At 64.7% G+C, this 57,671-nt stretch carries 48 protein-coding genes and 2 tRNA genes (1 of these 50 only partly in view); 23 read left to right on the top strand and 27 right to left on the bottom strand.

Features of this window, described 5'->3' with window-relative positions:
• The 3 genes in view from glgX to treY are tightly spaced (at most 4 nt apart) and all read left to right on the top strand, a layout consistent with a single transcriptional unit that may run on beyond the window.
• Positions 1-1,980 carry the 3' portion of a glycogen debranching protein GlgX gene (gene glgX / locus JQ633_RS01815; RefSeq protein WP_211981702.1) on the top strand. It extends 93 nt beyond the left edge of the window, so only the last 1,980 of its 2,073 coding nucleotides appear in the window; its start codon lies off the left edge, out of view; it ends in the stop codon at positions 1,978-1,980.
• Positions 1,977-3,731 (top strand): malto-oligosyltrehalose trehalohydrolase, encoded by a 1,755-nt coding sequence (gene treZ / locus JQ633_RS01810; protein ID WP_211981700.1) that lies wholly within the window; start codon positions 1,977-1,979, stop codon positions 3,729-3,731. Before glgX ends, treZ begins: the two co-directional genes overlap by 4 nt.
• A 4-nt stretch (positions 3,732-3,735) precedes the next feature.
• A complete protein-coding gene (gene treY / locus JQ633_RS01805; RefSeq protein ID WP_211981699.1) occupies positions 3,736-6,525 on the top strand; it encodes a malto-oligosyltrehalose synthase in 2,790 nt (929 codons plus the stop codon).
• A 6-nt stretch (positions 6,526-6,531) separates the two neighbouring features.
• On the opposite strand, the gene JQ633_RS01800 is transcribed toward treY, so the two are convergent.
• Complete coding sequence (locus tag JQ633_RS01800) at positions 6,532-6,840, bottom strand: polyhydroxyalkanoic acid system family protein (RefSeq protein WP_211981697.1); 309 nt, start codon at positions 6,838-6,840, stop codon at positions 6,532-6,534.
• A gap of 166 nt (positions 6,841-7,006) precedes the next feature.
• Between JQ633_RS01800 and JQ633_RS01795 the strand changes: the two genes are divergently transcribed.
• Positions 7,007-7,171: a DUF3309 family protein gene (locus tag JQ633_RS01795; protein ID WP_021080901.1), complete on the top strand. Its 165-nt coding sequence runs from the start codon at positions 7,007-7,009 to the stop codon at positions 7,169-7,171.
• Between the two features lie 131 nt (positions 7,172-7,302).
• Here the strand turns inward: JQ633_RS01795 and ligD are convergent, their stop codons facing one another.
• Positions 7,303-9,957, bottom strand: coding sequence for a DNA ligase D (gene ligD, locus JQ633_RS01790; RefSeq protein ID WP_211981696.1), 2,655 nt, complete (start codon positions 9,955-9,957; stop codon positions 7,303-7,305).
• A gap of 103 nt (positions 9,958-10,060) precedes the next feature.
• On the opposite strand from ligD, the gene JQ633_RS01785 reads away from it, so the two are divergent.
• Positions 10,061-10,945: a Ku protein gene (locus tag JQ633_RS01785; protein WP_211981695.1), complete on the top strand. Its 885-nt coding sequence runs from the start codon at positions 10,061-10,063 to the stop codon at positions 10,943-10,945.
• Positions 10,946-11,050: 105 nt separating this feature from the next.
• On the opposite strand, the gene JQ633_RS01780 is transcribed toward JQ633_RS01785, so the two are convergent.
• The 10 genes from JQ633_RS01780 to JQ633_RS01740 form a co-directional block, all read right to left on the bottom strand.
• Positions 11,051-11,269: a DUF6496 domain-containing protein gene (locus tag JQ633_RS01780; protein WP_211981693.1), complete on the bottom strand. Its 219-nt coding sequence runs from the start codon at positions 11,267-11,269 to the stop codon at positions 11,051-11,053.
• Between the two features lie 381 nt (positions 11,270-11,650).
• Positions 11,651-12,340 carry a response regulator gene (locus JQ633_RS01775; protein WP_211981691.1) on the bottom strand — a complete coding sequence of 230 codons (690 nt, stop codon included), beginning with the start codon at positions 12,338-12,340 and terminating at the stop codon, positions 11,651-11,653.
• Entirely contained in the window at positions 12,337-15,051 is a 2,715-nt protein-coding gene (locus JQ633_RS01770) for a sensor histidine kinase (protein WP_211981689.1), read from the bottom strand. Before JQ633_RS01770 ends, JQ633_RS01775 begins: the two co-directional genes overlap by 4 nt.
• Positions 15,052-15,090: 39 nt before the next feature.
• Entirely contained in the window at positions 15,091-15,696 is a 606-nt protein-coding gene (locus JQ633_RS01765) for a K(+)-transporting ATPase subunit C (RefSeq protein ID WP_211981688.1), read from the bottom strand.
• A 118-nt stretch (positions 15,697-15,814) separates the two neighbouring features.
• The gene (gene kdpB, locus JQ633_RS01760; protein ID WP_211981686.1) at positions 15,815-17,926 is read right to left on the bottom strand and encodes a potassium-transporting ATPase subunit KdpB; all 2,112 of its coding nucleotides are present in this window, start codon (positions 17,924-17,926) and stop codon (positions 15,815-15,817) included.
• Positions 17,927-17,951: 25 nt separating this feature from the next.
• Positions 17,952-19,655 carry a potassium-transporting ATPase subunit KdpA gene (gene kdpA, locus JQ633_RS01755; protein ID WP_211981684.1) on the bottom strand — a complete coding sequence of 568 codons (1,704 nt, stop codon included), beginning with the start codon at positions 19,653-19,655 and terminating at the stop codon, positions 17,952-17,954.
• A 118-nt stretch (positions 19,656-19,773) separates the two neighbouring features.
• The gene (locus JQ633_RS01750) at positions 19,774-19,863 is read right to left on the bottom strand and encodes a K(+)-transporting ATPase subunit F (protein WP_016846764.1); all 90 of its coding nucleotides are present in this window, start codon (positions 19,861-19,863) and stop codon (positions 19,774-19,776) included.
• Positions 19,864-19,875: 12 nt separating this feature from the next.
• Complete coding sequence (locus JQ633_RS35375; RefSeq protein WP_283812732.1) at positions 19,876-19,998, bottom strand: hypothetical protein; 123 nt, start codon at positions 19,996-19,998, stop codon at positions 19,876-19,878.
• A gap of 152 nt (positions 19,999-20,150) precedes the next feature.
• Complete coding sequence (locus JQ633_RS01745) at positions 20,151-21,017, bottom strand: tetratricopeptide repeat protein (RefSeq protein WP_211981682.1); 867 nt, start codon at positions 21,015-21,017, stop codon at positions 20,151-20,153.
• Between the two features lie 106 nt (positions 21,018-21,123).
• Positions 21,124-21,768, bottom strand: coding sequence for a FecR family protein (locus JQ633_RS01740; RefSeq protein WP_211981681.1), 645 nt, complete (start codon positions 21,766-21,768; stop codon positions 21,124-21,126).
• A 450-nt stretch (positions 21,769-22,218) separates the two neighbouring features.
• Between JQ633_RS01740 and JQ633_RS01735 the strand changes: the two genes are divergently transcribed.
• The 8 genes from JQ633_RS01735 to JQ633_RS01700 all read left to right on the top strand — a co-directional run bounded on the left by JQ633_RS01735 (position 22,219) and on the right by JQ633_RS01700 (position 33,640).
• Positions 22,219-28,674, top strand: coding sequence for a DUF5801 repeats-in-toxin domain-containing protein (locus JQ633_RS01735; RefSeq protein ID WP_211981680.1), 6,456 nt, complete (start codon positions 22,219-22,221; stop codon positions 28,672-28,674).
• 164 nt (positions 28,675-28,838) lie between these two features.
• Positions 28,839-29,303, top strand: a complete 465-nt coding sequence (locus tag JQ633_RS01730) for a hypothetical protein (protein WP_211981679.1) — start codon at positions 28,839-28,841, stop codon at positions 29,301-29,303.
• Between the two features lie 15 nt (positions 29,304-29,318).
• On the top strand, positions 29,319-29,594 hold the full coding sequence (locus JQ633_RS01725) for a hypothetical protein (RefSeq protein WP_211981678.1): 276 nt from the start codon (positions 29,319-29,321) through the stop codon (positions 29,592-29,594).
• A 115-nt stretch (positions 29,595-29,709) separates the two neighbouring features.
• Positions 29,710-29,964 carry a hypothetical protein gene (locus JQ633_RS01720; RefSeq protein WP_211981677.1) on the top strand — a complete coding sequence of 85 codons (255 nt, stop codon included), beginning with the start codon at positions 29,710-29,712 and terminating at the stop codon, positions 29,962-29,964.
• Positions 29,965-29,971: 7 nt separating this feature from the next.
• Entirely contained in the window at positions 29,972-30,889 is a 918-nt protein-coding gene (gene dapA / locus JQ633_RS01715; RefSeq protein WP_211981669.1) for a 4-hydroxy-tetrahydrodipicolinate synthase, read from the top strand.
• A 61-nt stretch (positions 30,890-30,950) separates the two neighbouring features.
• Positions 30,951-31,370: a GFA family protein gene (locus JQ633_RS01710; protein ID WP_211981666.1), complete on the top strand. Its 420-nt coding sequence runs from the start codon at positions 30,951-30,953 to the stop codon at positions 31,368-31,370.
• Positions 31,371-31,496: 126 nt separating this feature from the next.
• Positions 31,497-32,882 carry an NfeD family protein gene (locus JQ633_RS01705; RefSeq protein ID WP_211981664.1) on the top strand — a complete coding sequence of 462 codons (1,386 nt, stop codon included), beginning with the start codon at positions 31,497-31,499 and terminating at the stop codon, positions 32,880-32,882.
• Complete coding sequence (locus JQ633_RS01700) at positions 32,879-33,640, top strand: slipin family protein (protein ID WP_211981662.1); 762 nt, start codon at positions 32,879-32,881, stop codon at positions 33,638-33,640. The genes JQ633_RS01705 and JQ633_RS01700 overlap by 4 nt, the downstream gene beginning before the upstream one ends.
• On the opposite strand, the gene JQ633_RS01695 is transcribed toward JQ633_RS01700, so the two are convergent.
• Both JQ633_RS01695 and JQ633_RS01690 read right to left on the bottom strand, forming a co-directional pair.
• Positions 33,610-33,807, bottom strand: coding sequence for a hypothetical protein (locus tag JQ633_RS01695; protein ID WP_211981659.1), 198 nt, complete (start codon positions 33,805-33,807; stop codon positions 33,610-33,612). The genes JQ633_RS01700 and JQ633_RS01695 overlap by 31 nt on opposite strands.
• 1 nt (position 33,808) lies before the next feature.
• Complete coding sequence (locus JQ633_RS01690) at positions 33,809-34,078, bottom strand: hypothetical protein (protein ID WP_211981657.1); 270 nt, start codon at positions 34,076-34,078, stop codon at positions 33,809-33,811.
• A gap of 247 nt (positions 34,079-34,325) precedes the next feature.
• Here JQ633_RS01690 and corA point away from each other — a divergent pair, with 247 nt between their 5' ends.
• From corA to JQ633_RS01670, 4 genes are all read left to right on the top strand, one after another.
• Positions 34,326-35,342: a magnesium/cobalt transporter CorA gene (gene corA, locus JQ633_RS01685; protein ID WP_211981654.1), complete on the top strand. Its 1,017-nt coding sequence runs from the start codon at positions 34,326-34,328 to the stop codon at positions 35,340-35,342.
• A gap of 118 nt (positions 35,343-35,460) precedes the next feature.
• The gene (locus JQ633_RS01680) at positions 35,461-35,868 is read left to right on the top strand and encodes an Hsp20/alpha crystallin family protein (RefSeq protein WP_211981651.1); all 408 of its coding nucleotides are present in this window, start codon (positions 35,461-35,463) and stop codon (positions 35,866-35,868) included.
• Between the two features lie 10 nt (positions 35,869-35,878).
• Positions 35,879-38,254: an endopeptidase La gene (lon, locus tag JQ633_RS01675; RefSeq protein ID WP_211981649.1), complete on the top strand. Its 2,376-nt coding sequence runs from the start codon at positions 35,879-35,881 to the stop codon at positions 38,252-38,254.
• Between the two features lie 249 nt (positions 38,255-38,503).
• Positions 38,504-39,121: a hypothetical protein gene (locus tag JQ633_RS01670; RefSeq protein ID WP_211981647.1), complete on the top strand. Its 618-nt coding sequence runs from the start codon at positions 38,504-38,506 to the stop codon at positions 39,119-39,121.
• Positions 39,122-39,351: 230 nt separating this feature from the next.
• Here JQ633_RS01670 and JQ633_RS01665 read toward each other — a convergent pair whose 3' ends face one another.
• The 9 genes from JQ633_RS01665 to JQ633_RS01625 form a co-directional block, all read right to left on the bottom strand.
• The gene (locus JQ633_RS01665) at positions 39,352-39,627 is read right to left on the bottom strand and encodes a hypothetical protein (RefSeq protein WP_211981645.1); all 276 of its coding nucleotides are present in this window, start codon (positions 39,625-39,627) and stop codon (positions 39,352-39,354) included.
• Between the two features lie 94 nt (positions 39,628-39,721).
• A complete protein-coding gene (locus JQ633_RS01660) occupies positions 39,722-41,371 on the bottom strand; it encodes an OFA family MFS transporter (RefSeq protein ID WP_211981644.1) in 1,650 nt (549 codons plus the stop codon).
• Between the two features lie 311 nt (positions 41,372-41,682).
• Entirely contained in the window at positions 41,683-41,961 is a 279-nt protein-coding gene (locus tag JQ633_RS01655; RefSeq protein ID WP_211981641.1) for a sulfurtransferase TusA family protein, read from the bottom strand.
• A gap of 178 nt (positions 41,962-42,139) precedes the next feature.
• Positions 42,140-43,657 carry a hypothetical protein gene (locus JQ633_RS01650; protein ID WP_211981639.1) on the bottom strand — a complete coding sequence of 506 codons (1,518 nt, stop codon included), beginning with the start codon at positions 43,655-43,657 and terminating at the stop codon, positions 42,140-42,142.
• A complete protein-coding gene (locus JQ633_RS01645) occupies positions 43,647-44,120 on the bottom strand; it encodes a hypothetical protein (protein WP_211981637.1) in 474 nt (157 codons plus the stop codon). The genes JQ633_RS01650 and JQ633_RS01645 overlap by 11 nt, the downstream gene beginning before the upstream one ends.
• Positions 44,108-44,674, bottom strand: coding sequence for a hypothetical protein (locus JQ633_RS01640; RefSeq protein WP_211981631.1), 567 nt, complete (start codon positions 44,672-44,674; stop codon positions 44,108-44,110). The genes JQ633_RS01645 and JQ633_RS01640 overlap by 13 nt, the downstream gene beginning before the upstream one ends.
• Before the next feature lie 199 nt (positions 44,675-44,873).
• Positions 44,874-45,410: a molybdopterin-guanine dinucleotide biosynthesis protein B gene (mobB, locus tag JQ633_RS01635; RefSeq protein WP_283812731.1), complete on the bottom strand. Its 537-nt coding sequence runs from the start codon at positions 45,408-45,410 to the stop codon at positions 44,874-44,876.
• Between the two features lie 502 nt (positions 45,411-45,912).
• Positions 45,913-47,847 (bottom strand): molybdopterin biosynthesis protein, encoded by a 1,935-nt coding sequence (locus JQ633_RS01630; RefSeq protein ID WP_249158691.1) that lies wholly within the window; start codon positions 47,845-47,847, stop codon positions 45,913-45,915.
• 24 nt (positions 47,848-47,871) lie between these two features.
• Positions 47,872-48,981 carry a molybdopterin-binding protein gene (locus JQ633_RS01625; RefSeq protein ID WP_211981623.1) on the bottom strand — a complete coding sequence of 370 codons (1,110 nt, stop codon included), beginning with the start codon at positions 48,979-48,981 and terminating at the stop codon, positions 47,872-47,874.
• Between the two features lie 206 nt (positions 48,982-49,187).
• Here JQ633_RS01625 and JQ633_RS01620 point away from each other — a divergent pair, with 206 nt between their 5' ends.
• Positions 49,188-50,378, top strand: coding sequence for an ABC transporter substrate-binding protein (locus tag JQ633_RS01620; RefSeq protein WP_211981622.1), 1,191 nt, complete (start codon positions 49,188-49,190; stop codon positions 50,376-50,378).
• Positions 50,379-50,437: 59 nt separating this feature from the next.
• On the opposite strand, the gene JQ633_RS01615 is transcribed toward JQ633_RS01620, so the two are convergent.
• Positions 50,438-51,406: a TAXI family TRAP transporter solute-binding subunit gene (locus tag JQ633_RS01615; protein WP_211981620.1), complete on the bottom strand. Its 969-nt coding sequence runs from the start codon at positions 51,404-51,406 to the stop codon at positions 50,438-50,440.
• 123 nt (positions 51,407-51,529) lie between these two features.
• Here JQ633_RS01615 and JQ633_RS01610 point away from each other — a divergent pair, with 123 nt between their 5' ends.
• The 4 genes from JQ633_RS01610 (at position 51,530) to JQ633_RS01595 (ending at position 53,545) form a co-directional block, all read left to right on the top strand.
• Positions 51,530-52,498, top strand: a complete 969-nt coding sequence (locus tag JQ633_RS01610; protein WP_211982740.1) for a tripartite tricarboxylate transporter substrate binding protein — start codon at positions 51,530-51,532, stop codon at positions 52,496-52,498.
• Between the two features lie 83 nt (positions 52,499-52,581).
• Positions 52,582-52,657: transfer RNA gene (locus tag JQ633_RS01605), tRNA-Ile, on the top strand.
• Between the two features lie 169 nt (positions 52,658-52,826).
• The gene (locus tag JQ633_RS01600) at positions 52,827-53,342 is read left to right on the top strand and encodes a tyrosine-type recombinase/integrase (protein ID WP_211982738.1); all 516 of its coding nucleotides are present in this window, start codon (positions 52,827-52,829) and stop codon (positions 53,340-53,342) included.
• Between the two features lie 136 nt (positions 53,343-53,478).
• Positions 53,479-53,545 (top strand) — tRNA-Ser (locus tag JQ633_RS01595).
• Positions 53,546-53,602: 57 nt separating this feature from the next.
• Here JQ633_RS01595 and JQ633_RS01590 read toward each other — a convergent pair.
• The 3 genes from JQ633_RS01590 to JQ633_RS01580 form a co-directional block, all read right to left on the bottom strand.
• Positions 53,603-54,520, bottom strand: coding sequence for a tyrosine-type recombinase/integrase (locus JQ633_RS01590; RefSeq protein ID WP_211981619.1), 918 nt, complete (start codon positions 54,518-54,520; stop codon positions 53,603-53,605).
• 122 nt (positions 54,521-54,642) lie between these two features.
• A complete protein-coding gene (locus tag JQ633_RS35500; RefSeq protein WP_349631504.1) occupies positions 54,643-55,062 on the bottom strand; it encodes a helix-turn-helix transcriptional regulator in 420 nt (139 codons plus the stop codon).
• Positions 55,063-55,425: 363 nt separating this feature from the next.
• The gene (locus JQ633_RS01580; protein ID WP_211981617.1) at positions 55,426-56,031 is read right to left on the bottom strand and encodes a hypothetical protein; all 606 of its coding nucleotides are present in this window, start codon (positions 56,029-56,031) and stop codon (positions 55,426-55,428) included.
• A gap of 425 nt (positions 56,032-56,456) precedes the next feature.
• Here JQ633_RS01580 and JQ633_RS01575 point away from each other — a divergent pair, with 425 nt between their 5' ends.
• Positions 56,457-56,984 (top strand): hypothetical protein, encoded by a 528-nt coding sequence (locus JQ633_RS01575; protein WP_211981616.1) that lies wholly within the window; start codon positions 56,457-56,459, stop codon positions 56,982-56,984.
• Positions 56,985-57,671: the final 687 nt, after the last annotated feature.

Genomic DNA, 57,671 nt, shown 5'->3' with positions numbered 1-57,671 from the left:
GTCGAGCTGTGCCTGTTCGACGGCCAGGGGCGCCGCGAGCTCGAGCGGATCGAGTTGCCGGAGCGCACCGAGGACGTCTGGCACTGCTATCTCAACGACATCTCGCCGGGCCAGCTCTACGGCTATCGCGTCTACGGTCCCTACGCGCCGGAGCGCGGCCATCGCTTCAACCCGAACAAGCTGCTGCTCGATCCTTATGCCAAGCGGCTCGCCGGTCGGCTGGTGTGGAGCGACGCGCATTTCGGCTATCGCACCGGCAGCGCGCGCGAGGATCTCTCGTTCGACCGGCGCGACAACGCCCGCGGCATGCCGAAGGCCGTCGTCGTCGACGAGAGCTTCAACTGGGGCCGCCGCGAGATCCGGCCGCACATCCCCTGGGAAGACACCATCATCTACGAGGCCCACATCAAGGGCCTGACCCAGAAGCGCGAGGACGTGCCGCCGAATCTGCGCGGCACCTATGGCGGCTTGTCGTCGCCCGCGATGATCAGCCACCTCAAACGGCTCGGCGTCACCACGGTCGAACTGCTGCCGATCCACGGCCTGATCGACGACCGCATCCTGGTCGAGAAAAAGCTGGCGAACTACTGGGGCTACAACACCATCGCGTTCTTCGCGCCCGAGGCGCGCTACGCCCAGGACAACGCGCTCGACTCCTTCCGCACCACCGTGGCGCGGCTGCACGACGCCGGCATCGAGGTGATGCTTGACGTCGTCTACAACCACACCGCCGAGGGCAACCATATGGGCCCGACGCTGTGCTTCCGCGGCATCGACAATGCCTCCTACTACTGGCTGAACCGCGAGAACCCGCGCTTCTACGACGACTTCACCGGCTGCGGCAGCTCGGTCAACCTCACCCATCCGCGGGTGCTGCAGATGGTGATGGACTCGCTGCGCTACTGGGTCGAGGTCTGCCATGTCGACGGCTTCCGCTTCGACCTCGCCACCACGCTGGCGCGCGGGCCGAACGGCTTCGATCGCGGTCACGCCTTCCTCACGGCGGTGCGGCAGGACCCGGTGCTGGCCAATGTGAAGATGGTCGCGGAGCCCTGGGATCTCGGCCTCGGCGGCTACCAGGTCGGCGCGTTTCCCTCGCAATGGTCGGAATGGAACGATCGCTATCGCAGCGCGATGCGGCGCTACTGGACGGGCGAAGGCAATCTGACCGGCGAGATCTCGAGCCGGATGACCGCCTCGTCCGACCTGTTTCACCACGACAACCGCGCGACGCGCGCCAGCATCAACCACATCACGGTGCACGACGGTTTCACGCTGGCCGATCTGTTCAGCTACAACCAGAAGCACAATGAAGCCAATGGCGAGGACAATCGCGACGGCTCCAACGACAACCACAGCAACAATTGCGGCCATGAGGGCCCGACCGACGATCCCGCCATCATCGCGCTGCGCCGCCAGCTACGGAAGAACGCGCTCGCCTGCCTCCTGCTGGCGCAGGGCACGCCGCTGATCCTCGCCGGCGATGAGGTCGCCAACACCCAGGACGGCAACAACAACGCCTATTGCCAGGACAACGACACCGGCTGGATCGGCTGGGAGAACCTCGGCAAGGATGACGACGCCATCGACTTCATCGCCCACCTCACCGAGCTGCGCCAACGCTTCGGCCAGATCCGCTGCCAGCGCTGGCTCGACGGCCGCCGCACCGACGGCAGCTATGGCGTGCTCTGGCTGACGCCATCGGCGGAGGAGATGAAGGAATCCGACTGGAAATTTCCGGAAAGCCGGTTTCTGGCCTATGTTCTGGGACCGATGGAACCAGGACAGGCGCCGATCTTTATTGTGCTCAATGCCGCACCGCAGGAGATCGCGTTCAAGATGCCGAAAATGCCCGAATACAGGAGCTGGCAGCAGGTGCTGAACACGACCGAGACGGTGCAGACATCAGGGCAGTTCACCTCCGGCGTCGAGATCAAGGCCCCGCCGCGCTCGGTGCTGGCCTTCGCGGGCGCCGCATGAATGCTCAGCATTTCGGCGTGGAGCTGACATCCGACGGCGCGCGCTTCCGGCTATGGGCGCCGGCGGCGAAGCGCGTCGATCTGCTGCTCGACAAGCCGCATACGCTAACGCGCGACGCGGCCGGATGGTATGTCGCCGAGATCCCCGGTGCGCGCGCCGGCACCCGCTACAGATTTCGCATCGACGACGAGCTCGACGTCCCCGATCCGGCCTCCGCATTCCAGCCGGACGACGTGTTCGGCCCCAGCGAGGTGATCGATCACGCCGCGTTCAAGTGGCGCGCGACCGAGTGGCGTGGCCGGCCCTGGCATGAAGCCGTCGTGCTCGAGGCTCACGTCGGCACTTTCACGAAGGAAGGCACCTATCGCGCGATGATCGACAAGCTCGATCATCTGGTAGCGACCGGCATCACTGCGCTGGAGCTGATGCCGCTGGCGGACTTCGCCGGCAAGCGCAACTGGGGCTATGACGGCGTGCTGTGGTACGCGCCGGACAGCGCCTATGGCCGCCCCGACGACCTCAAGACCCTGATCGACGAAGCCCATCTGCGCGGACTGATGGTGATGCTCGACGTGGTCTACAACCATTTCGGCCCGGAGGGGAATTATCTCGGCCGCTACGCGCCTTCCTTCTTCACCAATGCGCAGACGCCGTGGGGCAGCGCGATCGATTACCGGGTGCCGGAAGTGCGCGCCTTTGCGATCGGCAGCGTCGTGAGTTGGCTGCGCGACTACCGTTTCGACGGACTGCGGTTCGATGCGGTGAACATGATCGTCGAGGCCGGCGACGTCGCCGTGGTGCACGACTTCAGCAAGGCGGCGGGGCGCCTCGCCGCCGAGACCGGCCGGCACATCAATCTGGTGCTCGAAAACGGCGACAACCTCGCGAGCCTGCTCGACGCCACGGAAGATCCGCCGCATGGCAAGTTCCGCGGCCAATGGAACGACGACTATCATCACGTCTGGCACGTGATGCTGACCGGCGAAACGCAGGGCTATTACGGCGACTATCAGCGCGCGCCGAAGCAGGATCTCGCCCGTGCGCTGTCCTCGGGTTACGTCTATCAGGGTGAGGTCTCGGCATTCTGGGGCAACAAGCCGCGCGGCGAGCCGAGCGGCGCGCTGTCGCCGACCTGCTTCATCAACTTCCTGCAGAACCACGACCAGATCGGCAACCGGCCGCTCGGCGACCGTCTCGTCAGCATCGCAAAGCCGGAAGCGGTCGAAGCCGCGCTCGCAGTCACCTTGATCGCGCCGACGACGCCGATGCTGTTCATGGGCGAGGAATGGGGCGCGACGCAGCCCTTCCCGTTCTTCTGCGATTTCAAGGGCGATCTCGCCAATGCCGTCCGCAAGGGACGGCGCCAGGAATTCGCCTGGGCTTACGCCAAATATGGCGACGAGATTCCCGATCCACTCGACGCGAAGACGATGCAATCCGCCGTGCTGGATTGGACGGCACTCGGCCGCGATCCCGGCCGCGGCCGGCTCGCGCTGGTCCACGACCTGCTTGCCGTCCGCGCGCGCGAGATCACGCCGCGGCTGGCCGGGGCGCGTTTCGGCGACGCTGTTGTGACCGGCGATCTGTTGACGGCGCACTGGCAGATGGGCGACGGCAGCACACTGCGGCTCACCGCCAACCTGTCGGACCGCGCGATGCCGGACGCGCCGGAGCCGAAGGGAACCGCGATCTGGGGCGGCGCGTTGTCGGGGCACCTCCCCGTCTGGGCGGTGCGCTGGAACATCGGATAGCATAATGCCTCTCGCGATCCCGATCGCGACCTACCGCCTGCAACTGACTGCCGACTTCGACTTCGATGCTGCCGCCGCCGTGGCGCCGTATCTGAAGACGCTCGGCATCAGCCACGTCTATGCCTCACCGTTCATGAAGGCGCGCAAGGGCTCGACCCATGGCTATGACGTCGTCGACCACACCAAGTTCAATCCGGAACTCGGCGGCGAGGAAGGCTTTGCGCGGTTCAGCGACACGCTGAAGCGCAACGATCTCGGCCTGATCCTGGATTTCGTGCCGAACCATGTCGGCGTGCATTTCGCCGACAATCCATGGTGGCTCGACATGCTGGAATGGGGACCGGCCTCGCCGCATGCCGCCTCCTTCGACATCGACTGGGATCAGCTGCCTTATCGGGCGCGCGGCGGCGTACTGCTGCCGATCCTCGGCCTGTCCTACGGCCAGGCGCTGGAGCACGGCGAGATCGAGCTGCGCTACGACGAGATCGAAGGCAGCTTCTCAGCCTGGTACTATGAGCACCGGCTGCCGATCGCGCCGGAACGCTATGGCGAGGTGCTGCGGGCCATCGTCCGCGAGGCCGCTGCGGAGGACAGCGCGGCCGGCCGCGCCATGCTCGCTCTCGCCGCGCGCTATCGGGGCTTGCGTCATCCGAACCGCGCCGAGGCGCCGGCCTTCAAGGCGGAGTTGCGCGCCATCGCCGGCGGCGCCGACATCATCGCGCGCGGGCTCGTCGCCTATCGCGCCGGCGAGGATCGCCCCACCCAGACGCTGGCGCTGCATCATCTGCTGGAGCGCCAGCACTACAAGCTCGGCCATTGGCGGCTCGCCTCCAGCGACATCAACTATCGCCGCTTCTTCGACATCAACACGCTGGCGGGCCTGCGGGTCGAGGATGCCGCCACTTTCGAGGCCAGCCACGGCCTGGTGAAGCGGCTGATCGCGGAGGACCGGCTGCAGGGCCTGCGGCTCGACCATATCGACGGCCTGCGCGATCCCGCGCAATATTTCCACCGGCTGCGCCGCCTGATCCGCGCCGCCCAAGGCGCCAAGGCGCGGCCGTTCTACATGGTGATCGAGAAGATCCTCGGCGAGGACGAGAAGCTGCCCGCGTTCAGCGGCGTCCACGGCACCACCGGCTATGAATGGATGAACACGATCAGCCAAGTGCTGGTCGACGGCGCGGGCCTCGATCCGCTCGGCGAGATCTGGCGCCAGATCAGCAGCCAGTCGCCGGCGCTTGAGCCGGTGCTGCGCGAGGCCAAGCGTCGCGTGCTGGAGACGCTGCTGACCAGTGAGTTCACCGTGCTGGCGCGGCTACTGGCACGCATCGCCAACGGCCATTACTCGAGCCGCGACTTCTCGGCCGACAGCCTGCGCCAGGCGCTCGAGCTCTACGTGCTGCATTTCCCGGTCTACCGCACCTACCTCACCTCCTCGCCGCCGAACGCGCATGATCGCGCGCTGATCGACCAGACCATCGCGCGCGCCCGCGCCGACTGGTTCGCCGCCGACGACGGCATCTTCGACTTCCTGCGCGATGCCCTGACGATGGATCTGCTGAAGCCCGGGCGTCCCCCGCATAGCGCGCCGCGCGTCCGTCGTTTTGCGCTGAAAGTGCAGCAGTTCACCGGGCCGATGATGGCGAAGTCGCTGGAGGACACCACCTTCTATCGCTATCACCGCCTGCTGGCACTGAGCGAGGTCGGCGGCGATCCGGCGGCGAACGCGCTTCCTGCCGACCGCTTTCACGCCATGATGCAGGCCCGCGTCCGCGATTGGCCGCACGGCATGACTTCGACCGCGACCCACGACACCAAGCGCGGCGAGGACGCCCGCACCCGCATCATGGCGCTGGCGGAAATCCCCGGCGAATGGACCAGCGCGGTCTCACGCTGGAAGGTACTGAACGCGCCGCATCTGGTGCTTGACGGCGAGATCCGCGCGCCGTCGGCGACATTCGAATACATGCTGTATCAGGCCCTGATCGGCGCCTTCGACCCCGATGATAAGGACTTCACTGCGCGCATCCAGGCCTATGCGCTGAAGGCGGCGCGCGAGGGCAAGCAGGAGACCAGCTGGCTCAATCCGCACGAGCCCTATGAAGCCGGCGTTGCGACCTTCATCGAGCGCATCCTCGATCGCAAGACATCGCCCGAGTTCCTCGACGCGCTGCAGACGCTGGCGCAACGCACCGCGCTGCTCGGCGCGCTGAACTCGCTGAGCCAGATCACACTGAAGGCGACGATGCCGGGTGTGCCGGACTTCTACCAGGGCACGGAACTGTGGGATTTCTCGCTGGTCGACCCGGACAACCGCCGTCCGGTCGATTTCGCTGGACGCGCAACGGCGCTTGCGGCGCTGGAGACGCCGGATTGGGACGCGCTGGCGCAGAGCTGGCGCGACGGCCGGTTGAAGTTCGCATGGACGCGGCATCTCTTGCGGTTGCGCAGCGAGATGGCCGATGTCTTCACCGGCGGCGACTACGAGCCGCTTACCGTAAGCGGCCCGCACCGCGATCACGTCGTCGCCTTCGCGCGCCGCCACGGCCGCGACGCCGCCATCGTCGCGCTGGCGCGATCGCTTGCGCCGTTCACGCAAGGCGGACGCACGTGGCCGCAGCCGCGGGCGTTTGAGGGGATGCTCGATATGCCGGGATTTGCGAGTGCGATCGGCAAGGACGGGATTGAGTTGTCCGCGCTGTTTGCGCGGCTGCCGGTCGCGGTGCTGAAGGCGAAGGTCGCGGTGACGGCAAAGCGCCCCGCAAAGCGGAGTCGCGCCCAGGTCCGATCCTAGCCGGCCTCAGCGCTTGGTCAGCAGCAGCTGCCCGCGCTTCTGGATCGCCGCCTGCGCCGCTTCGGCGAAGCCCTGCAGCAGCCAGGGCAACGTCACCTCCACGCGGACAGTGGCGTCCTCGACATCGACATGCCCGACCGCCACCTGACCCAGCGCGCGGACGCGAAAGTCCATGCGGTTGTCGTCCCAACGCTCCTCGTCGACGTTGACCACGGGCAAGCTCGCCGTCGCGCGCGACAGGCCGGTCTTGATGCGACGCATCGCCTCGTCGCGGCCGAGACTATGCGGGATCGAAACGATCAGTGGCGCCGACATCGCACGAACCTCCTGCTTGGATTTGCTTGATGTAGTTCTGTTCCACCAAAAACGGAAGAATCACACAGTTTTATGGCACCGCCAAATCCGGAACCTTCGAAGTTGCGGTTTGTTTTCCCAGCCGAAGGGCAGAGATCGAAAGGCCCGCGGGCTGAGGAGACCTGAAATGTCAATTGGAACCATCATTCTGATCATTCTGGTGATCGCGCTGCTTGGCGGCTTCAGCGGCATCGGCGGCGGTCCGTTCTACGGCACCGGCTATTACGGCGGCGGCGGACTGGGCCTGGTGATCGTGATCCTGCTGATCCTCTTGCTGCTCGGGAGGCTGTAGATACCCGCAATCCTCGTAGGGTGGGCAAAGGCGCGACGCGCCGTGCCCACCTTCACGAGGCGGTGCAAGAATGGTGGGCACGCTTCGCTTTGCCCACCCTACGCAGTTCAGCAAGAGGCTAACCTCGCTTTCTACTGTGCTCCAAGCTTCTTCATCGCCGCCTTGATCGACGCCGCGGCATCCTCATAACCGTCCCACGCCTTGCTCTTCGCCAGCAGCGCAGGCACGGTACGCACCGTGTATTTCTTCGGATCGAGATCGCCGCGCACCTGCGTCCAGGTCAGCGGCATCGACACCGTGGCACCCGGGCGCGCCCGCGGCGACAGCGCAGCGACGGCGGTCGAAAGACGATCGTTGCGCAGATAGTCGAGGAAGATCTTTCCCTGACGCTTGGCCTTCGACATGTTGATCAGGTAGCGCTCGGGATCGTCCTGCTCCATCCACTGGCAGACGGCCTGCGCGAACGCCTTGGCCTCCTTCCACGTCACCTTGTCCCTGGCGCCTGAGAGCAGCGGCGTCACGACATGAAGGCCCTTGCCGCCGGTGGTCTTGCAGAAGCTTTCGAGACCGACCGCGGTGAGCCGCTGGCGCATGTCCTTGGCGGCCTCGACCACGTCCGAGAACGCAACATCCGGCGCCGGATCGAGATCGAACACCAGCCGGCCCGGCGTGTCATAGGCGTCCGGCGCGCAATTCCACGGATGCAACTCGAGCCCGCCGAGTTGCGCGACGGCCGCAAGGCCCTCGACCTGGTCGATCTGCAGATAGGGTTTGCGATCGCCCGACACCTTGGCGAGCTTGAGCAGCTTCGAGGTGCCGGCCATCGCGTGGCGCTGGAAGAAGGTCTCGCCCTTGATGCCGTCGGGTGCGCGCACGATCGAGCACGGCCGGCCCTTGAGGTAGCCGATCATCCACTCGCCGACCGCCTCGAAATAGTTTGCGAGGTCGAGCTTGGTCACCGCCGCGCCGTCGCCGGCATCGGGCCACAGCGCCTTGTCCGGATGCGAGATGACGACACCCATCACCGTGCTGGAGGCCTTGCCCGCGCCTTTGGTCTGCGCCGCGCTCGTCTTTGCGATCCCTTTGGCCATCGGCCTTACCACCCTGGTTGCGACCGGCGTCTCGGCCTCCACCTCGCGCGCCGGCTTGTCCTGGCGCAGGCCCTTGAACGCCGCCTGGCGGATATTGCCGGCATCGGTCCAGCCGCCGAACTCGATCTCGGCAACCAGCTCCGGCTTCAGCCAGTGCACGTCGCGGGTCTTCTTCGGCGCATCCTTGCCGCCGAACGGGCTCTTGTCTGCCGCAGCCGCCTGCAACGCCGGCATGATGCGGCGGACCGTGTCCGCGCCGAAGCCGGTGCCGACCATGCCGACGAAGGCCAGATGATCGCCGCGATAGACGCCGGCCATCAGCGAGCGGAATTTGCCGTTGGTGGACTTCCAGCCGCCGATCACCACCTCGTGGCCGGCGCGGATCTTCGCCTTGGTCCAGTCGTCGGAGCGACCCGCGCGATAGGCGCCGTCGAGCCGCTTGGAGACGATGCCTTCGAGATCGAGCTTGCGCGCCGATTCCAGCACGGCCTCGCCGCGCTCCTCGAAATGCTCGACATAGCAGATCACAGGGTTCTTGCCCTTGCGCGCCTCGAGCAGCCGCTTAAGCCGCGCCTTGCGCTCGGATAGCGGCAGCGGGCGCAGATCGGTGGTACCCTCGAACAGCAGGTCGAACGCATAGAAGATCAGGCTGTCCGTCTTGCCGTCCGACAATGCGGCCTGCAGTGTCGAGAAATGCGGCGTGCCGTTGTTGTCGAGCGCGACGATCTCGCCGTCGATCAGGACATCCGGCAGCCGGCTCGCCTCCTTCGCGATTGCACCGAACTTGCCGGTCCAGTCGAGCCCCTTGCGGGTCTTGAGCACGGCCTCGCCATCCTCGACCCGCAGCTGCATGCGGTAGCCGTCGAACTTGATCTCGTGGCACCAGCCCGTGGCATTGGGCGGGCTCTCGACCGCGGCGCAGAGTTGCGGCGAGACGAAGTCCGGCATCTCCGAAACCTGCTTCGGCTTCGCCGCCGGCCGCGCCTTCAGCTGTTCTTTGGGGGACGGCGCCTTGGTCAGTCCGCGCGCCTCCGCGGCCATGCCGTGGTTGGACTGCCAGACGGCATCGGCCTTGCCGTTGCCCTTGGCCAGCATGAACGGCTTTGGTGCCTTGCCCTTGCCGGCCGCGATCTGCTGCATCGAGCGGCCGGAGGCGACGGAGCGGTCCTCCGCGAGAATCTCCTCGCCGTTGCCGTCGACGGCGTATTCGTCGCGATGCTTGATCAAGAGCCAGTTGGTACGCTTGCCGCCATTGCGGTCGTTCTTCATCCGCACTAGCACCCAGCTGCCGTGCAGCTTCTCGCCTTCCAGCGTGAACTTCAGATCGCCCTTCTTGAAGCCGCGCTCGGGATCGTCGGACTGCCAAAAGCCGCGGTCCCAGAGCTGCACCGTGCCGCCGCCATACTGGTCCTCGGGTATCGTGCCTTCGAAATCGCCGTAGTCGAGCGGATGATCCTCGACCTCCACGGCCAGCCGCTTGTCGTGCGGATCGAGCGAGGGGCCGCGCGTCACCGCCCAGGACTTGAAGACGCCGTCGAATTCGAGCCGGAAGTCGTAGTGCAGCCGCGTCGCATCGTGCTTCTGAATGACGAAACGCCGCTGCTTGGCGGGCGCGACCTCGACCTCGCCCGACGGCTCGCTGGTCTTCTCGAAATCGCGTTTCTTGCGGTAGGTGGACAGGTTTCTCAGCGGCACGTCGACCTCGGCACAAACGACGGCCGCCGCCCGCGCGGCCGATCAGGAACCAAAACCCACGGTATCCGTTCAAGTTCCAAACTCAAGTTGTTTGGAGACGATCATGGCCGCTCCCCGCGCCTACTGGAAAGGCACGCTCAAACTCTCGCTGGTGTCGTGCCCCGTGGCGCTCTATCCGGCCTCGACCGCGGTCGAGAAGACCCGCTTCCACATGATCAACCGCGAGACCGGCAACCGGCTGAAGCAGCAGATGGTCGATGCCGAGACCGGCGACATCGTCGAGGGCGACCAGAAGGGCCGCGGCTACGAGGTCAGCAAGGGCAAATATGTCGAGATCGAGAAGGACGAGCTCGAGGCGGTGCAGATCGAGAGCAACCACACCATCGACATCGACAGCTTCGTGCCCGAGGGCGAGATCGACAAGCGCTATCTCGACCATCCCTATTACATCCGTCCCGACGGCAAGGCCGGCGCTGACGCCTTTGCGGTGATCCGCGACGCCATGAAGGACCAGGACCGCGTCGCGCTGGCGCGCATCGTGTTGACCAACCGCGAGCACGTCATCGCGATCGAACCGCTCGACAAGGGCCTGCTCGGCACCACGCTGCGCTACCCCTATGAGCTACGCGATGCCGGCGACTATTTCGACGACATCAAGAGCCCGAAAGTGACGAAAGACATGATCGAGCTCGCCGGCCACATCCTCGACAGCAAGGCCGCGCATTTCGATCCGACGAAGTTCAAGGACGAGTACGAGACCGCGCTGAAGGCGCTGGTCCGCCGCAAGGCCGCCGGCAAGCCGATCAAGGCCACCGAGCGCGAGGAGAAGCCGAGCAATGTGGTGAGCCTGATGGATGCGCTGAAGCAGAGCCTGAAGGGCGGCGGCAGTGCGGGCCGCTCACGCTCCACCGCCCGCCGGCAGACCACGCCCCGTCGTGCGGCGAAGAAGGCGCACCGGTCGACCGCGCGGCGACGGAAGGCGGGGTAAGCCTTCACCCCGTCATTGCGAGGAGCGAAGCGACGAAACAATCCATCTTCCGAATGCGCGGTGAGGTGGATTGCTTCGCTTCGCTCGCAATGACGGGTGGATAGCTTACCGCTTCTTCGCGGTCTTGCGCCTCTTCGTAGTCTTCTTCGTCTTCTTCGGCACCTTGCGGCCCTTGGCGCGCGCTTCGGACAGGCCGATGGCGATCGCCTGCTTGCGGCTCGTCACCTTCTTCTTGGAGCGGCCGCTGCGCAGCGTGCCGGCCTTGCGTTTCTTCATCACGCGCTCGACGTCGCTTGATGCCTTGCGCGAATACTTTCTTGCCATGGTTTGCTCTCCCGGTAAGGGAATCCAATCCTCGCCCGGAGCGAAGGTTCCAGAACGGCAGTCCGCGTAGCCCGCATGAGCAGAGCGAAATGCGGGGACACACCCCGGATATCGCCTCGCTCATCCTGGCTACATGCTGTCGGGGCGCGGCTACCAAATGTCGAAAAACAACCCCATGCAAAGTAGCCGGTGGCGGCCGAGGCTCGACTGGGCCCTTGACACGTCGGGCAACTCAGCATTACTCTTCCAATATTCCGAAATCCGGCAGCAGCCTCGACAGCCATTTGGGATGGAGCGTAGCCCGCATGAGCGCAGCGACATGCGGGAAGATCCCCGGATATCGCTTCGCTCATCCGGGCTACAAGACCGAAAGGTGAGCGGCTAATCCGCGGCGCGCAGGCGGTAGCCGATACCGGTCTCGGTCAGCACGAATTGCGGGCGCTCGGGATCGGCTTCGATCTTCTGGCGCAGCTGGCGGACATAAACGCGCAGATACTGCGCGTCGGTCAGCTCGTCCCATAATTCCTTCAGCAGGAAGCGGTGCGTCAGCACCTTGCCGGCGTGCTGCACCAGGACGCGCAGCAGGTCGTATTCCTTCGGCGACAACTTGATGTCCTTGTCGCCGACCTTGACGATCCGGCGCACCAGATCGACTGAGAGATCGCCGGAGCGGAACACCGGCCGCTCGCCCTGCACCTGCAATTGATGGCGCAGCGCCGCGCGCAGGCGGGCCAGAAGTTCGTCCATGCCGAACGGCTTGGTCAGGTAGTCGTCGGCGCCGAGGTCGAGCGCCTGCACCTTGCCCGCCTCGTCGCCGCGGCTCGACAGCACGACGATCGGGACGCTCTCGTTGCGGCCGCGGATCATGCGCAGGAGATCATGGCCCTGGATGTCGGGCAGGCCGAGATCGAGAATGATCAGTGCCGGCCCTTCGGCCAGCATCTCCAGCGCGATCTTGCCGTTGGAGGCCTCCAGGATGTCGTAGCCCTGTGTGGAGAGCCCCATCCGCAGCAGCTTGCGGATCGGCGGCTCGTCGTCGATGACCAGGACCTTGATGGGCGTCGCATTCATGCAGCAGTATCCAGTGCGTCGGTCGCGGCCGTAACCGGCAGGCGTATGGTGATGACGGCGCCGCTCCGGTCGGAGCGGTTGGCCGCCGAGATCGTGCCGCGCATCGCCTCGACGAAGCCGCGCGAGATCGCAAGGCCGAGGCCGGTGCCGGGACGGACATGGTCGCCCTTCTCGGCGCGATAGAACTTGTCGAAAACGCTTTCCAGCTCGGCCGCCGGAATGCCGTTGCCCTCGTCCATGATCTGCAGCGTGACGCTGTCACGGTCCCGGGTGCTTCGGATCGAGATCGTAGTGTCCGCCGGCGCGTATTTCGCGGCATTGTCGAGCAGGTTGAACAGCACCTGCTCGAACAGTACGGCGTCGAGCTCCAGCATCGGCAAGTCGGCGGCAAGATCCAGCGACACCTTGTGATGCACCAGGATCTTGGCGGCGCGGCGCAAGGCGCTGCCGACGATCTCGCCGATATCGTGGCGCGCGGTATTGGGCACGATCGCGCCGGACTCCAGCTTGGTCATGTCGAGCAGATTGGCGATAAATCGATTCAGCCGCTCGGATTCGTCGATCACGGTGGCGAGCAGGTCGTGCTTCTGCGCGTCGGTCAGATTGGCGCCGAGATCGCGCAGCGTCGAGGCAGACCCGAGCACCGAGGCGAGCGGCGTCTTGAGATCATGCGAGATCGAGGTCAGCAGCGCGCCGCGCAAGCGGTCGGATTCCACCGTGCGCTTGACGCGGTCCATGTCCTCGACCAACAGCACGCGCTCGATCGCAAGCGCACCCTGGTCGACCAGCGCGTCGAGCAGCCGGCGCTGGTCCGGCGTGAGCAGCGGTCCGGTACGGTCGTCGTCGATGCCAATCACGCCGATCAGGCCGCGGCCGGTGCGCATCGGCAGGAACAGCCGCTTCGCCCCGGGCAGCGTGTCCGAGCCTCGGCCGGCCGGGCGGTCGTTGCCCCAGGCCCAACTGGCGGCGGCAATATCGGCCTTGTCGAGCTGGTCCTCGGGCGGATAGCCGGTCTTGACCGTGAGCACACCGTCTTCCGGCAGCAGCAGCACCACGCGCACCTTCAACATCAGGGCGATCTGGTAGGCGGTCGCCCACAGCACGTCGTCGAGCGTCGCGGTGCCGGCGAGCTTGCGGCTGAACGCATAGAGCGACTCGGTGGTGCGAACGCGGCCGATCGCAGTGTCGGCCTGGACGCGCACTCGCGCCGCGACATTGGAGACCAGAAGCGCGATCAGCATGAAGAAGAAGAACGCCGCCACATTGGTCGGATCGGTGATGGTGAACGTATAGACCGGCGGCAGGAAGAAGAAATTGTAGCACAGCGAGGCGAACACGCTCGCCAGCAGCGACGGCCACAGCCCGTAGCGCGCCGCCGCACTGACGACCGCGGTCAGAAAGACAAGGTCGACATTCTCGATGCCGAAATACGGCTGGATCAGCTTGGCCGCGGCAAGGCCGATCGCCGCCAGCAGCAGCGACATCAGATAGGGCCGCGGGTTGAACGCCTCCTGCCGCTGCGCGGTCCGCACCACCGCCTTGCCGACCGGCCCCTCGTCGCCGGCGATCACATTGACGCTGATGTTACCGGCGCGGCGCACCAGATCGTGCACGACGGAGCCACGTGTCAGTTCGAACCAGCGCGAGCGGGTGGACTTGCCGATGATGATCTGGGTGATGTTGTTGGCTTGCGCGAAATTGATGATGTCGTCGGCGATGCGGCGGCCGACGCCGGGAATGGTGAGCGCCTCGCCGCCGAGCGCTTCAGCCAATCGCATGGTGTCGGCAAGCCGGTCGCGCTGCTCGTCGGTCAGTTGCAGGCTGCGCCGCGTCTCGATGCTGATCGCGGTCCATTGCGCATGCAGCCGGTCGGCAAGGCGCTTGGTGTAGCGCACGAGGCCGGCCGCGCGCGGATCCTCGCTGACGCAGACCAGGATGCGCTCACCCGCCGCCCATGGGCCGGCGATCGCATTGGCCTGCATGTGGTTGAGCAACTGCTCGTCGACCCGTTCGGCGGTACGGCGCAGCGCCAGCTCGCGCAGCGCGGTCAGGTTGCCCGGCGAGAAATAATGCTCCAGCGCCCGCTCTGCCTGCCGCGGCACGTAGACCTTGCCCTCCTTCAGCCGCTGGATCAGATCGTCCGGCGTGAGGTCGATCAGCTCGATGGCGTCGGCGCGATCGATCACGGAGTCTGGCACTGTCTCGCGGACCCGCACATGGGTGATCTGCGCGACCACGTCGTTCAGGCTTTCGATATGCTGGATATTGATCGCGGTGTAGACGTCGATGCCGTGCGACAGCAGTTCCTCGACGTCGAGATAGCGCTTCGGATGCCGGCTGCCCGGCGCATTGGTGTGCGCGAGCTCATCGACCAGCGCGAGCTGCGGGCGCCGCGCGATCACGGCGTCGAGGTCCATCTCCTCAAGGCCCTGGTCGCGATAGCTGAGCCGCTTGCGCGGCACCACTTCGAGGCCCTTCACCAGTGCCTCGGTCTCCACCCGGCCATGCGTCTCGACGACGCCGATCACGACGTCGACGCCCGCCTTGAGGCGGGCGTGGGCGCTCGAGAGCATCTCGTAGGTCTTGCCGACCCCGGGCGCGGCGCCGATGAATATCTTCAGCCGTCCGGAACGGTCGGTCTCCCGGCGCGCTGCCTCGAGCAGCGCATCCGGCGAGGGTCGTTTTTCAGGGTCGCGGCTCTGACTGGCCATACCTCAATATAGTCATCCTGCGAGAGGCAGCCTACTCCCCTATTTCGCGCCGGCGCCATCCAGCGCCAGGTTGAGCGCGAGAACGTTAACGCGCGGCTCACCGAGCACGCCGGCGAAGCGGCCCTTGGTGTTCTCCGTCACCAGTTGGCGGACCGCATCATCAGACATGCCGCGTGCCTTGGCGACCCGCGGCACCTGGAACAACGCGGCCTCCGGCGAGATGTCGGGATCGAGCCCGCTGCCCGAGGTGGTGACGAGATCGACCGGCACCGGCGCCGACGGATTCTCCGCCTTCAATTTCTCGACGTCATCCTTCAGCCGGTCGGCCAGCGCCTTGCTGGTCGGGCCGAGATTGGAGCCGCCGGAATTGGCCGCGTTGTACGGCGCCGACACGGTCTTGGAGGAGTCGTTCGGATCGGGCGCCACCGTCGCCGACGGGCGGCCGTGGAAATATTTGTCGTCCTTGAACTCCTGCCCGATCAGGGCGGAGCCGATCACCTTGCCGTCCTTCTCGATCAGGCTGCCTTGCGCCTGGGTCGGGAAGATGACGCCGGCGATCCCGGTCATGGCGAGCGGATAGGCAAGGCCCGTGATCGCGGTGAGCAAGGCCAGCACCAGGATGGCGGGGCGGATTTCTCTCAACATGATAAGTCTCCGAAAAATTCTCCGTCATTGCGAGGAGCGAAGCGACGAAGCAATCCATGCTTCAGCAGGTGGAGAGATGGATTGCTTCGCTGCGCTCGCAATGACGGGGTTGCATGAGTTACGCCAGGCCCAGGGCGGCGACGACGAGGTCGATCGCCTTGATGCCGATGAACGGGATGATGATGCCACCAAGGCCGTAGACCATCAGGTTGCGGCCGAGCAGCGCCCCGGCGCCGATCGCGCGATACTTGACGCCCTTCAGCGCCAGCGGGATCAGCGCGATGATGATCAGCGCGTTGAAGATGATCGCCGACAGGATCGCGCTCTGCGGGCTTGCGAGGTGCATGATGTTCAGCACCCCGAGCTGCGGATAGAACGCGAGGAACATCGCCGGGATGATCGCAAAGTATTTGGCGACGTCGTTGGCGATCGAGAACGTGGTCAGCGCGCCGCGGGTCATCAATAGCTGCTTGCCGATCTCGACCACCTCGATCAGCTTGGTCGGGTTGGAGTCGAGGTCGACCATGTTGCCGGCCTCGCGCGCGGCCTGGGTGCCGGTGTTCATGGCGACACCGACATCGGCCTGGGCGAGCGCCGGGGCGTCGTTGGTGCCGTCGCCGCACATCGCCACCAGCTTGCCCTTGGCCTGCTCGTCGCGGATCAGCTTGAGCTTGTCCTCGGGCGTTGCCTGCGCCAGGAAGTCGTCGACGCCGGCTTCGGCGGCGATCGCGGCCGCGGTCATCGGGTTGTCGCCGGTGATCATCACGGTGCGGATGCCCATGCGGCGCAGCTCGGCAAAGCGCTCGCGGATGCCGCCCTTGACGATGTCCTTCAGGTGGATGACGCCGAGCAGCTTGCCGTCCTTGGCCACGGCGAGCGGCGTGCCGCCGGCCTTGGCGATCTCGTCTGCGATCGACTGAACCTCGCGCGCCTCGGCGCTCATCGTCGCCGCGACGGCGCGGACGGTGTTGCCGGAGGCGACGGTGCGGGACTCGCCGCCCTCGACATAGCTCAGGATCGCATCCACCGCGCCCTTGCGGACCGAGGACGAGCCGGCATCGATGCCGCTCATGCGGGTCTGCGCGGTGAACGGCACGAAGGTCGCGGCGAGCTCGTGCATATCGCGGCCGCGGATGCCGTATTTCTCCTTGGCCAGCACCACGATCGAGCGGCCCTCCGGCGTCTCGTCGGCGAGCGAGGCGAGCTGCGCGGCGTCCGCCAGTTCCTGCTCGGAGACGCCACGGATCGGCCGGAACGCGGTCGCCTGGCGGTTGCCGAGCGTGATAGTGCCGGTCTTGTCGAGCAGCAGCGTATCGACGTCGCCGGCGGCTTCCACCGCGCGGCCGGACATCGCCAGCACGTTGAAACGCACCAGGCGGTCCATGCCGGCGATACCGATCGCCGACAGCAGCGCGCCGATCGTGGTCGGGATCAGCGTGACGAACAGCGCCACCAGCACCACGACCGAGATCGAGCCGCCGGCATAGGCGGCATAGCTTGGGATCGTCACCGTCGCGAACACGAAGATGATGGTGAGGCCGGCGAGCAGGATGTTGAGCGCGATCTCGTTCGGCGTCTTCTGCCGCTCGGCGCCCTCCACCAGCTTGATCATGCGGTCGATGAAGGTCGAGCCCTGCGCCGCGGTGATGCGGACGCGGATCCAGTCCGACAGCACCTGGGTGCCGCCGGTGACCGCCGAACGGTCGCCGCCGGATTCCCGGATCACGGGCGCGGACTCACCCGTGATCGCGGCCTCGTTGACCGAGGCGACGCCCTCAATCACCTCGCCGTCGGACGGGATGTTGTCGCCGGCCTCGACCAGCACGACGTCGCCGACCTTCAGCGAGGTGCCGGGCACCATGCGGTAGGTGCGGTCGGTGCCGGTCAACAGCTTGGCCTGGGTCTCGGTGCGGGTCTTCTTCAGCGATTCCGCCTGCGCCTTGCCGCGGCCTTCGGCGACCGCCTCGGCGAAGTTGGCGAACAGCACCGTGAACCAGAGCCAGAGGATGATCTGGAAGGTGAAGCCGAGGCTGGCGCCGCCGGTGACGAGATCGCGCACGAAGATCACGGTGGTCAGCGCGGCCACGACCTCGACGACGAACATTACGGGGTTCTTCGCCATCAGCCGCGGATCCAGCTTGACGAAGGCCGATTTGATCGCAGGCACCAGGATCTTCGGATCGAGCATGGTCGACGCCGTCACCCGCTTCTGCAGTTTTGTGGTTTCCATGGTTGTCACTCCGGACAAAATTCGATCAGAACAGGGTGTTGGCGTTCATCGCGAGCTGCTCGACGATCGGTCCGAGCGCCAGCGCCGGGAAGAAGGTCAGGCCGCCGATGATCAGGATGACGCCGACGACGAGGCCGACGAACAGGCCGCCGGTGGTCGGCAGCGTGCCGGCCGACGGCGGGATCGACTTCTTGCCCGCCAGCGAGCCGGCCATCGCCATCGCCGGCACGATCATGAAGAAGCGGCCGACGAACATCGAGGAAGCGAGCGTCAGGTTGTAGAACAAGGTGTTGCCGGTCAGGCCGCCGAACGCCGAGCCGTTGTTGCCGGTGGCGGACGTGAAGGCGTACAGCACCTCGGTGAAGCCGTGCGGGCCGGCATTGGCCATCGATGCCACCGCCGATGGCAGCACCACCGCAACGGCTGTCCAGCCGAGATACATCAGCGGCAGCACCAGGATCGCGAGCATCGCCATCTTGACCTCGCGGGCCTCGATCTTCTTGCCGACATATTCCGGCGTGCGGCCGACCATCAGGCCGGCGACGAAGATCGCCAGCACGACGAACAGCAGCATGCCGTAGAGACCGGCGCCGACGCCGCCGACGATGATCTCGCCGAGTTGCATGTTGATCAGCGGGATCATGCCGCCGAGCGCGGTGAAGCTGTCATGCATGGCGTTGACCGCGCCGCAAGAGGCGGCGGTGGTGACCACGGCGAACAGCGAGGACGCGACGATACCGAAGCGGACCTCCTTGCCCTCCATGTTGCCACCCGTCAGTCCAAGCGCCTGCAGCGTCGAGGTGCCGTTGGCCTCGGCCCAATAGGTGATTGCGACGCCCGCGACGAACAGCACACCCATCACGGCGAAGATCGCCCAGCCCTGGCGCTCGTTGCCGACCATGCGGCCGAACACGTTGGTCATGGCGGCGCCGATCGCGAAGATCGAGATCATCTGCACGAGATTCGACAGCGCGGTCGGGTTCTCGAACGGATGCGCGGCGTTGGCGTTGAAGAAGCCGCCGCCATTGGTGCCGAGCATCTTGATGGCGACCTGCGAGGCGACCGGCCCGAGCGCGATGGTCTGCTTGCCGCCTTCCAGCGTGGTGGCGTCGACATAGGCATGCAGCGTCTGCGGCATGCCCTGCGAGACCAGGAACAGCGCGTAGACGATGCAGATCGGCAGCAGCACGTAGAGCGTGGTGCGGGTGACGTCGACCCAGAAATTGCCGACGGTGCGCACCGAGGAGCGCGAGAAGCCGCGGATCAGCGCCATCGCGAGCGCGATGCCGGTTGCGGCCGACAGGAAGTTCTGGTGGGTCAGGCCGAGCATCTGGACCAGATAGGACAGCGTGCTCTCGCCGCCGTAGTTCTGCCAGTTGGTGTTGGTGATGAAGGAGATCGCGGTGTTGAACGAGAGATCCGGGGCGACCGCCGATTGATCGGCCGGGTTGAACGGCAGCGCCTGCTGCAGCCGCATCAGCCCGTAGATCAGGAAGAAGCCGCCGACATGGAACAGCAGCATGGCGACCGTATAGGTCAGCCAGTGCTGCTCGCGCCGCTCGTCGACGCCGCCGACCCAGTAGATGCCGCGTTCGACCGGACGCAGCACCGGGGAGAGGAAGGTGCGCTCGCCATTGAACACGCGGGTCATGTACCAGCCGAGCGGCTTGACCAGCGCAGTGACGATCGCACAGAACAGTATAATTTGAATCCAGCCGACGACGGTCATCGCGTCAAACCTTTCGAATGGGGGCGTAGCGCAGCAGCGACGCGAACACGCCGAGCAGCAGCCCGGTGAGCACCGCGTCGGCGACGAGGATCTGGCAAAGCGCGAGCATGGCTGATACCTAGAAGCGTTCCGGGCGCAGCAATGCGTAGGTGAGGTAGAACAGCAGGCCGAGCGAGACGAGGCCGGCGAGCGAGTAGTCGAAGATCATCGCCGCCTCCCCTTACAGCCGTTCGCAGGCATAGGCGTAGCCGATGCCGGCTGCGAAGAAGCCGATTGCAAGCGCCGCCATGACGATGTCCATCATGAGAAACTCCTGTGCGTCACAGGGCGCGGCTGGCCGCATAAATGCCACCGCGCCGGATGGTGGTGAGGTGCCATCCGCGGCATAGGTTTTCGAGATGTGGCGAATAGGGACGTTATAGGAATCCTATAAGCGTCCGCCGGCCGTGGGGAGCCGCCTCGACGCCGCGCGGCGCTGCGGCGTTTGCGCTGGTGCTATCGCACGCCGTAGCGCAGGAAATCGTCGCCTATGCTGCCCTGGATCGCCCGGGCCGCGGCCATATCGGTATTGCCGCCGGACCGGTTGCCCAGCTTCAGCTTGGCGAGGCCGCGCCCGTAGAGCGCGCTCGCCAGCTTCGGATCGAACCGGAGCGCCGAATTATAGTCGTCGACCGCCGCAGTCAGCTGGCCGGTCTTCAGATAGACCAGTCCGCGCGAGTCATAGGTCGCGGCGTTGCCGGGGCCGGACTGCAGCGCCTTGTTGCAATCCTCGAGCGCCGCCTGCAGCGCGCCAAGGATCGCGCGGGTCCAGCAGCGTCCGTTCCAGACGCCGGGCAGGTTCGGCCCGAGGCGGATGGCCGCGTCGTAGTCCTGCGCCGCGCGATCGTAGTCGTTCATCTTCAGGTAGACGCCGGCGCGGTTGGCGAAGGCCTGGCCGTAATTGGGATTGAGGCGGATGACCTCATCGAAGGCCGCAGTCGCCAAATCGTAGTCGCGCTTCTTCAGGAAGGCCACGCCGCGGTTGTTGATCGGCTTGATGTAGCTCGGATTGAGCTTGCTCGCTTCGTCATAATCCGCAATCGCACGGTCGTAATCGCGTTTGGCGGCATAAGCGTTGCCGCGATTGTTGTAGACGGTGGCAAGAGCCGCCTTCGAAAGATCCTCCTGTTGATCGATCAGCGCGGTGCAGCCGTCGATGCGCGCGTCCGGCTGCGAGCGATCCGCGCCGCTGCACAATGCGATTTGCCGGAGAGCGTTGCCCTTCGGCTTCGACTGCTGCGCGACCGCCGACGACCCAAGCATCAGCAGGACGAGAAGCGGCGCCAGGCTGCCAAGGGCACCGCTCCTCAAACGAATCCTCATGACGGGCCCCGGCTTTGGCAATGTACAGTCGCTGATCTTCGCAAGTTGCCGGTCAAGGCCGAAGCCCTGACCGCACCGGGACTGGCCTGGGCTCAGGTACTTGTCCTTAGCATCCCCGACAGACGTCGGGATTGTACCTGTGAGCGACCAGCTGCCAGGGCTGCATCGCCGCACGCTTGCCGGGCTTCCGCATCAGCTTGCTGCTCTTGCCCTCTTCGATAAGGGTCGCGAACTTCACTGTGCCATCATCCGATATTTCGATGTGCGGCGTCGTGCCTCTAATTCCCATCGTCGCCACCGGCGTGTCGATCTTCATGTCGCCGGTCTTCGCGATGTTGCCGGCAACGAAGGTGAACGTTCCCTTGGTCAGGCTGAGCAGGCTCGAATTCTGTGTGCCGTTCGGATCGTAGACGAACTCGGTCATCACCATGCGGGCATTGCTCGCCAGGTTGAACGAGGTGCCGTCGGTGAAATTGATGGCGATCCGGCCATTGGCTTCGGTGCGCACCACATCGCCCAGATAGACGAGGTCGCCGACCTTCGCCTGGTCGGACGTGCTTGCCTGGACGACGACTGCCTTCGGGTGGTCGATCGAGGCCGATCCGGTGACGGACACCACTCGGCCGATGAGCGTCGGCGAAGAGTCCTGCACGGCGCGCTGGACGGTATCGTCCTGTGCCTGAGCAACGCCTGGACCCACGAGCGCCAGGACGACGCTTGCAAGCAATGAGCAAATCAATTGTGCGCGCATGTGATCCCCTCCTGTCGAGAAGATCTTGTCGTGTCACAGCCCGATGGTTGGATCCCCGAGCCGGGACCGCAGGACCTTTAGATTGATGTGCCAGGCCGACTGGTGCAGAAATGCCGCTCCGGAGCCTGGAAAAGTTAGGATAAAATTAAGATGTGGACAATCGAGGCACAGATTATACTATAAATTTTGTGGAACCGCACGCATAAAACGACAGCATTTCTGTCGTGTTTGCGGATGGCTCCCGGCTACTTGAAAGTTAGTTTTCTCTCTCGGAATTAGGTTCAAACAAGACATTTTGGCGGGCAACCATGGCTGCCGGCACGGGGTTTTTTGCCCCGGTAGCAACGGCAGCCGGACCAAGAAGACTGCAAAACCAGCCCTGCCTCAGTTTGCTTAGCAGGCGAGAAGCCAATGTTGATTGCGTCCGGCGTGGAGTTCGGGGACGCATGCATGGCCGCGTTGGGCCAGCAGCCCCAATTGATCGGCTACATTCAGAGCGCGACCGGCTGCAGCACCCTTTGGCGCGCGAACGGCACGGCCGTTCAAGCCGTGGCCGGCCTTCTCGTATGCGAGGGCGACGTCGTCGACACCGCAGCCGACGGGCGGCTCGCGATTCATTTCATCGACGGCACCGTCCTCAATCTTTCCGGCGACACGCGCGCGCAGCTCAACGAATACGTCAGCGATTCCCTTTGCGCGCCGCAATCGGCCCTGTTCGTGATCCCCCGAGGCATCTTCGCCTTGACCGGAGGAGCGCTGGCCAGGTCGGGCCTGTTGACCGTGGACACGCCGGTCGGCCGCATCCGCAGCCGGGCCGCGGCCGGCGGCTTCGGCATGCTGTCGCTCACGGCGCTGGTGTTCTCGCTGCTGCAGGAAGCCCGGGCTGCGGACCCCGACGTCACGATCCTCGACGACGACCGCATCACCTACAAGGACCTCCATCACGGCGTGTTCGAGCTCGTCACCAAGGAGGCGGTCCCCCGGCACATCATCGTCGAGGATCCCGGCGAGACGGTCGTCATCACCAAGCGCGGCTCCTCGGTCAGCGTCAGCCAGGTCGCGAATTCGCCGGCGCGAATGGAGGAGCTGCGGGCAATCCAGCAAGCCGCGCTCGGCAACTACGAGAAAGGATGGGAGGCAAAGGGCTCCGGTACGACCCCGTTCGACAGGTCGCAGCTGCTGCAACCGATCAACTTCGACCCGGCCGATCCGACCATTGCGCAAAATCCGCTGGCGGCGCTGCCGCAGTTCATCATCCCGGAAAACCAGTTGATCCCGCCGCGGCCGCCCGTCCTGGACCTCGGAGCGGGCCCCACCGAAGTCGACACGATCGCGTTCGACGCGTTCGCGACGGTGAGCGGGGCGTTCTCCGCCAGCACCAGCAATGGCGGAGCCTTGATCTTCGGCATCGGCGGCGGCGTCCTCGACCACGAGTGGGTCGGCAAGCGGGAATACGACGTGTCCGCCGTCGGCACGTATGGCAAGTTCTTCCTCAACAGCAAGACCGGCGCCTACACCTTCGTTCCGAACAATGACGCAATCAATGCGCTGAAGGCCAACACGACCCAGACCTTCGTGATCACGGTGTCGGACAGCAAGCTGTCGTCGAGCCAGGTCTTCAGCATTCCCATCGTCGGCACCGACGACGCCTCCATCATCTCCGGCACCATCGCCGGCGCGGTGGTTGGCGCGGTCGGCGTTGCCGAGGCCTCGCCCGGCCTGCTGATCGCGAGCGGCACGTTGACCGACATCGACGTCGACGATCCGGCCAACACCTTCACGGCCATCAGCACGCCGAAGAAGAGCGCGGGCGGCTACGGCACATTCACGATGACCATTGGCGGCACGTGGACCTACACGCTCGACAACGCCAACAGCGCCGTGCAGGCGCTCAGGGTCGGCGACACGCTGACCGATAGCTTCACCGTGACCACGATCGGCGGCACCCCGCAGCTGATCACGGTCACCATCCACGGCCCGCTGCTCGGGGTGGCGGGACCGGGCCCGCTGACGCCCCTGAGCGAGACCCATCTGACGGCCACGGCGCTCAACGACAATGTCGCCGGCTCCGCACCGGACGGCGCGCTGACGAAGATAGCGGCGGACTTCTCGACCGCGTTCACCTCGGTGCAGGGCACTGACGGAGCGACGATCAGTTACGCGCTGACGATCACCGGCGGCAACGGCGTCGCATCGGGCCTGGTCGATTCGCATACCGGCCTCGCCGACGTGCTGGTCCTCAACGGCAACACCATCGAAGGCCTCGTCGCCGGCGGCACGCTGGCGTTCACCATCACGGTCGATCCGGCGACCGGGATCATCACTTTCACCGAGTACCGGGCGGTGCAGCAGCCGTTCGGGACCAGTCCGGACAACGGCGAAGGCGTGTCGCTGACATCAGGGCTGGTCAATCTGGTCGCGACCGTCACCGACATCAATGGCGAATTCCAGCGCGCGAGCATCGACCTCGGCAGGCAGTTGCTCATCACCGACGACGGGCCGAGCATCGCGCCGACGGGCACGGCGCCGTCGCTGACGCTGAGCGAGACCCATCTGACGGCAACCGGGCTCGACGACAACATCGCCGGATCGGCGCCCGACGTGGTGCTGACGGCGATTTCTGCCGACTTCGCCACCGCATTCACTTCGGTGCAGGGCGCAGATGGCGCGACGATCAACTACGCGCTGACCATCGCCGGCGGCGACGGCACCGCGTCGGGCCTGGTCGACTCCCACACCGGCCTCGCCGACGTGCTGGTCCTGAATGGCAACGTCATCGAGGGCCGGGTCGGCGACACCGGCGGCACGCTGGCGTTCATCATCACGCTCGATCCGGCGACCGGGCTCGTGACCTTCATCTCATACCGGCCGGTGATGCAGCCCAATGGCACCAGCCCGGACGGCGGCGAAGGCGTCTCGCTGACATCGGGACTGGTCAATCTGGTGGCGACGATCACGGATCTCGACGGCGACGTGCAGGCCGCGAGCCTCGATCTCGGCAGCCGGCTGACCATCACCGACGACGGCCCGAATATCGCAACGACGGGGACCGCTCCGTCGCTGATCCTGAGCGAGGCGGCGCTCGCCGGGGCCGCGCAGACCGCGACATCGGGCGACTTCTCGACCGCATTCACGTCGGTGCAAGGCGCCGATGGCGCCACCATCGGCTACGCGCTGGCGATCGCCGGTGGCAGCGGCACCGCGTCGGGCCTGGTCGACTCACAGACCGGCCTCGCCGACGTGCTGGTTCAGAGCGGCAACACCATCGAGGGCCATGTCGGCGGCATCGGCGGCACGCTGGCGTTCACCATCGCGCTCGATCCCGTGACCGGGCTCGTCACCTTCACCGCCTATCGCGCGGTGAAGCAGCCTGCCGGCAGCGATGACAAGTCGCTGACGTCGGGCATCGTCAGCCTGGTCGCGACCATCACCGACAATGACGGCGACTTCCGCGCGGCCAGCATCGATCTCGCCAGCCGGCTGATCATCACCGACGCCGGCCCGACCATCGGGACCACGGGAACGGCGCCGTTGCTGACGCTGAGCGAGACGCATCTGACCGCGACCGAGCGCAATGACGGCATCGCCGGCTCGGCGCCGAACGCGGCATTGACGGTGACTTCGGCCAGCTTCGCCTCGGCGTTCACCTCGACGCAGGACGCCGACAGCGCGACGATCGGCTATGCGCTCGCGATTGCCGGCGGCAACGGCACGCCGTCGGGTCTGGTGGATTCCCACACCGGCCTCGCCGACGTGCTGGTTCTGAACGGCAACACCATCGAAGGCCATGTCGGCGGCATCGAGGGCATGCTGGCGTTCACCATCGCGGTGAATCCGGTGACCGGGCTCGTGACCTTTACCGAATTCCGCGCGGTGAAGCAGTCCTCGGCCACCAATCCGGACAGCGGCGAAGGCATCGCGCTGACACCGAACATCGTCAGCCTGGTCGCGACGATCACCGACACCGACGGCGACTTCCGCACGGCGAGCATCGATCTCGGCAGCCGGCTGATCATCAGCGACGACGGACCGGCCATCGGCACGACCGGAACGGCGCCGTCGCTGACGCTGAGCGAGACGCATCTGACCGCGACCGCGCTCAACGACAATATCGCCGGCTCGGCGCCGAACGCGGCGCTGACGTCGACGTCAGGCAATTTCGCCACGGCATTCACATCGGTTCAAGGCGCGGACGGCGCGACGATCAGCTACGCGCTGGCGATCACCGGCGGCAACGGCGCCGCGTCCGGCCTGATCGATTCCCACACCGGCCTTGCCGACGTACTAGTCCTCAACGGCAACACCATCGAAGGCCACGTCGGCTCGGCCGCCGGCGTGCTGGCGTTCACCATCGCGCTCAACGCCGCGACCGGGCTCGTGACCTTCACCGAATATCGCGCGGTGAAGCAGGCCCTCGGCACCAACCCGGACAGCGGCGAAGGCAGGTCGCTGACCGCAGGCATCGTCAGCCTGGTTGCGACCATCACCGACAAGGACGGCGACTTCCAGAAGGCGAGCATCGATCTCGCCAGCCGGCTGACCATCACCGACGACGGCCCGGCCGTCGCGGCCACGGGGACGGCGCCGTCGCTGACGCTGAGCGAGACGCATCTGACCGCGACGGCGCAGAATGACAACATCGGCGGCTCGGCGCCGAACGCGACACTGACGGCGGTCTCGGCCGACTTCGCTTCGGCGTTCACCTCCTCTCAAGGCGCTGACGGCGCGACGATCGGCTACGCGCTGACGATCACCGGCGGCAACGGCACCGCGTCGGGACTGGTCGACTCGCACACCGGCCTCGCCGACGTGCTGGTTTTGAACGGCAGCACCATCGAAGGCCGCGTCGGCTCGACCGGCGGCGCACTGGCGTTCACCATCGCGCTCAATCCCGTGACCGGGCTCGTGACCTTCACCGAGTATCGCGCGGTGAAGCAGCCGCTCGGCACCAACCCGGACACCGGCGAAGGCAAGTCGCCGACATCAGGCATCGTCAGCCTGGTCGCAACGATCACGGACAAGGACGGCGACTTCCAGAAGGCGAGCATCGACCTCGGCAGCCGGCTGACCATCACCGACGACGGCCCGACCATCGCAGCGACCGGAACGGCGCCCTCGCTGACGCTGAGCGAGACGCATCTGACCGCAACCGTTGGGGACGACAATATCGGCGGCACGGCGCCAAACGCGGCGCTGACGGCGATTTCGGCCAGCTTCGCCTCGGCCTTCACGTCATCTCAAGGCGCCGACAGCGCGACGATCGGCTACTCGCTCAAGATCACCGGCGGCAACGGCACCGCTTCGGGCCTGGTCGATTCACACACCGGCCTCGCCGACGTGCTGGTCCTGAACGGCAACACCATCGAGGGCCATGTCGGCTCCGCCGGCGGCAAGCTGGCGTTCACCATCGCGGTCAATCCGACATCGGGGCTGGTGACCTTCACCGAATATCGTGCGGTGAAGCAGGCGCTCGGCACCAACCCGGACGGCGGCGAAGGCAAGTCGCTGGCATCGGGCATCGTCAGCCTGGACGCGACGATCACCGACAAGGACGGCGACTTCCAGATCGCCTGCATCGACCTCGGCAAGCAGCTCACCATCACCGACGACGGCCCGACCATCGGAGGATTCGATCACGCCGTTCTCCCCGCTGAAAACGACCAAATCGCCAACGGCACCTATGACGTCAATTTCGGGGCGGACGGCAACGCCGGAATGCTGCTCGCCATCCACAACGGAGCCGTCGGCAGCACCGGCTTCAATCTGGCGACGTCCAACCTCGGCAACGGCATCACGTCGGTGCACGTCACAGGAAACGAAGCCGACTACAATTTCTATTATACGACCCATGCGGTGAGCGGCGGTGTTGAGCTCGACGCCTATCTGACAAATGCGAACGGTGCGCTGACCGATCCCTACTTCACGCTGCTGATCAATCCGAACGGAACCTATTCGTTCAATCTCGAGAGCGTCGAGATCCTGAAGGAAGTCACCGTGGCGGGCTCCGATTTCGGGGCTTCGGGCAGCGGTACACCGTCACTGACGTCGCCGGACGAACAACTCATCATCACCGGATCCGACAACAACGGCGTTCCGATCGATGTCAAGGCGTCGAGCAACGGCATCGCGGTCGGCAATACCGGGCTGCAAATGGATTCCAACGAGCGGCTGAACATCGCCTTCGTGCAGGAGCAGCCGCATGTCAGCTTCATTCTCACTCAGTGGCAGGGCAATGGCACGGCGAACGTCGTCTTCCACATCCTTGACGGCAGCACCGATATCCACGATTTCAGCGTCGACATTCCGAAGCCGTCCGGCGGCATCGCCAACGTCGTGGTGCAGGAAACGTCGGATACCTCGCTGATCAACACCCAGACCTTCGACGGCTCGACGAAGACCTACACGCTCTACGTCGGACATGAGTTCGATCAAATCCAGGTCGGCTACGATCACGCCGCAAGCGGCAACGCCACCTTCACCGTCAACGACATCACCTACAATCAGGAAACCACCATCCCGAGCACCGACCTGTTGTTCGATGTGTCGGCGTTCGACAAGGATGGCGATTCGGCGGCGACCAGTCTTCAGGTCGACATTCAAGGCGGCACGTCGCATTCGGCCTCGCTTGCATCCCCTGCCCTCGAGACATCCGCTGTAGCCGCTGCCGGCATGGCCGCCGCACCATCGGCGGACACCTTTCATTTCACCGAGCAGACGTTCAGTTCCGTGGCGCCGGAAGCGCCGGCCCCCGCAGCGCTCGACCTGGGCCCGGCATGGTCGGGCCATCACGAAGACGCCGTGGCGGCTTTCTCGCCACCCGCTGTCACGGACACAGCGCCCGCCATCGATCCAGGCAGCTACTTCAAGCTGGCTGTGGACCATCTCCCGCATGATCTGATTCTGTAGCGGCAAGGCCCGGCGGTGGACTGCCACGGTCGCCCCCCGGCCGCGGAACCTTTATGGAATCCCTATATATCCGCGCCCCGCCTCATCTCGTTTTCAAACAGCGGTCCGGCCATTTTGGGCCTGCGGCCAGCTGCGTTCGGCCGCGCGTGGAACGAGATGACGCCATGTCACTGTATGCAGAACACACCTCCGCCGAGCTCGGCGACCGGCTGCGCGACGCCTATGCGGTCACCGCCGAGTTCATGGCCGACATCATCGACCAGACCTGCCGGCGCTTCCCCTCGGCCGGACAGAGCGGCAAGACCGCCCATGTCGAGCGGCTGATCCGGTCGGGCGCCTGGACCGATGCGGCACTGGCGCTGATCGATCTCGAGCTGCCGCAATGGCAGGTCCGCCGCCTCGTCTATGACGAAGGTGAATGGCACTGCGCGCTGTCGCGGACCCGCGAACTGCCCGACTGGCTCGACCAGTCGATCGAGACCCATCATGCCGACCTCGCGCTCGCGATCCTGGCCGCCTACGTCGAGGCGCAGCGGATCGCCGCACCCGAGACCCGGCCCAGCGTGCCCGCGGTCCGCCGCGACGCAGGCTCGTTCTACGAGCCGCTGTTCGTCGACAATATCGGCTGACGCCCTGAGACTGCCATGGCAGCGAAGGATCTTCCGCAGGGATTGCGGTCGGCGCAGGTGCTGGTCCGGTTCGGCTTCCGGATGGCCATCATGATCGGCTTTGCGATGTTTGCCGGCGTCGGCTTCGGCAAGGGAATGGTCGCGCTGCTGTGGATGTCGGCGCTGATCTGCGCCTTCGTCGGCCTCGCCAGGCGCGAGACGCCGTTCGCAAAGCAGCTCAATCATTGGGACGAGATGACCGCCTATGCGGCGCTGTGCGCGCTCGCCACCGGCATCGTCCAGCACTCCTGATGCCCTCCGCGAAATCCTATGCCGCTTTTATGAAGTCGGCCACCGGTCGCGCTCGATTTCATATCCGGCCAGGCAGACATTGATCACGTGACTATCACTGCAAGGACACACCAACGTGAAACTCGTCGAACCTCCCTCGTGTAGTTCAGCATCTTCCATCGTCTTCATCGGCCGCAACCATCGCGGCCAGTGGGTGGCCCAGCAACAGAACGGCCTGTTTGGCGGCCTGTTCGTCAACCGCGCCCAGGCCGTCAAATACGCGCTGTTCGAGAACGGCCAGCACCCCGAAATGATCATCGAGCTCTCGCGTGAGATCGAGCTCGAGATGGGCGGCACGGCCGCCGGCATCCTCGAACGCCGCGTGGCCTGAGCCACCGATGATACCGCTGGCGCATCCGGCCCATTGGCTGTCGGGCTTCATCCCCGATCTCCCGACCCCGTTCGACGATCGCGGCAGGATCGACGCCGATGCGTTCGTTGCCCTGTGCCGGCGCCAGATCGCCGCCGGCGCCACCGCGCTGGTGGTCGGCGAGACCGCAGGTGAATGTGCGACGCTGGAGCCCGCCGAGCGCGAGCAACTCGTCCGCATCGCCGCCGGCATCGCACGCGGCCGAGCGCACATCATCGCCGGTGCCGGATCGAACGCCACCGATCGAGCCGTCACGTTCGCGCTGGCTGCGGAAGCGGCCGGCGCGGACGCGGTGATGTCCGTGGTGCCCTACTACAACAGGCCGATGGCCGCGGGCATGGCGGCGCATTTCCGCACCGTCGCCGCGGCCACGAGGCTGCCGGTCATCCTGCACGATATCCCGTCGCGGACCGTCAAGGGCCTGCCCGACGACACGCTGGCCGATCTTGCGACATCGGCGCGCTTCATCGGGCTACGTGACGGCAGTGGCGATATTGCCCGCCTGATGCGCCTGCGCTCATGCCTGCCGGCAAGCTTCCGCCTGCTGACCGGCGATGACACCACGTCGCTCGCCTGGCTCGCCGCCGGCGGCCATGGCTGCGTCTCGTCGGTGGCGAATGTCGCGCCCGATCTGTGCGTGGCCGTGCACCGGCATCTCCGCGAGGGCCGGCTTGCGCCGGCCCGCGACCTGCACCGGCGGCTGCTGCCGCTCGCCGCGTTGCTGGACCGCGAGCATCCCGCCGCATTGAAATTCGCGCTCGCGCTGCTCGGCTTCATGCAGCCGGCGACGCGGCTGCCGATCGTGCAACTGGATGCACCGGCCAAGGCCGAGGTCGCCGACGCAATCTCGGGCCTCGCCGATGAGTACTTCGCCGCCGCGCGGTGAGATTCGCCTTCAGGCATGCTAACCTTGGCGCCAAGCTTCAAAGGCGATGGGGCCGTTTTCCATGGGCAACGCAAGGTGCAACTGCGGGTCGGTCACGCTCTCGCTTCCGGACGAACCATCCAGGATCATCGTTGCCTGTCACTGCGTCGATTGCCAGCGTAGAACCGGTGCGCCGTTCGGCGTCGGCGCCTATTACCGGGCGGAGGTCGTCACCGTCTCCGGAACCACAAAGGAATTCACCCACGCCGCGGCAAGCGGCGGCGACATGTGCAATTACTTTTGTCCGCAGTGCGGCTCCACGGTCTATTGGAAAGTCAGCAGTCTGCCCGCGCTGATCGGCGTTGCCGTCGGCGCGATGGCAAACCCGAAATACCCGGCTCCCGTCATATCGGTCTTCGAGCAATCGAAGCATGACTGGGTTCAAATCGATGGTGCCGTCGAGCACTTCCGGGAAAACTATCATCCGAAGAATTCAGACTGAGACACGGCCGAGCCGGACTCAATCCATTGCAATGCACAATGACCGCGCGCGCACGTTGCCGTGACACCCCGGCCATATTGAGGTTCCGGACCTAAGCCCCATATGCTCAGCAAGGGAGTGCTTGCCGTGCAGACCTTAAGGGCTGCCCTCGTTGCGGTGACGGCGGTCATCGCGCTGCTTCTCTCCATCCGTCCCGGTACCGCGGAGGAGAACAGCCGCCTCGGCCTGACCATTTCGATCGACGGCGCGATCGGGCCGGCGTCGGCGGCCTATGTGAAGGGCGCCCTCGCCAAGGCCGCCGAGCGGCGGGCCGGCATCGTCGTGCTGCGCCTCAATACGCCGGGCGGCCTCAACACCAGCATGCGCGAGATCATCGCCGACGTGCTGGCCTCGCCCGTTCCCGTGATCGGCTATGTCGCCCCTTCCGGCGCCCATGCGGCGAGCGCCGGGACCTACATCCTCTATGCGACGCATATCGCGGCGATGGCGCCGGGCACCAATATCGGCGCCGCGACGCCGGTGCAGATCGGCGGGCTGCCGGGCCTGCCCACCGGCGACAAGGACGGCAAGGACAAGAAGGACGGCGACAGCCAGCAGCCGAAAGATGCCATGACGGCCAAGGCGACCAACGACGCGGTCGCCTTCATCCGCAGCCTTGCCGAGCTGCGCGGCCGCAACGCCGACTGGGCCGAGAAGGCGGTGCGCGAGGCCGCAACCCTGTCCGCCAACGCCGCGCTGCAGGCCGGTGTCATCGAGCTGGTGGCGCGCGATCCGGCCGATCTCATGAACCAGGTCGACGGCCGCACGGTCGAGGTTGCCGGCGGCAAGACGCAGAAGCTGGCGACCAAGGATGCGACGCTCGAGGCGATCGAACCCGACTGGATCTCGCGCCTGCTTGCGGTCATCACCGACCCCAACGTCGCGTTCATCCTGCTGATGATCGGCATCTACGGGCTGATCTTCGAGTTCATGACGCCCGGCGCGATCGGCCCCGGCGTCGTCGGCACGATCTGCCTGCTGCTCGGCCTCTACGCGCTCAACATGCTGCCGACCAACTACGCCGGCTTCGCGCTGATGCTGGTCGGCATCGCGCTGCTCGCCGTCGAGGCCTTCAACCCCACCGTCGTGATCGGCGCCGGTGGGCTGGTCGCCTTCGTGCTCGGCGCGCTGATGCTGTTCCGCGGTGAGGTGCCGGGCTACACGCTGTCATGGTGGGTAATCGGCATCACCACGGCGCTGTTCGCGGTGTTCTTGCTGGCCGTGCTCGGCGCGCTACGCCGTGCCGCGAATGGACCGGTCCAGGTCGGCGCGCAGGCGATGCAGGGCTTGCCGGCCGAGGTGCTCGACTGGTCCGGCACCACGGGTCACGTCTTCACCAATGGCGAGCGCTGGCAGGCGCGCGGCAGCGAGACATTCAGCTCCGGCGAGACGGTCGAAGTCGCCACCATCATCGATTTGACGCTGGTGGTGCGGCGCGCGCCGGCCGCCACCGGCGAAGGAGGTAAGGCATGATGCTCGATTATTTCAGCTATGCGGCGATCGCGCTACTGGTCGTGATCTTCCTGTCGCAGGCGATCCGCGTGCTGCGCGAATATGAGCGCGGCGTCGTCTTCACGCTGGGCCGCTTCACCGGCGTCAAGGGCCCCGGGCTGTTCCTGCTGATTCCGGTGGTGCAGCAGCTGGTGAAGGTCGATCTGCGGGTGGTGGTGCAGGTAGTGCCGCCTCAGGACGTGATCTCGCGCGACAACGTCTCGGTCAAGGTCAACGCCGTGCTCTACTTCCGCATCGTCGATCCCGAACGCGCCATCATCAAGGTCAACGACTACATGGCCGCGACCAGCCAGCTCGCACAGACCACGCTGCGCTCGGTGCTCGGCAAGCACGAGCTCGACGAGATGCTCGCCGAACGCGACCGGCTGAACGCCGATATCCAGGAGATCCTCGACAAGCAGACCGACGTCTGGGGCATCAAGGTCACCGGGATCGAGATCAAGGATGTCGATATCAACGAGACCATGGTGCGGGCGATCGCCAAGCAGGCCGAGGCTGAACGGTTGCGGCGCGCCAAGGTGATCAACGCGATGGGCGAGCAGCAGGCCGCCGAGAAGCTGGTCGAGGCCGGGCGGATTCTCGCCCAGGAACCGCAGGCCATGCAGCTGCGCTATTTCGCGGCGCTGCATGACATTGCCGGCGAGCGTTCATCGACCGTAGTGTTTCCGCTGCCGATGAACCTGCTCGATCACCTGACGCGGCGGAGCGAGGCGACCTGATCCGGATGATGCTTGGCCCGCCAGGCCGGCCCGGGGCCGCGCATGTAATGCGCCTCGGGCCGATAGAGCGTGGCCGGCTCCTTGCCGATCCAGGCGAGGAATTTGAACAGAGCTTCTGCGGCGCGGTGCAGCAGGGCACCGATCCCGAGCGATGACAGAGCACGCATCTCAGTAGTCCCACTTCTCGCCGAGCACGGCCGGCGGACGCGGATATCGCTCGGCGTCGCCGCCGAACGAGCCGACATTCAGGTTCATCTTGGCCCAATCCTCGTGACCACGATGCAGCAGCAGTTCGTTGCGCAGGCGGTGGATCTTCGCGGCGGCGATCCCGCGATGAATGGTCCGGAATACGGCACGGATTCGCTTGACCGTCCGCCGCAGCGTGAGGCGACGGGCGACCTCGACCGTCCGGACATCGTGTGAATAGAACAAGGTCATGTCCCACTCTCCTTCAGGCGGCGCGCACGCAGGGCGCACCGCTTCAGCCCAGAAGATGCGGAGATCAGCGTAGGATTTCGAGATGGCGCGCCGCAGTGCGGTATAGGAGCCGCATAAAGGCCGGCGTCCCTCGCAAACCGGAACGCAACGTGGCCGGGCACGTTGACCAGCGTCCATTCAGTGCTAGCCTTTTGTGAAAATCGATTGCCGCCAAGCGGATTCGATAACTATGCCGAGGGTGGACGCCATGAACCTGGTATCGCCAACCGTCGCAACCGCCGGACCTGTCGCCACCGATGGCGTGGTCGCGGCAGGCGTCTATGTCGATGGACGCCGCATCGCCAACATCGCGATCGATGAGGCCGCGAGCTGGCGTGGCAGGCCGGGCCATGTGGTGTGGATCGGGCTGCACGAGCCGGACATCGCGCTGCTGAACAGCCTGCAGCGGCAATTCCAGTTGCACGACCTCGCGATCGAAGATGCCGATCACGCCCATCAGCGGCCGAAGATCGAGCAATATGGCGACGCGCTGTTCATCGTGGCGCGTACCGCGCAACTCGACGGCGACAGCATCGCATTCGGCGAGACGCATCTGTTCGTCGGCGAGGGATACATCGTCTCGGTCCGGCATGGCGCATCGACGTCCTACACGCCGGTCAGGGAACGCTGCGAGAGCTGTCCCCGCGCCCTCGCCCGCGGCGAGGACTACATCCTCTATGCCATCCTCGATTTCATCGTCGACAACTACTCGCCGGTGCTCGAGACGATCCAGGACGAGGTCGAGACGATGGAGGCGGAGGTACTGGCGAGCGCGATGACGCGGTCGCAGATCGAACGGCTCTATCTGTTGCGGCGCGACCTCCTGCGATTGCGCAACGCGATCGGACCGCTGGTGGAGGTTTGCCGCAGGCTGGAGCGCGACGACCTGCCGATGGTGCGCGAGACGATGCGTCCGCTGTTCCGCGACGTCACGGACCATGTCCGCACCATTCAGGAGCGAATCGACGCGCTTCGCGAGGTGCTCGCCTTTGCGTTTGAAGCGAGCCTGCTGGTGGGCCAGGCGCAGGAGACCGCGATCTCCAAGAAGCTCGCCTCATGGCTGGCCATCGTCGCCGTGCCGACCGCGATCGCCGGCATCTACGGGATGAATTTCAAGAACATGCCCGAGCTGCAATGGGAGTATGGCTATTTCGCCGTGATCGGCCTGATCCTGACCGTCTGCGGCGGACTGTTCTGGCGATTCAGGCGCGCCGGCTGGCTGTAGGCGGCGCCGCCCCTTCTCGCATGCGATTTTATGCCGGCCCACCCTGCCCGGAGGGACGGTTTACGGTCGGCGGCAAGACCGGTAACGTCACCTCCCAATGCGACAAGGAGAGGCGCCGATGCGGCCCAAGGATCCCATCAACTGGATGCTGTCGGATGCGATCGAGACGCTCGCCCGCGCCGAGCGCATGCATCAGCGCTTCCTCAATCTGCACCCGCTCAGCGAGAACCGCGAGCCGAGCTGGGAACCGCCGATGGACGTCATCGAAACCGATGACGAGATCCTGATCTTCATTGCGCTGCCGGGGGTCGACCCCGACGACGTCGAGACCGCGCTGGACGGCGCGACGCTGGTCGTCAGCGGCCGCCGCGCGCTGCCGCCCGAGCTGCGCAATGCCCGCATCCTGCGCCTCGAACTGCCGCAGGGCCGGTTCGAGCGCCGCATTCAGCTGCCGACCGGCCGCTACACCATCAACCGCTTCACCGCGCATGGCTGCGTCGGTTTGCGGCTCGGCAAGTCGAGCTGAGGAGATCGATATGGCTTCCGACGTGTCCAACGCCGCGACGACATCTGCGCCGATTCCTTCCGATGCGCTGATCATCGTCCCCGCCCGCAACACCGTGCTGTTCCCGAACGTCATCGTCCCGATCACGATTGGGCGGGCGAAATCGATCGCCGCCGCCCAGCAGGCGGTGCGCGAGCAGCGCCAGATCGGCATCCTGCTGCAGCGCGACGCCGAGGTGAACGACCCCGGCCCCGACGATCTCTATCGTGTCGGCACGGTCGCCAATATCGTGCGCTACATCACCGGCGCCGACGACACCCATCACCTGGTCTGCCAGGGCGTGCAGCGGATGCGCGTGCTGGACTATCTGCCGGGCACGCCGTTCCTCGCCGCCCGCGTGCTGCAGATCCCGGAGCCGACCACGGACTCGCCCGAAATCGAGGCGCGCTTCCTCAATCTGCAGCGCCAGGCGCTGGAGGCCGCGCAATTGCTGCCGCAGGTGCCGCCGGAATTGATCGCGGCGCTGCAGGGCACGACCTCGCCGGCGACGCTCGCCGACCTCGCGACCTCCTACATGGACATCAAGCCGCAGGACAAGCAGGACATCCTCGAGACCATCGACCTCGTCGCGCGGATGGACAAGGTCTCGCGTCATCTCGCCGAGCGCATCGAGGTGCTGCGGCTGAGCCAGGAGATCGGGCAGAAGACCAAGGCCGCCTTCGACGAGCGGCAGCGCGAGGCGATCCTGCGCGAGCAGATGGCGACTATCCAGCGCCAGCTCGGCGAAGGCGACGGCAAGGCCGCCGAAGTCGCCGAGTTGACCAAGGCGATCGCCGCGGCCGGCATGCCGCCGGAGGCCGAGGGCCAGGCCCAGAAGGAACTGCGCCGCTACGAGCGGATGCCGGAGGCCGCCGCCGAGTCCGGCATGGTGCGCAGCTATCTCGACTGGCTGATCGACCTGCCCTGGGCGCTGCCCGAGGAGAAGCCGATCGACATCGCCGAGGCGCGCAAGATCCTCGACCAGGACCATTACGGCCTCGAGAAGATCAAGAGCCGCATCATCGAATATCTCGCGGTGCGCAAGCTCGCGCCCGGCGGCAAGGCGCCGATCCTGTGCTTCCTCGGCCCGCCCGGCGTCGGCAAGACCTCGCTCGGCCAGTCGATCGCGCGCGCGATGAGCCGGCCGTTCGTCCGCGTCTCGCTCGGCGGCGTGCATGACGAGGCCGAGATCCGCGGCCACCGCCGCACCTATATCGGCGCACTGCCGGGCAACATCATCCAGGCGATCAAGAAGGCCGGCGCGCGCAACTGCGTGATGATGCTGGACGAGATCGACAAGATGGGCCGCGGCGTCCAGGGCGATCCGTCCGCCGCGATGCTGGAAGTGCTCGACCCCGAGCAGAACGGCACCTTCCGCGACAATTATCTGGGCGTGCCGTTCGATCTGTCGCGAGTCGTGTTCATCGCCACCGCCAACATGCTCGACGGCGTGCCGGGACCGCTGCTCGACCGCATGGAGCTGATCAGCCTCGCCGGCTACACCGAGGAGGAGAAGCTCGAGATCGCAAAACGCTATCTGGTGCGCCGCCAGCTCGAGGCCAACGGGCTGAAGGCCGAGCAGGTCGAGATCGATCCCGAGGCGCTACGGCTGATCATCAAGGGCTACACCCGCGAAGCCGGCGTGCGCAATCTGGAGCGCGAGATCGGCAAGGTGTTGCGCAACGTCGCGGTGCAGATCGCCGAAGGCAGCACCCGCCACGTCACCATCGCGCCGAAGGATATCGTGCCGCTGCTCGGCCAGACCAGGTTCGAGAACGAGATCGCGATGCGTACCAGCATTCCCGGTGTCGCCACCGGCCTCGCCTGGACCCCGGTCGGCGGCGACATCCTGTTCATCGAGGCCTCGCGCACGCCGGGCCGCGGCGGGCTGATGATCACCGGCCAGCTCGGCGACGTCATGCGCGAAAGCGTGCAGGCCGCGCTGACCCTGGTGAAGAGCCGCGCCGCCCAGCTCGGCATCGATCCTTCCATGTTCGAGAAGAACGACATCCATATCCACGTGCCGGCGGGCGCGACGCCGAAGGACGGCCCGAGCGCGGGTGTTGCGATGTTCACCGCCCTCACCTCGCTCCTGACCGACCGCACCGTGCGCAGCGACACCGCGATGACCGGCGAGATCTCGCTGCGCGGCCTCGTGCTGCCGGTCGGCGGCATCAAGGAGAAGGTGGTCGCCGCGGCAGCCGCCGGCCTCACCCGCGTGATGCTGCCGGCGCGCAACAAGCGCGACTTCGACGACATTCCCGCCAGCGCCCGCAGCAAGCTGGAGTTCATCTGGCTCGAGCGCGTCGACGAGGCAATATCAGCGGCGCTCGAGGCCGCCAAGACCACGCCCGCCGCCGCGGAGTGATCGCGGACAATCGCGAAAACTGCGCCGGCAATGTCCACGCGACATTGCCGGCATCTCATCGTCATTTTGTTCCGTCTTGAACGTGGGGCGATCCGCCGCGGCGTTGCCGGCGGCGGCCGACGCGGACGCGCGTCAACCCGGCTTACGAGACAAATTGTTTTCAAATAGGATGAGCGCAACCAGCGCAGAAGGACATCAGCAAACGCGGCAGCGACCGCCCAAAGAAACGCCCAAGGAAAATTGCCAGCCATGACAAAATCCCTTGAAATCGAAATTGCCCTGGACGACCTCGAATTCCTGACAATCCACCATTATCGGCTTTGCATCGCCGCCATCGCCTCTGACGGCAATGCGGTCGTGGTCTGGCGCAGCTTCGACCATTACCTCGCGAACAATTCGTTCAGCCTTGCCTCACATTTCGAGGTGTTCGGCACCTCGTCCTTGGCCATCGGCAGCGTCGTCAGCATCGACACCGGCACCATGGCGATCGCCCCGGGCCAGCAGACCACGCTGACCGCTGACGCCTTCCTGCCGCCGGTCGCGGGCCGCGATACGGCGAGCATCACGATCGACAACCAGTATCCGCGGCCGATCCACCTCGGCGTAAGCCGAGCGCTGACCGGACCCGACAAGGTCGCGCAGACCACGCCGGTGTTCGTCTCACAGGCGGCCCTGAACGGCCGCGATGTATTCAGCTACACGCCGCGCGAGCGGCTGCGCGTCTGGTTTCAGGAGAATGTGGTCACCGGCACGATGCTGGACCGGGAGACGCTGGCCAACGGCCCGAATGCGATCGAGGTCGACCTCTCCGCTTCGAAGACCCCCTCGTTGCGCTACGAAAACGGCATGTGGTCGGCCGCCGGCTGATGGAGAGCGGCGTTTGACCTGACGTCACGCGCCTTCGAGATGAGGGCAATGGAATTGCGGCAAGCGGCCTCCCCACATCGTCGTCCTGGCGAAAGCCAGGACCCATAACCGCCGAAGCTGGTTGGAAGCGGGATAGTGGCCCCATCGTCGCGCGACAACACGCGACTGGGGTAATGGATCCTGGCTTTCGCCAGGACGACGCTGAACCCGGTGCAGCCTTTACATCGCGCTCAGGTCTTGGTCATGCATTCCTCGATGTAGAACCAGCGGTCGTCGCCGGTGAGGCCCTTCTGCTTCACCTCTTTGCGGCACGCCTTCAGCTTCGGCTTGTTGGTCTTCCACTGCGCCCGCATCGCCTTCAGCTTCTCCATCGTCAGCTTCATCTTCGACGGCTTGGCGGTGCTGGCGGCAGGCGCCGGCGTCGCCGGGGCCGCGGTCTGGGCCGAGGCGGCATGAAGACCGAAGGCGAGCAGCGCGGCGGCGAGGCAGGTCCGGGTAACAAACATTGAAAACCCCCAATTCATTCTTGTTCGTTCAAGGGAAAAGCGAACGCCGCAGGTTGCCGAACAATCGGCAGCCCGCGGCGGTCGAGCATTGCGGTCAGAGAATCTTGACCGCGCTGAGCAGCGTCATGTAGATGCCCCAGGCCAGCGGGATGCCGACGAACAGCCAGAACAGCGCGGCCTTGCCATCCAGGCTGCCCTTGCCGATCCCGAACGATCCGGTCGGCCCGGCGCCCGCGGTCGCCGTCGCTTCCTGCAGCTTGGCGACCTCGGCATCGCTCATGTGCCACTTCGGATCGACCGGCTTGATCAGGTAGTTGCAGATGAAGCCGGCGATCAGCATGGCGCACAGGATGTACATCGTCGTGTTGTAGAGCTGGTCGCGCGGCACGCCGGCGGCAAGCTGGAATTCACGGATGTAGTTCACCACCACGGGACCGATGATGCCGGCGGTCGACCACGCCGTCAGCAGCCGGCCGTGGATGGCGCCGACGAACTGGGTGCCGAACATGTCGGCCAGATAGGCCGGCACGGTGGCGAAGCCGCCGCCATACATCGACAGGATGACGCCGAAGCCGAGCACGAACAAAAGCTTCGAGCCCATCGCGGCGAAGGTCGGCGCCAGCGCGTAGAGCACGATGCCGAGCACGAAGAACGTGTAGTAGGTGTTCTTGCGGCCGATCTTGTCCGACAGCGAGGCCCAGAAGAAGCGGCCGCCGATGTTGAACAGCGACAGCAGGCCGGCGAAGCCCGCCGCGATCGCCGCGATCTGCGCCTTCTGCGAGACGTCGAGCGCGTTGAAGCCGACATTGGGCAGCCCGATCAGCTTGCCGGCGAAGATCTCCTGCAGCATCGGCGAGGCCATGCCGATCACGCCGATGCCGGCCGACACGTTCAAGCAGAGCACCCACCAGATCAGCCAGAACTGCGGCGTCTTGTGCGCGTTGTCGAGATGCACGTTCTTGCTCGAGATCATCGCATTGGCCTTGGCCGGCGGCGTCCAGCCGTCGGGCTTCCAGCCGGTCGGCGGCAGGCGATAGCGGAACGCGCCGATCATCATGAACACGAGATAGATCACGCCCATGGTGAGGAAGGTCTCCCAGACGCCGACCGAGGTCGGGGTCTTGAAGTAGGTCATCAGCCTGTCGGCCAGCGGCGCGCCGATCATGGCGCCGCCGCCGAAGCCCATGATGGCCATACCGGTCGCCATGCCGCGGCGGTCCGGAAACCATTTCACCAGCGTCGACACCGGCGAGATGTAGCCGAGGCCGAGGCCGATGCCGCCGATCACGCCGGAGCCGAGCCACATCAGCCACAATTGATGCGTCATGATGCCGATCGCACCGAGCACGAGGCCGCCGCACCAGCACAGCGCGGCGACGAAGCCGGCCTTGCGCGGGCCGACCCGCTCGAGCCAGCCGCCCCATACCGCGGCGGAGACGCCGAGCACGACGAAGAACAGCGTGTACATCCAGCCGAGGCTCGCAACCTTCCAGTCGCAAGTGGTCGTGAACAATTCCTGGAACAGCGAGATGTCCGGGCAGGCCTTCGGCGCGGTCAGGCCGATCGCGCGCGACAGCGGCAGCCAGAACACCGAGAAGCCGTAGGCCATGCCGATGCACAGATGGATGCACAGTGCGGCCGGCGGCACCAGCCAGCGATTGAAGCCGGCAGTCGCGATCGTCCGTTCCTTGTCGAGGAAACCAGCTCCTGCTCCGGCGACACTTCCGGCGCTCATGGTCGTCATTGAAACCTCCCCTGCAGCCGCCATTACGACAGGCGAACCGCTGTCTTCGATCCCGCTTCAGCCCCTCTGCGGCGCAGCTTCATCCTGCTGCTCCGCACAATTCCTCGCATGCGCCGGGACCACCACGCGCAGTTCGGAATTCTAACCCCCGACACGACCGAATATGCCGATCACACGGCGCTAATCTGGAAGCAGGCTCCCGTAGCCGCCGGCGCGCCTCCACCCAGGCACGATTCCACCTCCGCAGCGTCGGGGAGATTATCAATTCGTGCAGAACCGGGAATAGGTGTCGATAGGCAAAAGGTCGATATTCAAGGTTGTGAAGAGCTACGCGGCGATGCAGCATTTGCTTTGTCTATCGTTCCATTTGCCTTCTCGATCAAAAAGACAATGCGAACGTCGCTGCGCTCGGTGATCTCGACCTTGTCACCCGTCTCCCGAATGAGATTCGGGATATCGATCACCGACAGCGGATCGGTGCAGTGCACTTCGAGGAAGTCGCCTGCCGTCACGCTCTTGAGCGCCTTGCGCGTCTTCAGCGCGGGCAGCGGGCATTTCAGGCCGGTGAGATCGAGTTTCGTGGTGGTCATGAGGCGACCATGGCGAAGCCGCCGCACATCGTCAACGGAGCTCGCGATCTGCGTTCCAACCCTTCTGGAGGCGGTAGAAAATGGGGCACGAACCTGCGACCCATGAGCGACCACCCCGCGAACTGACACCGATGCACCCTTAATTTCCTTTTTTATGGGCGGACAAGTTGGCTGTGCGCTACCGTCCGATAAATCGCATCTCTTTCATTTCTTCTTGGACGAAGATCAGGAATGCCCTGTGCATCAGGCGAGCTTCGGTCAGGAACTCAAGGCCCACAAACTCAGGACGCTCGCGGCTTTCGATAGCGCTCAGCACCGCCGCCACGTTGTCTCTTTCGATTCCTGCAGCCTTCAGGCGCTCGAAGAATCTTCGACGAAAGCCTTCGGCGATTTCAGTTCGGCTTAGCGAGGCATCGATGATCCCCTGCATGAGGCGAAGGCGCTCGACGGCATGAGGGTGGTCGCAATCTTGCGAAGAGGACGCCCGTTCCAGGTCGCGGGCCGCCTCGAAGAAGTACTGCGCACCCAGATTGAACGAGAGCACGTCACCGATAGCCAAGCGGCCAATTGCGTTGAATTGAGAAGCATACGAAATGGTTCTCCTTATCGCCCAGGCATCGGCATCGAGTTCCGCTTGCCTGAAGCTCGCGCAGTCGGTCGCAGGAACGCGCAATTTCAGATGCGCCAACTCATGCAGGCCGATCAAGCGCGTCGCACCAAAGAACCTGAGGTACGCACTCTGGAGTCTGGAACCGACGTTAGTGGTGACCGATTCGAAGACATCGTTATGGCCCAGCACAAAATGAAGGGTGTTCGCGTATTGTCGACTCAGATTGTCATCATTGAGATCGGCCGCATTGAGCTCAAACTCGAGCTCCTTATATCGCTCATGCTTGACGTAATCGACCCATCGCGACACGTCGTGTGCGTTCAATCCTGCCGAGACAATGGTGCGGCGGATCAAATTGTCCAAGAAGCCGTGACTCAGGAATATCGCGCCGTCCGCAGCGAAGATGTACTCTGACTCTGTGTTGATCAGCTTGATAGACGTATCGTCAGAATTGCGAAAGAACGACAAGACCTCTTCTCTTGCCGCCGCCTCATCGCCTCGCGAAAGCAGCAGGAGCAATCGAACGATCCCGTTGCTGGCGAATTGCTCGCCACTCCATCTCGTCGTCCTTGTAAACAGGAATTCGCGATCCCGATACGCTTTGAGGATCGTTCCGGACGGGAATGTCGAAGAGTCGAACTTGCGCCGCCGTTCACACTGCGACGTAAACCACGAGAGCAGCCCGGAGTCCTTGATCCCAAATCGCTCAATCGCCTTGCCGCGAACCACTACGGTGACGGTGTCTTCGTTCGTGAGCGTCGCCAGAGCGCTGGCGGACAGGGGCCCAAAAAATACGCCATCTTTGCCGGCGACGCGAAACTGCGGCGGGATCAAGAAATTGCTTGACGTTTGCAGGGAAACAACCGTGCCGTTTTCGAGCGCGATTTCCTTATCGACCCCTCGGTCCAGGCCAAAAAACAGGTAGAGACCGGATCCTTTTCCCCTGACCGGGGCCTGACAGTTCAACACCAGCCCGGAGCCATTTAGCCCAGCCGTCGTAAGTACATCGTCATTCCAGAGCATCCAATCGGCGAATGCGCTGGAATGAAATCCCAAAACAAGAACGAGGGCGAAGCTAAACCTCACGACCACTTGAAGTGTACCGCGACGACGAAAAGACCATAACGTTCAACGGCAGCACTATTGCGGTATTGATGATCGACAAGAACGCATCCACTTCTCCGATGCGCTCACTTATCGTCTCCTGGGGCCGAAGTCCGACGGCAATAGGCGCGCAAAATTGAAATAATGAAAGAACGATAGCACCGATCGTGGCGCAGATCGCCAAGAGCGCATGTTCCCGACTCAACGACATATCAAGCTGAGATGTCTTCTCGAAACTGAAAAAGGCGATTGAAAGCAGCGGACCGGAAAAGACGTTCAGGATGGAAAGCGCATAGGACGCCACTTGCTCGGATTGCAGGCGTATCAGCCCGCCGACCGGAAAGTTCCGGTAATAAAAAAGAGTGAGAATCGCGACCCCAAAGGCAAATCCCCACGCGACAACCAACGATCTCCTTAGACCATAGGTCGATTTCACTTCCGACATGAAATATCTCTCGCACTCTCGAATATCTTGTCCGCAAGGCTCGTATACACTGCTCGCTTGTCGAAAGGACCGTCATACGGCTTTCGTTGCTTGCCCACGTAGTAGAAGATGTCGATCTCGGTGTCCGACTGCAAAACCTTGTCGTTCGCCTTGAACGACATGGTCAGGCTAGCCGAATAAAGCCGCACGTCATCGATTCGCATGTTCTTGTCTGCGGTCTTGTTGTAATTGTCGATGAAGCTCGTCGTCAGAGGGTCCATCGCATACCGAAGCGTCAGGACCGACTTTTCCCGATCGACCGCATCTTCCGAAAAGGAGAAGCCCTCGGAGCGCAAGGACTTGTTCGCCGCCATCTCCAGAAGTTCGATAATTGGGGGCGTATTCGAACATACGACCACAAAATCCCGAAACCGCTCCGGAACCGTGAATGCGCCTTTGGGTTCTGATTGGATGATCGGGTATTCTCGCTTTACGGTCGATTCTGTCGCGCATAAATGGTCGACGGAAATCATCCAAGCGACCACGGCAAAGGGGAATGCTAACGTCAACCGCATGATGTTGTTCAGACTGAAGTATCGTAGCAAAATCGCACATAAGAAACGTGCGGCATCGCTACCGACGCCCAAATAGATAGTAGTCGCTGGTCCCACTCAAGCGAAAACGAAGGAAGGGATGGAATTCTGCCTTCGGATCAATAGTTTTCACGTCCCGCAATTATCGACCTCTGGTTGTCGACCGCCGCACTCAAGGACCTCAAGTTAAATCGGTCCCAAGCACATCGTCAACTGCAATAGCATGCTGCAGCATCAACGCCGCGACGTCTTCGATGTCATCGAGATGGACCACCGGCAGCGCGGTCTCGACCGCGACATCGCTCGCGATCCCGACCACGCGCGTGTCCTCGGAGAATAGCAGCGGCTTGCCGTTGGCGGCGCGGTACACCTCGATCTTGTTGATCGGCTCGCGCTTGAAGCCCTCGACCACGACCAGGTCGACCCGCGCCATCTTGGCGAGGAGCTCCGGCAGATGCGGCTCGCCGGCGCCGCGCAACTCGTGCATCAGGGCCCAGCGCCGCGCCGAAGACACCAGCACCTCGGTCGCGCCGGACTGCCGGTGCACCCAGGAATCCTTGCCGGGCCGATCGACATCGAATTCGTGATGCGCATGCTTGATCACCGACACGCGCAGCCCGCTATCGAGCAGATGCGGGATCACCCGCGACAGCAAGGTGGTCTTGCCGGCGCCGCTCCAGCCGGCGAGGCCAATCACTTTCATTCGATCCACTTTCATACGCACCACTTGGCCATCCGTCGTTGCGGAGCAATCCAACTCTCCGCGGGCCGAAGGATGGATTGCTCCGCCTCGCTCGCACTGACGATTCCGGCTGGATTCAACCTCGGTTCCATCATCCTTATATCGGCCGGCAGGCCTTGTCATGCCACCCGGCGGAACCCTTCCGCAGCCACGTAGGATGGGTGGAGCGAAGCGATACCCATCATCTCACGGCGCGGACGCAGCTTGATGGGTATCGCTCCGCTCCACCCATCCTACGCAAGACTGCGTCCCAACCACGCTGTCATCGCCCGGTTCGACCGGGCGATCCAGTACGCCGCGGCCTCTCGGCTCAATCACCGCAGCCTCTGGAATACTGGATCACCCGGTCAAGCCGGGTGATGACACCGCGTTGTGTGGCGGGCGCTCGCGCAACAACCTCTCTGTCGTCCTGGCGAAAGCCAGGACGACGGCGGTGAGTGCGGCTGCGGCCGCGCCGCGCCTACGCCGCCGTTCGCAGCTACGCCGGCCTGAACCCCGCCTGTGTCAACGCCGCCCGTCCTTCCTCCGACGCCAGCGCGTCGAGGAAGGCCTGCACCGCCGCGCGCTGCTTGCGCGCCGTCACCAGCGCGAAATCGTAATGCTCTTCGGCGAGCGGAATGAAGCCGAGCCCGGACGCTGCGGCGACCGGCGCGATGGTCATGCCCCAATCGGCGCGATGCTGCGCCACCGCGGCTGCGACCGCGTTGTGCGAGCGCGGCTGATTCCAGTAGCCGTCGGGCCGCGCGCCCGCGAGCAAGCGGTCGATCAGGATGCGGGTGCCGGCGCCCTGGTTGCGGTTGACCATGATGCAGGCGGGATCGGCCAGCGCGGCACGCACCGCCTCCTCCACGCTCAAACCGGCGAAGCGCGCATCGTCCTTGCGGAACACGATGCCCTGCATGCGCCGCCAGCCCGGCACCAGTTCGAGGCCTTCGGCAAGATAAGGCTCGTTGTAGGTGCCGGTCTTGTCATCGAACAGATGGATCGGGGCGAGATCGCATTCACCGCGCTTGGCCGCCGCGAGCCCACCGAGACTGCCGACCGCGATCGAACGCACGATCAGGCCGGCGCGCGCCAGCGGCGCGGTGACCAGATCGAGCCCGGTGCAATGGCTGCCGACGATGACGAGATCAGGCACCCGCACGTGCGGCGTGAACAGCGTCACGTCGGTCGCGCTGCCCGCCGGCATCTGGTCGGCGAGCGCATCGATCTTCAGGAAACCGTCGGCCTGCGCGAACGACGTGATCGCGCCCGAGCCCTTGCCGCTGGGATAGGCGATCAGCCCGTCGCTGCCTTCGACCAGCGACACCATCACGAATTCGGTGCGGCCGAGCTCGGATACGATGCGCACCGGCACCTTCGCCGTCACCCTGGCATCCGCGCGCGGCGGCAACCCGGCCATCTTGCGCAGCACCGGCACGATCATGTCGTGGAAGGTGAACATCGCCGAGGTCGGAAAGCCCGGCAGGATGACCACCGGCTTGCCGTCGCAGACCGCAAGGCACAGCGGCTTGCCCGGCTTCAGCGCGACACCGTGCGCGATGATGCCCGGCTTGCCGAGCCGCGCAATGATCCGGTGCGAGACGTCGCCGGCGCCCTTGGAGGTGCCGCCCGACAGCACCAGCATGTCGCTGTCGGCCAGCGCCTTGCGCATCGCGGCTTCGAGCTCTGCCTCGTCGTCGGCGATCGCGCCGAGGAAACCCGCATCACCGCCGTTCTCGGCGATCGCCGCGGTGACGATCGCGCCGTTGGTGTCGTAGATCGCGGCAGGGCGCAGCGGCTCGCCCGGCTGCACCAGTTCGTCGCCGGTCGAGAGGATCGCGACGCGCGGCCGGCGCGCCACCGAAACCTCGGCGATGCCGCAGGCGGCGAGCATGCCGATCTCGCGCGAGCCGATCACGGTGCCGGCGCGCAGCAGCGCTTCGCCGCGCGCGATGTCGGAGCCGGCATAGGACACGAACTGTCCCGGCGAAGCCGCGCGGCGGACCTCGATCGCGCGCTGGCCCGCCGGCTGGGTGTGCTCGACCATCACGATGGCGTCGGCGCCGCGCGGCACCGGACCGCCGGTCGCGATCGAGGTCGCGGTGCCGGACAGCACCGGCCGGGTCGGCGCGGTGCCGCAGGCGATGGTCTCGTCATTGAGCAGAAGCTGCACCGGCGCGCCTTCGCCGGCGCTCGTGAGATCGGCCGAGCGCACGGCGAAGCCGTCGACATTGGAGCGGTCGAACGGCGGCACGTCGATCGGCGCCACCACATCCGCCGCCAGCGCAGAGCCGAGCGCGGCGGCGAGCGGCCGCGTCTCCGACGGCAGCGCGCGCGGGAACAGCGCGGCCTCGAAGCGCGCAAGCGCGTCCTCGCGCGACAGGATGGTCAGGAACTGGTCCTGATCGAGAGATGAGTCGGGTTTTTGCATAGAGGCGCTGTTCATCTCGGGAACTCACTCCCGCAATATATAGGCATCGACGTCCGTGCCCGCAGCAAAGCCTTCGGAGGTCCCTGGCACGATCAGCACCGCGTCGGCTCGCGTGATCGCATCGAGCGACAGGTCTCCGATCGCTAGCGTCCTCCAGGAACCCTGGAGACGTGCCAGCAGCGTGACCTCGGCAATGCCGACGGTGGACGCGATCTTGCGCGCCAGCGGCAGCGCTTGCGTCCGGCGCCGGCCCCTGCCCAACAGGCGATCGAGTACCGGAAGCACGAGCGCCCACCACACCGCGAAGGCGTGATCCGGCGCGCCCGGCAAGGCGACGACCGGTGTCGTGCCGATCCGGCCGAGCGCCGCGGTGCGTCCGGGCTGAAGCGCAATGCCGTGCGCAATCACCTCGCCGCGCGCGGACAGCGCCGCCACCGCCGCGTCAATGCGGCCGACGCCGCTGCCGCCGATCGTGACGATGAGGTCGGCGCTCGCATCGAGCGCCGCAGCGATCGCCGCCGCATCGCGGCCCGGCGCATCGCTGCGGATGACATCGGCACCGGCCAGACGTGCGGCGTCTGCGATGAACGCTGCCGTCGCCTCACCGCCGGGAATATTGATGAGGCGAAGCCGCGGCCGGCGCACGCGCAATGTCGCAAGTCCGGCGGCGCGCGCGAGCAGCAAATCGCGCGGCAGGACGGGCCGCCCTGCTTCCATCACCGTGCGCCCTTCGGCGATGTCGCTGCCGGCACGCCGCACGCCCTGCCCCGGGATTGCCTCGGCCAGCACCTGCGCAATCGGACCGGCGGCATCGACAGCGCCGGCATCGACCACGCAGTCGGCACCAGTGGGCATCGTGCTGCCTGCCTCGACCCAAAGCGGTGGCGCCGTCAGCGGCAGCGGCGCATAGGACGATGCCCCGACCAGATCATTGGCGCGCATCGCCCAGCCATCGGTGACGGCCAGGTCCTGCGGCGGATGCGCGCGCAAGGGCGCCATCTCGGCGGCGATGCAGTGCAAGGCCTCGGTCAGCGCCAGTTCGACCGGCGTCACTGCTGCGACATCGCGCAGCACGGCGGCCAGGGCCGTATCGAGCGGGGTCAGCGAGGCCGGCAGGCGCTGGGCGGTGGTCATGGCCCGCTATGGACTGAATCGGCGAGGAAGAAAACCGCCTTGCAGCTTTCCGGACGGTTGCAATTAGACCGAAGGCGCGTTGACGCCGACCCCAAAATGGTTGCAAAAGAAACCAATATGGCCGGGTCTGGGGACCACGGCACAAGCAATAATGGCCAATGCGCCAATTCACGGAGGGAGACGGAATGATCACCAGGAAACTAGCCATGTTCGGGACGCTCGCGGCGGCGCTGCTGGCCTCCTCGGCCGCGTTGGCGCAGGTGTCCGACGATCTGGTCAAGATCGGCGTGCTCACCGACATGAACGGCCCGGCCTCGACCCCAACCGGTCAGGGCTCGGTCACGGCGGCGCAGATGGCGGTCGACGATTTCGGCGGCAAGGTGCTGGGCAAGCCGATCACCGTGATCGTCGGCGACCACCAGCTCAAGCCGGACATCGGCGCCAGCCTTGCGCGGCGCTGGTATGACGTCGATCAGGTCGATCTGATCGTCGACGTGCCGGTCTCCGCGGTCGGGCTCGCGGTGCAGAACATCGCCAACGAAAAGAAGAAGATGTTCATCACGCACTCGACCGGTGCGACCGATTTCCATGGAAAATTCTGCTCGCCCTACACCATGCAGTGGGTGTTCGACACCCGCGCGCTCGCGGTCGGCACCGCGCAGGAGGTGGTGAAGCGCGGCGGCGACAGTTGGTTCTTCATCACCGACGACTACGCCTTCGGCCATTCGCTGGAGAAGGACGCCTCGGCCGTGGTGACCAAGAACGGCGGCAAGGTGCTGGGCGCGGTGCGGCCGCCATTCGCGACGCCGGACCTGTCGTCCTTCATCCTGCAGGCGCAGGCCTCGAAGGCGAAGATCATCGGCATCGCCGGCGGGCCGCCGAACAACACCAACGAGATCAAGACCGCGGCCGAGTTCGGCATCTTCGCCGGCGGGCAGCAGATGGCGGCGCTGCTGGCGCTGATCACCGACGTCCACGGCATCGGCCTGTCGGCGGCGCAGGGGCTGCTGCTGACGACGTCGTTCTACTGGGACATGGACGACAAGACCCGCGAATGGTCGAAGCGCTATTTCGCCAAGATGAACCGGATGCCGACGATGTGGCAGGCCGGCGTCTATTCCTCGGTGACGGCGTATCTCAACGCGATCAAGGAAGCCGGCACCGACGAACCGCTGAAGGTCGCGGCCAAGATGCGCGAGAAGCCGGTCGAGGATTTCTTCGCCCGTAACGGCAAGCTGCGCGAAGACAATCTGATGGTCCACGATCTCTGGCTGGTGCAGGTCAAGACCCCGGCGGAATCGAAATATCCGTGGGACTACTACAAGATCCTGGCGAAGATTTCCGGCGAGGAAGCGTTCGGCCCGCCGGACCCGGCGTGCAAGCTGGTGCAGAAATAAAATAAGCGAATGGCGAATAGCGAGTAGATGACGCTATTCGCCACTCACCATTCGCTCCCTTATTTCACCACCCCGATCTCGCGAAAATACTTCAGCACGCCGGGGTGGATCAGATTGATGTCAGGCGCGGCGGCGACGGTGTTCGCCGCCGTGGTCTCGCAGCCTTGCGTGAGCTTCTTGCAGAAGTCGGCCTCGGCGCCATGCAGCGTCCTGGCCAGCCGGTAGGCGACATCGTCGGGCAGGCTCTCGCGCACCAGGATGTAGCTCCAGGAGCCGACGGAGGCGATCGCCTCCATCTGCTTCGGATAGCTGCCCGCCGGCACCGTCAGCGCCTTCAGGAAAGTGTGCTTGGCGCGGATCTTCGCAATCTGGTCGGCATCAGGCGCGATGAAGCGTGCGCCGCCCGCGCTCTCGGCCAGCTTGGTGAAGCCGGGCCAGCCGATGCCCGCGCCCCACAGCGCCGCCGCGCGGCCGTCCTCGACCATCGCCGGCCCGTCGCCGGCGCGATCGAGATAGATCGACTTGAAGTCCTCGTCCTGCTTCAGTCCGATGCCATCGAGGATATAGCGCGACAGGATCGGCAGGCCCGAGCCCTTGGCGCCGAACGCGACCGGCTGGCCGACCAGATCCGTGATGGTCCGGTACGGACTGTCGGCGCGGACCACGAACATGCCCGGGCTCGAATACATCGCGGTGAGGATCCTCAACTTCGTCGCCTTCGGCCGGCCGATGCCCATGAAGGCCTCGTAGGACGGCTCGCCCGCCACCGTTGCGATGTCGACGCTGCCTGCCTCGAGCAGCGGGATGTTCTCGTTGGAGCCCTTGGTGTTGCGCGGCTCGATCGACAGCGTCGGATCGGCGGCATTCATCACCTCGGCGAGGGCATTGCCATAGAGCGGAAAGCCGCCACCCGGGGTCGCCGTGGCGAAACTGATCGTGGTTTTGGAAATGGTCTTGCTCCCCTCTTGCGCCACCGCGCCGCCGGCGAGCAACAGCGCACCGGCGCAGATCATAACAGCGAATTTCATTCTCAAGCCTCAAGCAGCATCCCGGCAGGGCAGACTATCGTCGCACGCGGCAGGTCGTAGGCAAAGCCGGCGTTTTATGAAACCATTGCGGGCAACAGTCACAAGAAAATGACGGGAGTGATGATGATTCGTTTGATGCGTACTGCCTTGCTCGCTTTGGTTTGCTGCCTTGCCTCCCTCGGTCCCTCCGCCGCCTCCGACTATCCCAACCGCCCGGTCCGCTGGCTGATCGGCTTCGCCGCCGGCGGGCCGGTCGACATCGTGGCCCGCATCATGGCGCAATGGCTGTCGGATCATCTCGGCCAGCAATTCGTGGTGGAGAACCGCACCGGATCGGGCGGCAACATCGCGGCGGCCGCCGCGGTCAACTCGGCGGGCGACGGCTACACGCTGCTGTTCGTCGCGCCGAACAACGCGATCTCGACCTCGCTCTACAAGAAGCTGCCGTTCGACTTCCTGCGCGATACCGTCCCGGTCGCCAGCATCATGCAGCTCACCAACATGCTGGTGGTCTCGAACGCGATGCCGGTGAAGACCGTCAAGGAGTTCATCGACTACTGCAAGGCCAACCCCGGCAAGATCTCCTATGCCTCGTCCGGCAACGGCACCTCGGTGCACATGTCGGCCGAGTTGTTCAAGGCGATGACCAAGTGCGAGATGCAGCACGTGCCGTATCGCGGCTCTGCGATCGCCTTCCCCGACATCATCTCCGACAAGGTGCAGCTGATCTTCGACAACCTGCCGTCGGCGCTGGAGCAGGCGCGCGGCGGCAATGTCCGCGCGCTCGGCGTCACCTCGCCGCAGCGCTGGCCGACCGTGCCCGACGTGCCCGCGATCGCCGAGACCGTGCCCGGCTTCGAATCGGTCGGCTTTTACGGCATCTCGGCGCCGAAGGGCACCCCGCCGGAGGTCGTCGCCGTTCTCAACAAGGCGGTCGGCGAAGCGCTGAAGGACCCGAAGCTGGTGGCCCGGCTGGCCGAGGTCGGCGGCATCCCGAAGCCGATGACCCCCGCCGAGTTCGGCAAGCTGGTGGCCGACGAAACCGACAAATGGCGCAAGGTGGTGGAGTTCGCCGGCGTCTCGGTGGACTGAGCGACGCCATTGCCGGAACGCGGGGCAGCCTGTAAACGGAGCCGGCACCGTTGCCGGCCGCCCACGCGGCCCGCAAGGCGGCGGGGCCTGTAGCTCAATGGTTAGAGCCGGCCGCTCATAACGGTCTGGTTGCAGGTTCGAGTCCTGCCGGGCCCACCAACGAGATCAAATATTTGGCAGAACGGCCGGTTTTGTGGCGGACCGCTTCGCGGACCGGTTGATCCTTGCATTCGGCAAAGCAGAGCGCCTGTCACGTCCGTTCTCGCATTCTCAACGGCGGGTGAGGCGCGTGGTTGTTTGAAAGCCTGTCCCTCAGGATTTCCGCAAGCTGATCGAGGCGGCGCTCTATACGGGTTGCCGCTACGCGGAACTCGGTCGCCTTAAGCGCGAAGACTACAACCACGACAGCGGTACTTTGTCCGTTAGGCTGAGCAAGGGGAAGGATCGCCACGTCTTCCTGACCGAAGAGGGCAAGCTGGCATTTCGGCAATGGACAGCTGACCTAGATGCAGGTGATCGGATCTTCTTGAGGACCGATGGAAAGACGTGGGGAGCCTCTCGCCAGCAGCGCCCCCTGGATGAGGCAAGTGCCCGGGCTGGAATAGAGCCTGCCGTGAACTTTCACATTCTACGGCATACACACGCGTCCTACCTTGCCATGGCCGGCGTTCCGATGGCCGTGATCGCCAAACAGCTAGGCCATGCCGATACACGAATGACCGAAAAGCATTATGCTCATCTCGCGCCAAGTTATGTCGCCCAGACGATCCGAGAAAACTTTCCGGTGCTCGGCTTCAGCGCGTTCGGGCGGGTCGCGCAGTTTCGAGGTCGCGCGGCCTCGTAACCTGCGACCCCTGCGTCCCGAACGTAAGCAGCGCTCGAAAAATTCAACAAAAACAACGAAACGCGATCCGGATTGACCACCTTTATCGCTGTTTGTTCACGGAGTTTCGGTGGTCAATCGGTGGTTGGCAAAAGCTGATCCCATACGCGAGTAGCGGATTTCTACTCCGCGGGTTGCAGGTTCGAATCCTGCCGGGATCGCCATCTCATTTTCCCGCTCCAGTCTTCTCAGTAGGTTGTGATTGATTTTGGCTCACCGGGTCAGAAGGTGAGCCAATGCCTGTTCCTGAAAATGAGCTTCGCACCATCGCGCGCCATCCGCTTTCTATTCGCCGCCCGAGTGTAGACTTGCGCTTGCGAAATCGATGTCCAACCAAACCAAGCCATCAACTGATGATCGGTAAAGCCGAGCTCGGCGAGATAGTTCGCGGCTGCTTTTCTGAGGCCGTGCGACGTGCAGCGATCGGGTAACCCGGCGTCACGGCAAAGCTCGCGGAAGTAGTTTCCGAATCCTGCTGCGGTGAACGGTTTCCCCTGCGCGGTGACCAAGAACGTCAGGTGGTTGCTCGACGGCATCGCATCGATCGCCGCCTGCAGGCGCGGCATGACCTCGACGTTGAACGGCACGCCGGTCTTTTGACGCCCCATCGTCATCAGGCCGTTGCGAATATGCTGGCGACCCATCCGGACCACGTCGCAGCGCGATTGTCCGGCCTGCAGCAGCAGTTCATAGGCAAGCCTTGCTCTGGTGCCGACGGCGTGGCGCTTCTCGAACTGCTCGCACTCGCTCGTCTCCCAAGGATGGTGCCCGCCGGTCCGCGGCATTTTCGTCAACTTCACCTCAGCGAGCGGATCCTTCGCGATCATCTTTAGGGCGAGACAATGGTCGACCCATCCACGCAGCGCCTTCTTCCAGTTGCGCTGTGCAGCCGGCGACTTGCCGTTGAAAATGTTTTGGAGCGCCGTCGAATGCATCAAGGCAACTCGCTTGTCGCCGTGATCGTTTCGGAAGCTCTCCAGGATGGCACGGCGGCTGCTACGTGTGGTCTTGGCGAGACCATCTTTGAACGCGCTCGATTGGTAATAGCTGACGATCGACGCATTGACCGTACCCCGCACCGTCCGTTTGGCGCCGATCTCGACTGGCTGTCCGGCCTTCGCCGCTTCGTACGCAGCCATGAATTCGGGGGAGCCTGGAAGGCCTTGAAGCCTGATCTTAGGCGTCCCGGGCCTGCGGAAATAGAACACCGGCTTACCGTGCTGGGTTTGATATCCATGGACACCGGGAGGAAGCCGCCACTTCATTTGACGTGATCCCACTCGTTCGAACCGCCAGCGTCGACGAGACCTTCGTCACGATGTGGTAGAGCATCGACCGCGGCATCGAGTTCGCGGACATCCCAGCCGATCCTCGTACCACCGAGAAGGCGCGGCTTTGGCATCAGGCCGTCCACCACCATCAGGTCGAAGGTGTTCGGAGAAACGCAAACGTACGCTGCGGCCGCCTCACGGCTTATGAGTCGCGGCGCCAGCGTCGGAGGGAGAGCGTCTTGGCGGGGCATCGAAATTGACCACGGGCGAGCGCCGACCCCAATCAGCGTACCCAAACTTGCAATCACGACCTGGTTGAGCGGTCGCCCCTCGTCTCCCGTGGCGATCAATTTTAGACATTTGAAGCACCATGAAGTCAATCCTGCATCATCGAGAGCGTCGCAAGTCATCCACCGCCAATGCAAAATCGTCTGACTGCGGTCAGACGTCCAGCGACTGGGCGGACAACCTTGCTGAGACCTTGCTCGAGACTGTGCGCGCGTCTTCCGAAATACTCGCATCCTCAGCCCGGTAGCTGTGCTGCCAACTGTGCGAAACGCCAAACGGTACGCTCGCGGGACGCGGACCGGGACGACCATCTCTTTGGGACAACTGGAAAAAGCGCGGCTGCCCGGGACAGCCGCGTCAGGAATTCGGGACACTGATCGGAACACCATCGTCCCTCATGTGCTGAAACGATCGTTTGCATCGAGGTACGCCAATTCAACGGCTTAGGCCGAAATGATGACCGTGACGGTCACCGTCACCCGGGCTTACGAAACTGGCCGGCTGTCGAGCTCGCCCGCACAAGCCGGCCATTCGACCCCGGACCGGACGCGCGTCGATTTCGTCTGATCGACCATCCGGTCAAAGGTGCCCAAGTCGGCTTCCATGTCCCGGTCGTCGGCCGCGTCGCCCGCCGTGACGCCGCACAACGATGGCTCGTCGTCGCAATCGTCAACTTCGAGGTCGGCGGCGCCGCTACCGCCTTCGACCCACCTGGCTTGGTCGAGAGATTGACCGCTCCCGAGCGAAGGCTCGGCGTCTTCATCGGCGACGTACGATCCCTGGCAGATAATCGACACCGTGACCCCCTCGCCATCCTCGAGCCGCGGATCGTCGTGTCCGTTTCCGACATTGAGCTCGAGATCGTCGTCACCGGACAATTCGTCCAGGAGCGCTATGAGACGCTCGATCTCGTCGGCGATGAGATGGCGGGCTAGGAAGACCGTCCGAAAATTGGCGATCTCTTCCGGGCGATAGATCTTATTGATGCCGTACGCGACCGCGCGGCCGCTTGGGTCGAGCGTCCGGTTAATCGCGGTTTCTGGGGGTGGTTCGGGCGCGGGTCTGCTATTCTCAGAAACAGCCTGAGTCATTGGTACCTCAATGGGTTCGGGTCAGGCCTGTCGCCGTGTTGCAAGCGCGGCGGCGGGCCGCTTGATATTCAAGCGTGAAAACGGTAATACCGCCCTGTGAAAAAGGCAATACCAAAAAAGACCGTGGGTGGAAGCCGTCCGGGTGCGGGACGGCCCGCTACTGGCCGCGATCCTGTGCGGACGATGCGCCTCTCAGATGATTTCATGGAGAAGGTCGATAACTGGGCTGCTGGGCAGGAAGATCATCCCGGCCGAACCGAAGCGATCCGCCGGCTGGTCGAGATAGGGCTGAAGGCGAAAAAGTGAGCGCGAACCCTGAGCCCCTCGCCGGACTGAAGGTAGCAGCGGGTGACTGGCCAAACTTGAACACGAATGGGCTGCCGCAAAATGAACGCCAGGCAGGAGGCTGGATTCAGGAATCGCTCATGGCTTTGTCTGCCTATTCGAGCGACTTCGGCGTAGCCCTGCGGCTGTTTGACGAGAGTTTCAACGCTTACGCCGTCGCATCCATAACTCACACGCCAAGCGATGGCCAAACGCGACTGTTCATAGCCGCCCGCGATGGCGCGGTGACAATCTATAATTTTGCAAGGACGGTCGAGGGCTTAAAAGGTACGCCGTTCGTTGGCTGTCCAACTGTGTCCGCGCACGTCGACCACGACCAGCTCAGAGTCAGCCGCAAACTGCTGCGAGACGGCTTTCCTGACTTTGCCCCAATTCGCCACGCTGTTAGTCACGCGGCAGAGCTGAGGGAGGAAGGTACAAAGCATCAAGCAGAAGCAGTCATCGGCGATGTATTTCCCGTCCTGCAGGCAACACCGTGGGGCAACATGCGCACAAAGATGACGCTTCGGGGCGTTCTGCAGGATCGCAAATTCATAAGCACCTTCGATGGTCGCTTTCGGACATACGACGTTACTGCGGACACGCTGACCAGGTTAGGCGGGTGCTAGGCGGCACGATGCCGATCCGAAGGTGCGCTACGGGTCAACTGGATAACCATCGAAATTCTACTTCGCCGCGTGCGGCTTCGAGTTCTGTCCAGGGCGCCAGACTGACTAGGAATCCACAATTTACATTTTCGGCATCGGCTTCTGCTGCAGTCTTTGCGCATCCTTAGCCACGCCGCGATGCGATCTCAGATATCCCGGCATCGAGCAGGCGCCGGCGCCGGTCGGCCATTCGCTGTTGCTGGAGCACTCGCACCAGGCCCGCATCAACGAGAGGCACGGAGAGGACGGCCACCGCGTCATTGGCGGCGTGCTCCCGCCCGAAATCGGAGGCAACAGGACGCCGTAAGCAACGCTGGCAGCCCTCGGGGGCTTGCTAACGCCATCCGCCGGAGCGGAGGACGGTTTGACCAGGCCGTCGTCCGAAGGCTAAGGAGGTTACGACGTCCGCTTTCAGCAGGTGAGCGGACCCCAAGGTCACGCGGCTGCTGTGTTCAGCTTTTGACCCCTAGCCGAGCTGGACAGCAGCCGTAAGGCGCGCCCATGAACAAGCAGAAAAACGCGCAGTATTTGCAGCGTGAACTGGATTCAGGCCGCGGATAGTTGTGAGCTGAAGTCATCCCTGAGGTCATTGCATGGCTCAAAATTCCCTTTAAGTTTCTTCGGTGCCCGAGACGGCATTCCCACGTT

Source organism: Bradyrhizobium tropiciagri, from assembly GCF_018130505.1.
GTDB lineage: Bacteria > Pseudomonadota > Alphaproteobacteria > Rhizobiales > Xanthobacteraceae > Bradyrhizobium > Bradyrhizobium tropiciagri_B.
This window is presented reverse-complemented; position numbering and strand designations above follow the sequence as displayed.

Bases quoted from the DNA above. Each gene is read 5' to 3' on its own strand.
- treZ (WP_211981700.1), top strand. From the start codon at position 1,977: ATGAATGCTCAGCATTTCGGCGTGGAGCTGACATCCGACGGCGCGCGC.
- treY (WP_211981699.1), top strand. From the start codon at position 3,736: ATGCCTCTCGCGATCCCGATCGCGACCTACCGCCTGCAACTGACTGCC.
- JQ633_RS01800 (WP_211981697.1), bottom strand. From the start codon at position 6,840: ATGTCGGCGCCACTGATCGTTTCGATCCCGCATAGTCTCGGCCGCGAC.
- JQ633_RS01795 (WP_021080901.1), top strand. From the start codon at position 7,007: ATGTCAATTGGAACCATCATTCTGATCATTCTGGTGATCGCGCTGCTT.
- JQ633_RS01785 (WP_211981695.1), top strand. From the start codon at position 10,061: ATGGCCGCTCCCCGCGCCTACTGGAAAGGCACGCTCAAACTCTCGCTG.
- JQ633_RS01780 (WP_211981693.1), bottom strand. From the start codon at position 11,269: ATGGCAAGAAAGTATTCGCGCAAGGCATCAAGCGACGTCGAGCGCGTG.
- JQ633_RS01775 (WP_211981691.1), bottom strand. From the start codon at position 12,340: ATGAATGCGACGCCCATCAAGGTCCTGGTCATCGACGACGAGCCGCCG.
- JQ633_RS01770 (WP_211981689.1), bottom strand. From the start codon at position 15,051: ATGGCCAGTCAGAGCCGCGACCCTGAAAAACGACCCTCGCCGGATGCG.
- JQ633_RS01765 (WP_211981688.1), bottom strand. From the start codon at position 15,696: ATGTTGAGAGAAATCCGCCCCGCCATCCTGGTGCTGGCCTTGCTCACC.
- kdpB (WP_211981686.1), bottom strand. From the start codon at position 17,926: ATGGAAACCACAAAACTGCAGAAGCGGGTGACGGCGTCGACCATGCTC.
- kdpA (WP_211981684.1), bottom strand. From the start codon at position 19,655: ATGACCGTCGTCGGCTGGATTCAAATTATACTGTTCTGTGCGATCGTC.
- JQ633_RS01750 (WP_016846764.1), bottom strand. From the start codon at position 19,863: ATGATCTTCGACTACTCGCTCGCCGGCCTCGTCTCGCTCGGCCTGCTG.
- JQ633_RS35375 (WP_283812732.1), bottom strand. From the start codon at position 19,998: ATGCGGCCAGCCGCGCCCTGTGACGCACAGGAGTTTCTCATGATGGAC.
- JQ633_RS01745 (WP_211981682.1), bottom strand. From the start codon at position 21,017: ATGAGGATTCGTTTGAGGAGCGGTGCCCTTGGCAGCCTGGCGCCGCTT.
- JQ633_RS01740 (WP_211981681.1), bottom strand. From the start codon at position 21,768: ATGCGCGCACAATTGATTTGCTCATTGCTTGCAAGCGTCGTCCTGGCG.
- JQ633_RS01735 (WP_211981680.1), top strand. From the start codon at position 22,219: ATGGCCGCGTTGGGCCAGCAGCCCCAATTGATCGGCTACATTCAGAGC.
- JQ633_RS01730 (WP_211981679.1), top strand. From the start codon at position 28,839: ATGTCACTGTATGCAGAACACACCTCCGCCGAGCTCGGCGACCGGCTG.
- JQ633_RS01725 (WP_211981678.1), top strand. From the start codon at position 29,319: ATGGCAGCGAAGGATCTTCCGCAGGGATTGCGGTCGGCGCAGGTGCTG.
- dapA (WP_211981669.1), top strand. From the start codon at position 29,972: ATGATACCGCTGGCGCATCCGGCCCATTGGCTGTCGGGCTTCATCCCC.
- JQ633_RS01710 (WP_211981666.1), top strand. From the start codon at position 30,951: ATGGGCAACGCAAGGTGCAACTGCGGGTCGGTCACGCTCTCGCTTCCG.
- JQ633_RS01700 (WP_211981662.1), top strand. From the start codon at position 32,879: ATGATGCTCGATTATTTCAGCTATGCGGCGATCGCGCTACTGGTCGTG.
- JQ633_RS01695 (WP_211981659.1), bottom strand. From the start codon at position 33,807: ATGCGTGCTCTGTCATCGCTCGGGATCGGTGCCCTGCTGCACCGCGCC.
- JQ633_RS01690 (WP_211981657.1), bottom strand. From the start codon at position 34,078: ATGACCTTGTTCTATTCACACGATGTCCGGACGGTCGAGGTCGCCCGT.
- corA (WP_211981654.1), top strand. From the start codon at position 34,326: ATGAACCTGGTATCGCCAACCGTCGCAACCGCCGGACCTGTCGCCACC.
- JQ633_RS01680 (WP_211981651.1), top strand. From the start codon at position 35,461: ATGCGGCCCAAGGATCCCATCAACTGGATGCTGTCGGATGCGATCGAG.
- lon (WP_211981649.1), top strand. From the start codon at position 35,879: ATGGCTTCCGACGTGTCCAACGCCGCGACGACATCTGCGCCGATTCCT.
- JQ633_RS01670 (WP_211981647.1), top strand. From the start codon at position 38,504: ATGACAAAATCCCTTGAAATCGAAATTGCCCTGGACGACCTCGAATTC.
- JQ633_RS01665 (WP_211981645.1), bottom strand. From the start codon at position 39,627: ATGTTTGTTACCCGGACCTGCCTCGCCGCCGCGCTGCTCGCCTTCGGT.
- JQ633_RS01660 (WP_211981644.1), bottom strand. From the start codon at position 41,371: ATGACGACCATGAGCGCCGGAAGTGTCGCCGGAGCAGGAGCTGGTTTC.
- JQ633_RS01655 (WP_211981641.1), bottom strand. From the start codon at position 41,961: ATGACCACCACGAAACTCGATCTCACCGGCCTGAAATGCCCGCTGCCC.
- JQ633_RS01645 (WP_211981637.1), bottom strand. From the start codon at position 44,120: ATGTCGGAAGTGAAATCGACCTATGGTCTAAGGAGATCGTTGGTTGTC.
- JQ633_RS01640 (WP_211981631.1), bottom strand. From the start codon at position 44,674: ATGCGGTTGACGTTAGCATTCCCCTTTGCCGTGGTCGCTTGGATGATT.
- mobB (WP_283812731.1), bottom strand. From the start codon at position 45,410: ATGAAAGTGGATCGAATGAAAGTGATTGGCCTCGCCGGCTGGAGCGGC.
- JQ633_RS01630 (WP_249158691.1), bottom strand. From the start codon at position 47,847: ATGCAAAAACCCGACTCATCTCTCGATCAGGACCAGTTCCTGACCATC.
- JQ633_RS01625 (WP_211981623.1), bottom strand. From the start codon at position 48,981: ATGACCACCGCCCAGCGCCTGCCGGCCTCGCTGACCCCGCTCGATACG.
- JQ633_RS01620 (WP_211981622.1), top strand. From the start codon at position 49,188: ATGTTCGGGACGCTCGCGGCGGCGCTGCTGGCCTCCTCGGCCGCGTTG.
- JQ633_RS01615 (WP_211981620.1), bottom strand. From the start codon at position 51,406: ATGAAATTCGCTGTTATGATCTGCGCCGGTGCGCTGTTGCTCGCCGGC.
- JQ633_RS01610 (WP_211982740.1), top strand. From the start codon at position 51,530: ATGATTCGTTTGATGCGTACTGCCTTGCTCGCTTTGGTTTGCTGCCTT.
- JQ633_RS01590 (WP_211981619.1), bottom strand. From the start codon at position 54,520: ATGGCTGCGTACGAAGCGGCGAAGGCCGGACAGCCAGTCGAGATCGGC.
- JQ633_RS35500 (WP_349631504.1), bottom strand. From the start codon at position 55,062: ATGACTTGCGACGCTCTCGATGATGCAGGATTGACTTCATGGTGCTTC.
- JQ633_RS01580 (WP_211981617.1), bottom strand. From the start codon at position 56,031: ATGACTCAGGCTGTTTCTGAGAATAGCAGACCCGCGCCCGAACCACCC.
- JQ633_RS01575 (WP_211981616.1), top strand. From the start codon at position 56,457: ATGGCTTTGTCTGCCTATTCGAGCGACTTCGGCGTAGCCCTGCGGCTG.